This window comes from Streptomyces sp. x-19 (assembly GCF_046549115.1).
GTDB classification, from domain to species: Bacteria; Actinomycetota; Actinomycetes; order Streptomycetales; family Streptomycetaceae; genus Streptomyces; species Streptomyces albulus_C.
The window spans coordinates 403,381-446,635 of record NZ_JAJPWK010000006.1 but is presented as its reverse complement, the minus strand read 5'-3'; the positions used below and the strand labels follow the sequence as shown (position 1 = coordinate 446,635).

Genomic DNA, 43,255 nt, shown 5'->3' with positions numbered 1-43,255 from the left:
CGGGGATCCGTTGGTGTTCGTGGTGTCGGCGCGGGACGAGGAGCGGTTGCGGGAGTACGCCGGCCGCCTCGGGACGTTCCTGGAGCGCGAGCGGGTGGCGCTGGCCGACGTCGCGTACACGCTCCACACCGGACGCGAGCCCATGACGGAGCGGCTCGCCCTCGTCACCGCTGACGGCGCCGAACTCGTCCGCGTACTGCGGGAGTTCGCGAACGGAGGCGATCCGGAAGGGCTGCTGCGCGGCAGTGTCGCGCCGGACCGCGCACCGGAAGCGCCGCAGCCGACCGACGACCCGCACACGGCCGCCGCCCAATGGGTGCGCGGCGCCACCGACGACGTCGCGGGCCCGTGGACGGACGGACGGCGGACCCCGCTGCCCGGCTACCCGTTCGCCCGCGAGCGGCACTGGATCGCGACCGCCGACGGCACCCTGCCGGGCGGCACCCCGGCGCTGCACCCGCTGCTGGACGCCAACGACTCCACCGTCGAGGAGCAGCGGTTCCGCAAGACGCTCCGCGCCACCGACCCGCTGCTGCGCGACCACGTGATCGCCGGGCAGCCGGTACTGGCCGCGGCCGCCGCACTGGAACTGGTGCGGGCGGGCGCCGAACGGGCCAGCCGCCGGCCGCTGCGCGGCCTCTCCGACGTCGTGTGGGGCCGACCCGTCACGGTGCCGGCCGGACGCACCGAGATCGAGCTGTACGCGGCGTTCACCGCGGACGGCGAGCGGATCGCCTTTGAGGTCTACAGCGAGGCCGCCGGCGCCCGCACCACCCACCTGCGCGGGCAGGCGCACTACGGGGCGCCCGCGGCCGAGCAGGCGGACCGCACCGACCTGGCGGCGGTGCGTGAGCGCTGCACCGGGCGGCGCACCGGCGCGGAGGTCTACCGCGACTACGCGGGCGTGGGCTTCGCGTACGGCGAGAGCTTCCGGGTCATCCAGGACGTCCGCATCGGGCGCACCGAGGCGCTCGCCGAACTGGCGCTGCCGGCCGGCGCGGGCCACGGCTGCACCCTGGCACCGCAGTTGCTCGACGGGGCGCTGCGCGCCTGCCACTGGATCGACCGCGAGCAGGCGCCGCGGGCCGAAGAACTGGCCGTGCCCTTCGGCGTCGGCACGCTCACCGTCCACGACGAGCTGCCCCCGGTCTGCTACGCGCACGCCGAGGTGCTGGGACGCGGCGAGCGGCGCGACACCTGGCGCTACCGCGTCACCGTCCTCGACCCCGAAGGCCGGGTGCTGGCCCGGGTGGAGGACCTGGTGGGCCGCCTGTTCGCCGCTGCCGGCGCCTCCGACATCCCTGCCGGCGCCTCCGACACCCCTGCCGGCGCCTCCGACACCCCTGCCGGCGCACCGGCGCCGCAGCCGGTGCGCACCGCGGGCCGCGCGGCGGAGGAAATGTTCTACCGGCCCGTCTGGCACGACGCGCCGGCTCCGCGTGCGGGCCGCGCGGACCGGGCGACCCTGCTGGTCCTGACCGACCGCGCCGGCACGGCCGCGGAACTGGCCGCGGCCGGCGGGTGGCGACAGGCCGTGGAGGTCCTGCCGGGCGCCGGCTTCGAGCGCCGCGCGGCGGACCGTTACGTCCTCGACCCGGCCGAGCCGGAGCACTACCGCCGCCTCCTGCGGGAACTCGCCGCCGACCTCCCCGGCGCGAGCCGGGCCGGCCTGGACGTGGCGCACCTGTGGAGCGCCCAGGCCCCCGACGGCGGGCCGCAGGACGCCGTCGAGGGGGACCTCGCCGCGCTGCACCGACGGCGCGAGGAGGTCTTCGGGCGCGGCCTGCGCTCCGTGCTCCACCTGGTGCGCGCGGTCACCGACGCCGGTGTCGACGGGCGGGTGCGCTGCCTGTACCTCCACCCGGGCCGGGGCGCGGCCGGGGTGCCGGCGCACGAGGCCGTCGCCGGGCTGGCACTGTCGACGGCCCGCCACGCGCCGGGGATCGAGTTGTTCACCGTCCGCCACGACCCGGCCCGCGACGGGGCCCTGCCGGCCGCGGTGCTCGCCGCCGAACTCACCGCCGACGGAGCGCTCCGCGGCGCGGAGGTCCGGTACGAGGCGGGGCGGCGCAGCGTCCGCACGGTGGAGCGGGCGACCCGTCCGGCGACGCCGGCGGACGGCGCGGCACCGCTCGTCGAGGGTGGCACCTACCTGATCACCGGAGGGGCCGGGGGCGTGGGCCGCCTGCTCGCCCGGCACCTCGCCGCGCGCTACCGGGCCCGCCTGGTCCTGCTGGGACGGTCGCCGCTGCCCGACGCGGTGCGCGCCGAACTGGAGGAACTGGGCGCCCAGGTACTGGGCGTGCGCGCCGACGTGGCGGACGTCGGGCAACTGCGGGCCGCACTGATCGAGGCCCGGGGACGCTTCGGCGGGCTCGACGGGGTGTTCCACCTCGCCGGGGTGGCCGACCGGGTTCCGCTGACCGAGGTGGACGACGCCGGCTTCCGGCGGGCGCTCGCGGCCAAGGTGCAGGGCGTGGTCAACCTCGACGTGCTGACCCGCGCCGACCGGCTCGGGGTGTTCGCCGCCTTCTCGTCGGTGTCGGCGCTGTGCGGCGACTTCGGCGCGGGCAGCTACGCGGCGGCCAACCGCTTCCTGGACGCCTACCTGGCGGTGCGGGACGGCCGGGTGGCGTCCGGTGCGCGCACCGGACGCACGCTGTCCCTGGACTGGCCGCTGTGGGACGCGGGCGGCGTGGACGCCCTCGTCCAGGACGGCGAGTTGGACACCTACCAGGAGGCCACCGGCATGCTGCGGATGACGCCGCGGCAGGCGCTGGACGCCTTCGACCGGGCCTGGCAGTTCGACGCCCCCGTGCTGGTGCCGGTCCTCGGCGACCCGGAGCGGATCGCCCGCACCCTCGGCGGCGCCGCGGTGCCGCCGGCGGCTCCGCGGGCCGGTGCGCCGACGGAACCGGCCCCCGCCGCCCACCCGGCGCCCCCGGCCGCCGCGCCGACCGACGCCGAGCGGTACCTGCCGGCGGTGGTGGACCGGCTGCGCCGGACGCTGTCGGGTGTACTGAAGCTGTCCGCGGCGCAGATCGACAGCCGCACGCAGCTGGACCAGTACGGCATCGACTCCGTCATGATCATGGAGGTCAACAGCCTGCTCGGCCGGGACTTCACCGGGCTGCGCGGCACCCTGCTCTTCGAGTACCGCACCGTGCAGGACCTGGCCGGGTACCTCGTGCGCGAACACCTCGACGACGTCCGGCGGTTGGTCGGTGACCAGGGCGCGCCGACGGCGCCGACGGCCGCGGCCGCGGTGGCGGCCCCCGCCGCCGTCTCCGTACCGGTCCCGCAGCCGACGACCGCCGCCCCCGCCCCGTCCCCGCACACGCCGGACGACGACCCGATCGCCATCATCGGCATGAGCGGGCGCTACCCGCAGGCCCGCAACCTGGAGGAGTTCTGGGACAACCTCCGGCAGGGCCGGGACTGCGTGACCGAGGTCCCCGCGGACCGCTGGGACGCCGACGCGCTCTACGACCCCGACCCCGACGCGCCGGGCAAGAGCTACGGCCGGCACGGCGGGTTCCTGTCCGACGTGGACGCCTTCGACTCGCTGTTCTTCGCGCTCTCCCCGCGCCAGGCCAGGTCGATGGATCCGCAGGAGCGGCTGTTCCTCCAGACGGCCTGGTCCGCCCTGGAGGACGCCGGGTACCGCCTGGACGCGCTGCCGCGCCCGCGCTACGGCGACGAGGGGCGCGACGTGGGCGTGTTCGTCGGCGTCATGTGGGACGACTACGCCATGCTCGGCGCGGAGGAGTCCTTCAAGGGCAACCACGTGGTGGCCATGGCCAACCGGGCGTCCATCGCCAACCAGGTCTCCTACTTCGGTGACTTCCGCGGCCCCAGCGTCGTGATCGACACCGCCTGCTCGGCCTCCCTGGTCGCCCTCCACGCGGCCTGCGAGAGCCTGCGCCGCGACGAGTGCGCCTACGCCCTCGCGGGCGGCGTGAACGTCTCGGCGCACCCGCTGAAGTACGTCCACCTCAGCCGCAAGAAGATGCTCTCCACCGACGGGCGCTGCCGCTCCTTCGGCGCCGGCGGCAACGGCTACGTGCCCGGCGAGGGCGTGGGCGCCGTGGTGCTCAAGCGGCTCTCACGGGCGCTCGCCGACGGCGACCAGGTGCACGCCGTGATCCGGGCCACCGCCGTCAACCACGGCGGCCGCACCAACGGCTTCACCGTGCCGAACCCCAAGGCCCAACAGGCCCTGGTGGAGGAGGCCCTGGCCAAGGCGGGGCTGAGCGCCCGCGACATCGGCTGCATCGAGGCCCACGGCACCGGCACCGCGCTCGGCGACCCGATCGAGCACACCGGCCTGGTGGACGCGTTCGCCCGGCACACCTCCGACCGGGCGTTCTGCGCGCTGGGATCGGTCAAGTCCGTCATCGGGCACCTGGAGGGCGCCGCCGGCATCGCCGGGGTCACCAAGGCCGTGCTCCAGCTGCGCCACGGCGAGCTGGTCCCCTCGCTGCACGCCGCGGAACTCAACCCGATCATCGACTTCGCCGCGTCGCCGTTCCGCGTGCAGCGGGAGGCGGCCGAGTGGCCCAGGGAGGCGGGCCGGCCCCGCCGGGCGGGCGTCAGCTCGTTCGGCGCCGGCGGCACCAACGCCCACGTGATCCTGGAGGAGTTCGTGCCCGAACGCCGCGCGCAGAAGCCCGCCACTAGCTCCGCGGAGCTGGTCGTGCTGTCCGCCCGCGACGAGGAGCGGCTGCGGGCGTACGCCGACGAGCTGGCCGGGTTCCTGGAGCGCGCCGAGCGCCGGGGGAACGCGCCGACGCTCGCCGACGTCGCGCACACGCTCCAGACCGGCCGGGAGGCGTTCGCCGAACGGCTGGCGTTCACCGCGACCGACGTGCCCGCGGCGGCGGCCACGCTGGCGGCCTTCGCCCGCGGCGAAGCGGTCACCGGGCTCGCCCGCGGCACCGCCGGCCACCACGCGGCGCTCGCCGACCTGTTCACGCACGGCGCCGGCGGCGGCGACTTCGTCCGCGGCCTGGCCCGCGCCGGGCAGGTCGACAAGCTCGCCGGACTGTGGGTCACCGGCGTCGAACTGGACTGGGACGCGCTCGCCCTGGAGCGGACCGACCGGCCGCGCAGGGTGTCGCTGCCGACCTACCCCTTTGCCCCGGAACGCCACTGGCTGACGCGCACCCCGCCCGGCGGGCCGGCGGCACCGAGCGCCGTGACCACGACGGCCGTCACCCCGGCCGCCACGACCCCGGCCGTCGAGGCGCGCGGCGGGGAACTGCCGCTGACCCTGCGCCCCGCCGACCCGCTGGTCGCCGACCACGTCGTCAGCGGCCGGACGATCCTGCCCGGCGCCGGCTACCTCGACCTCGTCCTGGACGCCGTCGGCGCCCGCGACGGCGACCGGGTGATCGACGACGTGTACTGGCTCACCCCCGTGGTCGTGGCCGACGCGCCCGAGGAACTGGTCGTCGCGCTCCAGGAGGCGGACGGCACCCGGCGCTTCGAGGTGCGCGGCGCCCACCGCGCCGCCGGTACCGCCGCCCCGGTGCACGCCCGCGGCGTGCTGGTGCCGGCCGACCGGGCCCCCGCGCCCGCTCCGGTCGCCGTCCGCGACATCGCGGACGCCTGCCCCACCGAGCTGACCGGCGCCGAGTTCTACGCCGGCATGGACCGGCTGCGGGTCTGCTACGGGCCGTTCTTCCGACTGGTCGAGTGGGTCCGCACCGACGGTGCGCAGGCGCTGGCACGACTGCGGCTGCCCGAACGGTTCGTGCCGGGCGCCGAACGGCGCGCCCTGCACCCGGCCGTGGTCGACGCGGCCCTGCACACCGTCGCCGCCCTGCACTTCGCCTCCCGGGGCTCCGAGGACCTGCCGCTGCTGCCCTTCGCCGTCGACCGGGTGCGCAGCCACCGGCCCGTGCCGCTGACCGGCTACGCGCACATCACGCCGCTGGGCGAGAACCGTTACGACGTGGCCCTGTTGGACGACGACGGCCGGGTCTGCGTGTTCTTCTCCGGGCTGTCGGTGCGCGAGCAGAAGGACCCGCACCCCAAGTTGGCCCACCGGCCGCGCTGGGTCTCCCGACCGCACCCGGAGGACGGGCCGGCCGACGCCCGGCGGGTCCTGGTGGTCGCGCCCCGGGCCGCGGACGCCACGGCCACCGCCCTGGCCGCCGTGCACGCCGACGCCCGGGTGGACACCCTCCTGTTCGGTCCGGACGGCCCGTCGGAGGCCGAGCTGACGAGCACCTGCGGCAGCGGCGCGGACCCCGAACTCGTCTACTTCCTGGCCGGGTCGCCGGCCGGGGACGAGGCCGGTCACGCCGCCCGCGCGCAGGGCGTGCTCGCACTGCTGCGGCTCGCCACCGCGCTGTACCGGGACGGCGACGCCCGACCGCCCGCGCTGAAGGTCGTCACCACCGACGTCCACCCGCTGCGGCCCGACGAGCCGTCCCGCCCGGCGGGAGTCGCCCTCCTCGGCCTGTGCTCGGCGCTGGCCAAGGAGCACCCGGGCGCGCGGATCGCCTGCGTCGACGTACGGGCCGAGGAGGCCGCGCGGGCCGCCCGCGCCGTCGCCGCCGAACCGTTCCCCGCGCGCGTCCAGCCGGTGCTGCTGCGCGACGGCGTGCGCTACCTGCGCACCCTGGAGCGGGTGCGGCTGCCCGAACCGGCCCGGCCCCCGCTGCGCGAGCGCGGCGTCTACGCCGTCATCGGCGGCCTGGGCGTCATCGGCTTCGACACCTGCCTGCACCTGGCCCGCACCTACCGGGCCCGGCTGCTGGTGCTGGGCCGCGCCGAAGTCGACCCGGCCCGCCGCGAACGCCTCGCGCAACTGGAGGCGGCCGGCGCCGAGGTGCTGTACGTGGCGGCCGACGCCGCGGACCCCGCGGCGGTGCGCGCCGCCGTGGACCGGGCCAAGGAGCGCTTCGGCGCGCTGCACGGGGTCATCCACTCGGTCATGGACTTCGCCACCGCCCCGGTGACCGCACTGGACGCGCCCGGCCTGCACGCCGCCCTGGACTCCAAGGAGGCCACCGTGCGCGGCACCTGGGCGGCGGTCGAGCGGGAGCCGCTGGACTTCCTGCTCTTCTACTCCTCGGGGGCCGCCTTCCAGGGCGCCGCCGGACAGGGCGGGTACGCCGCCGCGTGCTGCGCCGCGGACGCCCTGGCCCTGCACCTGGCCCGCACCGCACCGTTCCCCGTCAAGGTCGTCAACTGGGGCTTCTGGCACGCCGCCGGGGTCGCCGAGCGGGAGGAGGTGCTGCGCCCGCTGGTGGCGTCGGGCGTCACGCCCCTCAGCGCCGCGGACGGCATGCGGACCGTGGAGCGGCTCCTGGACAGCCCGCTGGAGCAGGTGCTGGCCCTCCAGGCCGGCGACCGCGTCCTGGCGGCCATGGGCGTGGACGGTGCGGCCGAGGTGCGCATCCGTCCGCGTCACCTCCCGCCGCTCGTCGACCAGTTGCGTCCCGTCGTGGCGCTCGCACCGGAGGAGATCCGTCGGATCGAGTCCTACCAGCGGGCCTCCCGGGAGGCCGAGCGGCTCGCCCGCCGGCTGCTGGCCGGGGCGCTGCGGCGGATGGGCGTGCTGCGGGCCGCGGGCGAGCGGCACACCGCCGACGCACTGCGCGCACGGCTGCGGATCGCCGACCAGTACCACCGGCTGTACGCCTCCGTACTGGACATGCTCACCACCGCGGGGTACCTGCGCCGCGACGGCGACGCCCTCGTCAGCACCCCCCTGGTCGACGACCCCGAGACGCTGCGGGCCGGCCACGACCCGCACGCCGCCGCGACCGAACTCATCGCGCGCTACCCGGAGATCGAGGCCGTGGCGACGCTCCTGGCCCGCTGCCTGGAGGCGTTCCCGCAGGTGGTGACCGGCGAGCAGAGCCACATGGACGTGCTCTTCCCTGGTGGCTCCATGGACCTGGTGGTGGGCATCTACCGGGGCAGCGCGCTCAGCGACAGCTACAACGCGCTGGTGGCCCGCTCGGTCGCGGACGTCGTGCGCGAGCGGCTGGCGGTGGACCCGACGGCCCGCCTGCGGATCCTGGAGGTCGGCTCGGGCACGGGCAGCACCAGCGGGCCCGTCCTGGCGGCGCTGGCCCCGTACGCCGAGCACGTCACCTTCACCTACACCGACATCACCAGTGCGTTCGTGCGGCACGGCCGGAAGAAGTTCGCGGCCGACCACCCGTTCGCGGAGTTCACGGTCTTCGACGTGGACGCGGACCCGGTCGCCCAGGGCATCGCCCCGGACAGCTACGACGTGGTGCTGGGCACCAACGTCTTCCACGTCACCCCGTCCATCGAACACACCATGCTCGGCGTCAAGCGGTTGCTGCGCGCCGGCGGCGTGGTGCTGGCCAACGAGGGGACCGGCTTCGCCGACTTCCTGCCGCTGATCTTCGGCCTGACCAGCGGCTGGTGGCGGTACCGCGACACCGACCTGCGGATCCCCGGCTCGCCGCTGCTCACCGTCGCCAAGTGGCGCGACGTGCTGGCGGTCTGCGGATTCGACGGCACGAGCGTGCACGAACTGCCGCCGACCGCCGAGGGGCCGGTCCAGCAGAGCCTGATCGCGGCCGAGAGCGACGGCACCGTCCTGGTGCCGGGGGCGGCCGAGGCGGCCCTCACGGAGCGGGCGGCCGCCGGGCCGGCGCAACCGGCGGCGCCGGCGTCGCCCGCCGCGGTGGCCGGGGAGCCGGCGCCGGTGGACCTGGCGGCGGTCGCGCTGGGACAGGTGAAGGCCGTGTTCGCCCGCGTGCTGGAGATGACCGAGGCGCAACTCGACCCCGAGGCGCCGTTCGAGGACTACGGCATCGACTCGCTCGTGGTGCCCGAACTCAAGCAGGCGCTGGAGGCCGACTTCGGGCGGCTGCCGGCCCCGCTGCTCTTCGAGCACACGACCATCGGACGACTCGCGGACTACTTCCGCGAGCAGCACCCGCAGACCCTGGCCCGGCTGGCGGGGGCCGCCCCCGCCGCGTCCGGACCGCACCGGCCGGCGGAGGCGACGGCACCAACGGCGAACACGGCACCAACGGCGAACACGGCACCAACGGCAGGCACGGGATCAACGGCACCAATGTCTGGGTCAGCGACGCCAGCGACGCCAGCGACCATGGAGGTGCCGGCGGCAACGACGGCACCGGCCGGGACCGGTGCGCCGGCCCCGCGCCCCACGGTCCGGGAGACGCCCGTCTCCCACGGGGCCGACGGGGCGGAACTGGCCGGCGTCGTCGAGGACCTGTCCGACGAGCAGGTGGACCAGCTGCTGGGTGAGCTGCTCTCCGTGCTCGGCGGCGAGAACAACGGGGGAAGCGCGAAGTGAGCGGTACGACGAATGCGTTCAGTTGCCATCTGATCGGTGAGAACACGCTGCTGGTGTCCTGCGCCGAGCTGCTGCTCGAACGCGGCCACACGGTGCTCGGGGTGGTCTCGCCCAACCCGGACGTCCGGCAGTGGGCCGCCCAACAGGGCCTGCCCACCCGCGACTTAGGCCCGGACCTCACGGACTTCCTGTCCGCGCACCCCTTCGACCACCTCTTCAGCATCGCCAACCTGCGCATGCTGCCCGCCGAGGTGCTGGACCTGCCGCGCGGCCTGGCCGTCAACTTCCACGACGCGCTGCTGCCGGAGCACGCCGGTGTGTACGCCACCACCTGGGCGATCCTCCAGGGCGCCCGGCGCCACGGCGTCACCTGGCACGTCATGACCGAAGAGGCCGACGCCGGCGACGTCCTCGCCCAGCGCGAGGTCGAGGTCACCGCGGACGACACCAGCCACACCCTGAACGTCAAGTGCTTCGACGCCGGCGTGCAGTCCTTCGCCGAACTCGCCGACGCACTGGCCCGGGGCGAGGCGCGGCGCCGCCCGCAGGACCTGTCCGGGCGCAGCTACCACGGCCGCCACGACCGCCCCCACGGCGCCGGCCTCCTGTCCTGGACGCGGCCGGCGGCGGAGCTGTCCGCCACCGTGCGCGCCGCGGAGTTCGGCGCGCACGCCGACAACCGCTTCGGCACCGCCAAACTCGACCTCCACGGCCGGCCCGCGCTCGTGAGCGGCCTGGAAGTCCTGCCGGAGCGCTCCGGCGCGGCCGCCGGCACGGTGCTGGCGGCCGACCGGGACGGCCTCGTGGTGGCCACCGGCACCCAGGACGTGCGGCTGACCGGGCTGACCACCGCCACCGGCACCCCGCTGGACCCCGCCGCCGAGGACCTGCGCGGACGCCGACTGCCCGACCCCACCCCCGAACTCGCCGAGGCCGCGACCCGCGCCGAGGCCGCCGGCCTGCGCCACGAACGCCGCTGGGTGCGCCGGCTGGCGGCACTGGCACCCGTCGAACTGCCCGGCCGGGACGCCGCCGGGGCGCCCGCCCCCGGCGCCGCGCCCCGCACGTACCCGGTCGCGGTGCCGGACGGGGCGGCGCGGGCCGCCGCCGACGCCGGACTGCGCCGCGACGAGTGGCTGTTGGCCGGTCTGCTGGCCTTCCTCGCCCGCATCGGCGACGACGCCGGCCGCGACGTGGACCTGCGGCTCCCCGACGGGAGCACCGGGCATCCGCTCGTCGACGCCCTGCGCGCACCGCGCGTGCCGCTGCGGGTGCCGGAACTGACCCCCGGCACCGGCATGGGCGCGTTCGCCCAAGAGGTGGCGCGGCGGGTGACGGACGCCGTCCGGGCCGGCGCCTTCGGCCAGGACGTCTGGGTCCGCTACCCCCAGCTCGCCGGGCGCCGCCCGGCCGCGCTGGGCCTGCCCGTCGCGGTGGAGCTCACCGACGACCCGGCGGCCCCGCCCGCCCCGGCCCCCGGCACCGCGCTGCTGGTCCGCGTCCCGCGCGGCGCCGGCCGGGTGGAATGGGTGGTCGCCGACGGCGCGTTGGACGAGGCGACGGCCGCCTTGCTGGCCGAGCACGCCGGCGCGTTCCTGCGGGCCGCGGCCGGCCCCGCGGGCGCGGACCTGACCCGCACGCCGACCTCCTCCGACGCCCACCGCCGGCGCGCCCTGATCGACTGGAACGACACCGCCGCCGACTACCCCCGCGACCGGCCCGTCCACGCCCTCTTCGAAGAGCAGGCCCGGCGGCGGCCGGACGCGCCCGCCGTCACGGCCGGGCACACCACCCTGACCTACCGCCAACTGGACTCCCGGGCCGAGGAACTGGCGGCGCTGCTGCGCTCGCGCGGCATCGGGCCCGGCGCGCTCGTCGGGGTGTACCTGGACCGTTCGACGGACCTGGTCGCCACCTTGCTGGGCGTCATGAAGTCCGGCGCCGCGTACGTCCCCCTGGACCCGATCTACCCGCGCGAGCGCCTCGCGCACGTGCTCGCCGACACCCGCCTGCCGCTGGTCGTCAGCGAAGCGGCACTGGCCGACGGGCTGCCGGCCACCGACGCCGAGGTGCTGGTGCTGGACCGGGCCCGGCCCGACCGGGGCGCACCGGCCCAGCCCGCCGCACCCGCCCGGCCCCGGCCCGGCGACGGCCTCGCCTACGTCATCTACACCTCCGGCTCCACGGGCCGCCCCAAGGGGGTCAGGGTCGGGCACCGCGCGCTGACCAACTTCGTCTGCGCCATGGCCGGTACGCCCGGCATCACCGAGGACGACCACCTGCTCGCGGTCACCACGGTCTGCTTCGACATCGCCGGCCTGGAGCTGTACGGGCCGCTGATCCGCGGCGGGCACGTGGAACTCGCCCCGGCCGAGACGGCCGGCGACGGCTTCGCGCTGCGCGCGTTGTTGGAGCGGCGCCGGCCCACCGTGATGCAGGCGACGCCGGCGACCTGGAAGATGCTGATCGCGGCCGGGTGGACCGGCAGCCGGACGCTGCGGGTGCTGTGCGGTGGCGAGGCGCTGCCCCGGGACCTGGCCCGGGAGCTGCTGGCGCGCGGCGGACAGCTGTGGAACCTCTACGGGCCCACCGAGACCACCATCTGGTCCACGGCCGTCCGCCTGGACGACGCCGAGCGGATCGGCATCGGGCGTCCGATCGCCAACACCCGCTGCTACGTGCTGGACCGCTGGCGGCAACCGGTCGCCCCCGGCTTCCCGGGCGAGCTGTACATCGGCGGGGACGGCGTGGCCGAGGGCTACCTCGACCGCCCGGAGCAGACCGCCGAGAAGTTCGTGCCCGACCCGCTCGAACCGGCCGCGGGCGCGCTGTACCGCACCGGCGACCTCGTACGGCACCGGCCCGACGGGACGTTGGAGTACCTCGACCGGGTCGACAACCAGGTCAAGCTGCACGGCTACCGCATCGAACCCGGCGAGATCGAGGACGCGCTGCTGCGCCACCCCGCGGTCGACCGGGCGGCCGTCGTCGTGCGGGAGGACGTCCCCGGCGACCGGCGCCTGACCGGCTACGTCGTGCCGCACCGCCCCGGCATCGACCCCGCGGACCTCCGGCGCCACCTGGGGCAGGCGCTGCCCGCCTACATGGTGCCGGCCGCCTTCGTCGAACTGGACCGGCTCCCGCTCACCGCCAACGGCAAGACCGACCGCAAGGCGCTGCCGCGGCCGGCGCAGGGCCCCGCCGACGGGACGCCCGCCGCGCCCGCCGCCGGCGGCGTCGAACGGACCATCGCCCGGATCTGGCGCGAGGTGCTGAACGTCGACGCGGTCGGCGTGGAGGACAACTTCTTCGAGACCGGCGGCAATTCGCTGCTGCTGATGCAGGTCATGGCACGGCTCAAGGCCGAGGTCCACGGGCCGCTGACGCGGGTGGAGATGTTCAAGTACCCGACGGTCCGCTCGATGGCCCGGCACGTCGAACGCCAGGCCCCCGGGCCGGACCGCGGCGCCCGGACGGCCGTGGCCGCCCCGGTGGCGACGGCCGCCCGCCCCGCGCGGCGCGCACCGTCCTCGCGCGCGCCCCTGGGGGAGCTGCGACGGCGGCGCGCGGAGCGGACCCCGCGCAAGCCATCCGCCAACTAGCGCGCACCGCACGCGCATCCATCGATACGGCAATCACCGGAGCATCCGGAACGGGGAGGTCAACCATGCGTTCGTGCACCATGTGCGCCCTCAAGGAGGGGCACCCCGGCGTGACCCTCGACGACGAGGGCGTGTGCAACCTGTGCAAGCTCGACATCGCGAGCGACCTGCTGGAGAACTTCACCTACACCAACCGCGTCTACGAGGAGTTCACCGCCGCCGGACCCAATCCGCACGGCGACTACGACTGCCTGTTCATGTACAGCGGCGGCAAGGACAGCACCTACATGCTGGACAAGTTCGTCAACGAATACGGCAAGCGGGTGCTCTCCTACACCTTCGACGTGCCCTTCGAGAGCGCGCACGCCGCCGAGAACATCAAGCTCGCGCAGCAGAAGATCGACGCGACCTTCGTCCTCGACTCCGACGACGACAACATCAAGTCGATGATGCGGGAGGTCTTCAACCGGCCCGCGCCGAAGAAGCCGGGGAAGTACCTCGACGAGAAGCTGCCGTGCGTCTCCTGCCGCACCTTCTTCGTCATCCGGGCCATCCTGCACGCCGTCCGGAACAACATCCCCTACATCGCGCTGTGCGCCGACCCGCAGCAGATCCTCACCATGGAGTCCAACGTCCGCGAGATCGTGCGGGACTTCTACCAGACCTTCGGCCGGCGCTTCACCAGCGACCTCTTCCGCGGCGAGATCGAGCAGATCCTCTTCGCCGAGGACGACGAACTCCCCAAGATCGTCTTCCCGTTCATCGCCATGCGCTACGACTACGACCCCGACCGCATCGTCGCCGAACTCAAGGCCAAGGGGCTCTACGACTCCTCGCCGCTGGAGACGCACTGCACGCTGTTCCCGCTCCTGAACTACTACTCGTTCAAGAACTGGGACTGCATGTTCTACAAGCTCAACGCCTCCAGCCACAAAAGGTCGATGGCGCGGAACAAGGACTTCGACCGCTCCACCTTCAGCATCAAGTTCCCGCGGGCCGCCAACATCGCCGACATCGAAGAGCGCATGAAGCGGGTCGTGCTGGAGATCGCCGAGCACCGCGGGGACACCGCCGAGCACGAGCGCGAACTCATCGACATCTTCCGGCAGCTGGACGCCACCGAGGACGGGGCGCGGTTCGTCGCGCAGAGCTTCCTCGGCATGCGGACCGTGGCGGCCGACATGGGCATCGAGCTCTAGGAGGGGCAATGGAGCACGCGAGGGAGCAGGACCGGTCGCAGGAGACCGGGGAGTACCGGGACTCCGACGTGGCCGTCGTCGGCATGGCCTGCCGCTTTCCCGGCGCGGAATCGGTGGCGGAGTTCTGGCAGAACCTCAAGGACGGCCGGGAGACCACGACCTTCTTCACCGACGCGGAGCTGCTGGCGGCCGGCGTCGGGCCGGACGAACTGGCCGACCCCGGATACGTGCGGGCGGCGCAGCTGCTGCCGGACGTCGAGTCCTTCGACGCCGGTCACTTCAAGGTCCCCGGCGACGAGGCGGAGATCCTCGACCCGCAGCACCGGCACTTCCTGGAGTGCGCCCACCAGGCCCTGGAGGACGCCGGGTACGAACCGTCCGGCCACGACGGGCAGATCGGCGTCTTCGCCGGCGCGGGCATGAACACCTACCTGCTGCACAACCTCGCCGAGCGCTACCGCACCGCCTCCTCCGTCGGCCACTACCGGCTGATGCTGGCGAACGACAAGGACTTCCTGGCCACCCGCGTCTCCTACAAGCTCGACCTGCGCGGCCCCAGCGTCAACATCAACACCGCCTGCTCCACCTCCCTGGTCGCGGTGCACACCGCCTGCCTGAGCCTGTTCGCCGGCGAGTGCGACATGGCCCTGGCCGGCGCCGTGCACCTGCGGGTGCCGCAGACCCGGGGGTACGTCCACCAAGAGGGCATGATCTTCTCCCCGGACGGGCACTGCCGGGCCTTCGACGCCGACGCCGCGGGCACCGTCATCGGCTCCGGGGTGGGCGTCGTCGTCCTCAAGCGGCTGGTCGACGCCGTCGCGGACGGCGACACCGTGCACGCGGTGATCAAGGGCTCCGCGGTCAACAACGACGGCTCGGCGAAGACCGGCTACACCGCGCCCAGCGTGACCCGCCAGGCCGCGGTGATCGCCGAGGCGCAGGACGTCGCCGACTGCCCGCCCGAGACCATCGGTTACGTCGAGGCGCACGGGACCGGCACCCCGCTCGGCGACCCCATCGAAGTCGCCGCGCTCACCGAGGCGTTCGGGGACGCCGGCGGCCCCGGCAGCTGCGCGCTGGGCTCGGTCAAGACCAACGTGGGCCACCTCGACACCGCGGCCGGCATGGCGGGCCTGATCAAGACCGTGCTGATGCTGCGCGAGGGCACCCTCGTCCCCAGCCTCAACTTCCGCGCCCCCAACCCCGACATCGACTTCGCCGCCGGCCCGTTCGCCGTGCACACCGAACTGTCCGCCTGGGAGACCGGCGGGCGACCGCGCCGCGCCGGCGTGAGCTCCTTCGGCATCGGCGGGACCAACGCCCACGTCGTCCTGGAGGAGCCGGTGCCCCCGGCCCCGGCGGCCCGCCCGCGCGGCGCCGAACTGCTGGTGCTGTCGGCCCGCACCGGCGCCGCCCTGGACCGCGCCACCGGCAACCTCGCCCGTTACCTCAGGAACGCCCCCGACGCCGACCTGAGCGCGATCGCCCACACGCTGGCCGCCGGCCGGGCCGCGCTCCCGCACCGCCGCGCGGCGGTCTGCCGGGACACCGGCGACGGCGCGTTCACCCTGGCCATCCTCGACCCCGAGCAGGTCGCCACCCACGAGGCGGAGGAGGGCCGGGACACCGCAGCCCTGGTGCTCGGCGGCGGCGTCGCGGGACCGGCCACCGGTCCCGGCGCCGTCGAGCTCTACCGCGACCTGCCGGAGTTCCGCGCCGCCGTCGACGCCTGCGCCACCGCACTGGAACTGCCCGCCGTCACCGGCCCCGAAGCGCTGCTGACCACCGGCGACGGGGTGGCCGACTTCGTCCTGCAGTACGCGCTGGCCCGCGTCTGGGAGAGCTGGGGCGTCACCTGGGGCGCGCTGATCGGCTCGGGCCCGGGGCAGGCCGTCGCCGGGGCACTGGCCGGGGTGCTGACGCTGCCGGACGCGCTGGAGCTGGCCCGGGCGCACGACGCGGGGGAGTCCCCGACCGTGCCGCCGAGCCGACTCGCCCCCGCCGCCCTGCCGTTGGCCGTCGGCGGGGAGGCGCGCTGGTTGGAGCCGCAGGAGGCGGCCGACCCCGCCTTCTGGGCCAAGCCGCCGGCCGCCGAGGCCGACCCGCGGGCCCTGGAGGCGCTGCTGGCCGAGGCCGGCATGCTGGCCGTCGACGCGGTACCGGCCGGCGCCCCGGACGCCACCGCCCTCGAAGCGCTGCTGCACGCCCTGGGGGAGGTCTGGACCCGTGGTGTCGCGGTGGACTGGCAGGCCAGGTACCCCGCGGAGCTGGCGCGCCGGGTGCCGCTGCCCACCTACCCCTTCGAGCGCACCCGGCACTGGGTCGAGCCGCCGGCCGCACCCGCGCCGTCGGCCGGCACCGCGGCGCCCGCCGCACCCGCGCCCGCCGCACCGGCCGGGGGCGCGACGCTGCGGCCGCGCATCGAGGCCGCGGACGCCGCGGAGCAGCGCCGGATCATCCAGGACTACGTCCGCACGCAGGTGGCGACGGTGCTCGGCCGGGGCGACGACGACCTGCCGGACCTGGACCGGAACCTGTTCGACATGGACGTGGACTCGCTGATCCTCATCGACATCACGGCGCGGCTCGGGACCGAGCTGGGCCGGCCGGTGCCCTCGTCCTCGTTCATCGAGTACCCCACCATCCGCGCCTTCACCGACCACCTCGTCGGCAGCTGGCACGAGGGCGGGGAACCGGGGGGCGACGGCGTCGAGGGCGCCGCGCCGCCGCGGCGGACCTCGCGCCGCGCCGCGGCCGGGGTCAGACGGCGGGGCTGACGTGTGACGGCGGGGCCGGCACAGCAAGGACATGCGGTACCCGAGGACCGCCCGGACCGGGCGGCCCGGGCAGACCGGGCGGTACACGGGGCAAACGGGGAAGGGACCATGGACAACAAGCGCGCTCTGCTGGTCAAGCTGCTGCGGCAGGTGGCGACGGCACGGCCCGGGGGCGACGCCGACGAGGGCATCGCCGTCGTCGGACTGGCCGGGCGGTACCCGCTCGCCGACACTCCCGACGCGCTGTGGGCGAACCTCCGGGACGGCCGGCACTGCATCACCGAGGTCCCGCCGGAGCGCTGGGACGCGGCCGAGCACTACGCCCCGGACGGCGCCGACGCCCTGCGCGCCCACACCAAGTGGGGCGGCTTCCTCGCCGACGTGGACAAGTTCGACCCGCTGTTCTTCCACATCTCGCCGACCGTCGCCGAGAACATGGACCCGCAGGAGCGGCTCTTCCTCCAGACGGCCTGGGAGACCCTGGAGGACGCCGGCTACCCGCCGCGCACCCTGGGCCGGGACAACCCCGTCGGCGTCTTCGTCGGCCTGATGAACAGCAACTACGAGTGGATGGGCGGCGAGGCGGCCGCCCTCGGGGTGCCCACCGACGCCCACAGCGACCACTGGTCGCTGGCCAACCGCGTCTCGCACGTCCTGGACCTGACCGGCCCCAGCATGGCGATCGACACCGCCTGCTCGGCCTCGCTCACCGCCGTGCACCTGGCCTGCGAGAGCCTGCGCCGCGGCGAGTGCAACGCCGCGATCGCCGGCGGCGTCAACCTCATCCTGCACCCCAAGCACCTGGCCCTGTACTCGCGGCGCAACATGGTCTCCCACGACGACCGCTGCAAGAGCTTCGGCACCGGCGCGGACGGCTTCGTCGCGGGCGAGGGCGTGGGCGCCGTCCTGCTCAAGCCGCTGCGCCGCGCGGTGGCCGACGGCGACCGGATCCACGGCGTCATCCGGGGCTCGGCCGTCAACGCCGGCGGCAAGACCGTCGGTTACACCGTCCCCAGCCCCACCGCCCAGGCCGAGGTGATCAAGGCCGCGCTGCGCCGGGCGGGCGTGGACCCGCGCGACGTCAGCTACGTCGAGGCGCACGGCACCGGCACCCCGCTCGGCGACCCGATCGAGATCGCCGGCCTCCAAGAAGCGCTCGCGGGGAACGACCCGGCCGCACCGGGCACGGTCGCCGTCGGGTCGGTGAAGTCCAACATCGGGCACCTGGAGTCGGCCGCCGGCATCGCCGGGCTCACCAAGGTGCTGCTCCAGATGCGCCACGGCCAGCTCGCCCCGTCGCTGCACTCGGCCGAGCCGAACCCGGAGATCGACTTCGCGGCCACCCCGTTCACCGTGCAGCAGGAACTGAGCGACTGGCCGCGCCGGACCGCACCGGGCGCGGACGGCCGACCGGTGCTGCTGCCGCGCACCGCCGGCGTGAGCTCGTTCGGCGGCGGCGGCGCCAACGCCCACGTGGTCGTCGAGGAGTACCTCCCCGAGCGGGAACGCACCGGCTCGACGACCGGACCGCAGCTGCTGGTGGTCTCCGCCCGCACCCCGGAGCGACTGCGCGAACAGGCCGGGCGCCTGGCCGACTTCCTGGCCGACACCCCCGCCCCGGCGGCCCCCGAACCGGCCGCCGCCCCCGTCGCGGCGGAGCCCGCGCACCTGGCGCGGTGCGCCCGGCTGGCCGCCGAGGTGCTGGGCGTGCAGGAGAGCGAACTCGACGCCGACGCCGACCTCGCCGACTTCGGCTTCGGCCCCGCCGAACAGGCCAAACTGGCCCAGCGGTTGCACGAGGACCTCGGGATCGAGGTGCCGACGGCCGCCCTCGCGGGCGCGACCCTGCACACCCTCGCCGCCTCCCTCGACGCTCCCGCGCCGGCCGCCGACGCCCCCGCCGACGCGAACGATGCGACCGACGGGCGGTACCTGGCGGACGTCGCCCACACCCTCCAGGTCGGCCGCGAACCGATGGACGCCCGGCTGGCGTTCGTCGCCCACGACCTCGCACAGGCCCGGGCGCTCCTGCGGGACTTCGCCGACGGCCGGACCGAGCAGGTCGCGCACGCGGTCCTGACCGGCCGCGACGGCCTGACCGCGGAGGCCCGCGCACGCCTCGAACGGGCCCTGGACGACGGGGACCTGACCACCGTCGCCGACCTGTGGACCCGGGGCGCGCAGGTGGACTGGGCGCGGCTGCGCACACCGGGCAGCGCCCTGCGCACCGCCCTGCCCACCTACGCCTTCGCCCGCAAGCGCTACTGGATACCCGAGGTGCGCCGGCGGCCCGCCGCGGCGGCGGCCGAACCGGTCGCCGCCCCGCCCCGCGAACCGGCATCGTCCGGCGCCGCCATGGCGTACTACGGCCCGGTGTGGACCGCGGACGACCGACCGTCCGACCCGCCGGCCGCCCCCGCCGCCGCACGCGTCCTGATCCTCGCCACCGAGGCGTCCCACCCCCTGGCCGACGCCCTCGCGGCCCGCCACCCCGGCGCCGCCGTGCGCACCGTCCGACTGGACCGGGCCGCCGCCGTGGACTGGGCGGCGGACGCCGCGGCCGCCGACCGGGTGTACCACCTCGCCGGCGTCCGGCCCCCGGGCGCCCGCACCGCGTCCCTGGCCGAGGACCAGGAGACCGGCATCACCACGCTGTTCCGGCTCGCCGGGCACCTCACCCGCACGTCCCACGCCCGCACGCTCACCGTCGTCACCAGCGACGTGCACCGGCTGCCCACCGGCAGCGGCGGCAACCCGCACGCCGCCGCCCTCCAGGGCCTGACCCAGGTCCTGCCCAAGGAGGTGCCGGGGCTACGGGCCGTCTGCGTGGACCTCGACGCGGCCGAGGCCGGGGACGAGTCGGGCCGGGCCCGCCTGGCGGCCGCCGTGGTGGCCGAGCCGGGCGACCGCGCCGGCGACACCGTCGTGCTGCGCCGCGGCGTCCGGTACGTGCGCCGACTGACCGAGCTCGCCCCGCAGCGCCCGCAGCATCCGGTCTTCCGCGACGGGGGCGTGTACCTCGTCGTCGGCGGCACCGGCGGCATCGGCCGGGCGCTGAGCGAGGAACTGGCCCGCACCCACCGGGCCCGTCTGGTCTGGCTCAGCCGCACCGCGCCCGACGCGGCGCAGCGCGACACGATCGAACGGGTCCGGGCGGCCGGCGGCGACGTGCTCCACGTGGCGGGCGACGCCGCCGGCGAGGACGGCGTGCGCCGGGCCGTCGAGGCGGCCCGCACCCACTTCGGCGCGCTGCACGGCGTGTTCCACTCCGCGATGGTCTTCAACAACAGCGCGCTGGCCGAGCTGACCGAGCACGCGTTCCGGGCCGCCGTCGCGGTGAAGATGGAGGGCTGCGCGGCCCTCGCCGCGGCGCTGGGCGACGCGCCGCTGGACTTCCTGGCGTTCTTCTCCTCCATGGGCGCCTTCGCCGGTTCCGCGGGCAACGGGACGTACACCACCGCCACCGCCTTCGAGGACGCCTACGCCCTCGACCTCGACCAGCGGCTGCCCTACCCGGTGCGGGTCGTCAACTGGGGCTACTGGGGCGAGGTCGGTTCCGGCGACCGGCCGGGACTGCGGCAGATGTTCGCCGAGCTCGGCGTCGAGGCGTTCGGGCCGCGCGACGGGTTGGACGCGATCCCGCTGGTCCTGGCGGGCCGCACGGCGCAGGTGATGCCGATCCGCGCGCACGCCGGCGCGCTGGCGGCCCTGGGCCTGGCGACCGTCCCGTCGGCGGACCCGGGCATCGACCGGGTGGCGGCGGCCCACCGGCGCCTCGACGAGCTGAGCGAGACCGCGCTGCTGGGCGCCTTCCAACGGATGGGCGTCTTCGCCCGCTCCGGCGAGGTCCAGCCCGTCGAGGGGCTGGCCGAACGGCTCGGCGTGCCGGCCAAGTTCGCCCGCCAGCTCCGCGCGCTGCTCAACATGCTGGTCCGCGCCGGCCACCTGGTCGACGAGGGCGACCGGGTCCGTGCCCTGCCCGCCGTCGACACCGCCCCCGTCGGGACGGACGAGCTGCGCACGGCCTTCGACCGGCTGGCCGTAGAACACCCCGACCTGGCGCCCGTGGTGACACTCACCCGGATGTGCCTGGAGCGCTATCCGGAGGTGCTGCGCGGCACGTTGCGGGCCACCGAGATCATGTTCCCCGACGCGTCGATGGACCTGGTCAAGGACTTCTACAAGGGCAATCCGCTCACCGACTGCTTCAACGACATGGTCGCCGACGCCGTCCGCGCGCACCTGGCCGCCCGGCCCGCCGGCGAGCGGATCCGGGTGCTGGAGCTGGGCGCCGGGACGGGCGCGACCAGCGAGCGGGTGCTGCCGGTGCTGGCCGCCCACGCCGACCGGGCGGAGTACTGGTTCACCGACATCTCCGCCCGCTTCCTCGAACACGGCCAGGAGCAGTTGGGGCGGCAGCACCCGTACACCGTGTTCCGGGTCCTGGACCTGGAGAAGGACGTGGCCCGTCAGGGCTTCGAACCCGGCACCTTCGACGTGGTGGTGGCCACCAACGTGGTGCACGCCACCCGCGACCTGCGGACCACCCTGGGCAAGGCCAAGCACCTGCTCAAGCCGGGCGGCCGGCTCGTCCTCAACGAGCTCACCACCCTGCGCAGCAGCAACACCGTCGGCGGCGGGGTCCTGGAAGGCTGGTGGCTGTCGCAGGACGCCGAACTGCGGATGACCGACGCCCCGTTGGCCACCCCCGAGACCTGGCAGCGGCTGCTGCGGGAGGCCGGTTTCGAGGCCGTGACGGTGCGCGGCGGCACCGCCTCCGACGGCACCGACCTCGGGCAGAGCGTGGTCACCGGCCGCAGCGACGGTGCGGTGGCCGGCCCGGCGGCCGACACCGTGCCGCAACCGGCCGCCCGAGCGGCGGCCGGCCCGGCCGCCGGCTCCCAGGACGCGGTGCTCGCCCGCCTGGTGGCGGTCGCCCGACGCGCCCTGAAGATCGACGAGGAGATCAGCCCCGACCTGCCGCTCCAGGAGTACGGCTTCGACTCGCTGACCGGCATGAAGATCGTCTCCGGCATCGCCGACGAGTTCGGGGCCACGGTCGAGCTGAACGACTTCTACGAGTACCCCACGCTGCGCGAGGCGGCCGCACACTTCCTCGCCAGCGGCGTGCTGACCGGCCCGGACCCGGACCCGGACCCGGACCCGGACCCGGACCCGGACCCGGACCCCGCGCCCACCGCCGCACCCCCGGCGCCGTCCGCGCCGGCCGGGACCGTGGCGCCGGCCGGGCCCGCCAGGTCCGCCGCCCACGTCCTCGGCGCACCCGAGGTGACCCCGCCCACCACCCGCCACCCGCTCTCGCGGGGGCAGTACGCCCTGTGGGTCGTGGAGCAACTGGCCGACGGTGCCGGCGCCTACAACCTGCCGCTGGCCTCCTGGCTGGCCCCGGACGTGGACGTCACGGCGCTGCGCACCGCCCTGCAGAGCCTGCTGGACCGGCACCCGCAGCTGCGCGCCACCGTCCGCACCGAGGACGGCGAGCCGTTCCTGTCCGTCGACGGCTGGCAGGAACTCTCCTTCGTCCAGCGGTACCTGACCGTCACCGACGACGCGGTGGTGCTGGAGCGGCTGCGCGAGGAGGTCCGCCACCCCTTCGACCTGGCCCGCGGCCCGCTGCTGCGCGCCACGCTGTACAGCCTCGCCGACGGCCGCCGGGCGCTGCTGCTGGTCTTCCACCACATCGTCTTCGACGGCGTCTCGATCGGCGTCTTCCTGCGCGAACTGGAGGACGCCTACCGGGCCGCGGCCCAGGGCCGCGCCCCGTCGGCCATCGCCCCGTCCGCCACCTACGCCGACTTCACCACCCGCCAGCACGCGCTGCTGGCCGGCCCCGAGGGGGAGCGGCTGCGGGCGTACTGGACCCGGCGGCTGCACGGCGAACTGCCGGTCCTCCAACTGCCGTTGGACCGGCCGCGGCCCGCGGTGCCCAGCTACCGCGGGGCCAGCGTCGAGGGCCGGATCGACGCCGCGCTGACCGACGCCGCCAAGCGGCTCGCCCGCACGCAGCGGGTGTCGCTGTACGTCGTCCTGGTGGCGGCCTACGTCGCGCTGCTGCACCGCCACAGTGCCCAGCGGCGCATCCTGGTCGGCACCCCCACCACCGGGCGCCCCGCCGACGGCTTCGACGACGTCCTCGGCTACTTCATGAACATGGTCGTGCTGGACCAGGAGGTGACGCCGGACGCCGCCTTCACGGCACTGCTGGGCCAGGTCTCGCGCACCGTCTCCGAGGCGCTGGAGCACAGCGCGTACCCGCTCATCGACGTCGCCCGGGCCCTCCAGGAGGACGGCCGGGGCACCGCCGGCCCGTTGTTCCAGGCCGCCTTCTACTTCCAGAACTGGCTGGACCGCGGGCGCGCCCAGGACGGCCTGGTCCGCGGCATGGTCGACGGGGTGCACCAGGAGGGCGAGTTCGACGTCACCCTGGAGGTCATCGAGGAGCGCGACGGCTGCCGCTACACCGTCAAGTACAACCCGGACCTGTTCGACGAGGACACCGTCCAGCGCCTCGGCGCGGGCTTCGTGCGGCTGCTGGACGCCCTGGTCACCGCGCCCGACCGGCCCGTCGGCACCGCCGACTTGCTGGCCCCCGAGGAGCGGCGCGCCCTCCACGAGGAGTGGAACGCCACCCGGCAGGACTACCCGCGCGACCGGCTGGTGTGCGAACTCGTCGACGAGCAGGCGGCCGCCCGGCCCGACGCCGTCGCGGTGGTCTGCGGCGCGCAGCGCCTGACCTACCGGGCACTCGCGGACCGCGTCGACCGGCTGGCCGGCCACCTGCGGGCGCGCGGCGCCGCCCCCGGCCGCACGGTCGGCGTGCTGATGGAGCGGTCCGCGGACCTGCTCGTCGCCCTCCTCGCGGTGCTGAAGGCCGGCGGCGCCTACGTGCCGCTGGACCCGTCCTACCCGACCGCCCGGCTCGCCCACATGGCGGCCGACGCCCGGCTGCACCTGCTCGTCGCCCACTCCTCGACCGAGCACCTGCTCGCCGGCGCCGTGCCGGAGACCGTCGTCCTCGACCGCGACCACGAGCTGATCGCGGCCTCGCCCGGCGCCGGTCCGGTGCCCGGCGCCACCGCCGAGGACACCGCCTACGTCCTGTACACCTCCGGCTCCACCGGTGAGCCCAAGGGCGTCGAGGTCGGCCACCGGGCGCTCGTCAACTTCCTCGTCTCCATGGCCCGCGAGCCCGGGCTCGGCCCCGACGACCGCCTGTTGGCGCTGACCACGGTCTGCTTCGACATCGCGGGGCTGGAGCTCTACGGCCCGCTGATCACCGGCGGCCGGGTGGAGATCCTGCCCACCGAGGACGCCCGGGACGGCGTGCGGCTGCGCGCCGCCCTGGAGGCCGCCCGCCCCACCGTCGTCCAGGCCACGCCCGCCACCTGGAAGATGCTGCTGGCCGCCGGCTGGCCGGGCGATCCGGCGCTGAAGGTGCTGTGCGGCGGCGAGGCGCTGGACCAGGACACCGCCGACCGGCTCACCGCCGGCTGCGGACAGGTGTGGAACCTCTTCGGCCCCACCGAGACCACCATCTGGTCCGCGGCGGACCGCCTCCTGCCCGGCGCACCGGTCACCATCGGCCGCCCGCTGGCCAACACCCAGCTCTACGTCCTCGACGAGCACCGGACCCCGCTGCCCGTCGGCGTGCCCGGTGAGCTCTACATCGGCGGCGACGGCCTGGCCCGCGGCTACCTGGGCCGGCCCGAGCTGACCCGCGAGCGGTTCGTCGCCAACCCGCTCGCCGACGGCCCCTCGCCGCGCCTGTACCGCACCGGCGACCTGGTGCGACGGCTGCCGGACGGCCGGATCGGCTACCTGGGCCGGATCGACTCCCAGGTCAAAGTCCGCGGTTTCCGGGTGGAACTGACCGAGATCGAGGCGACGCTGCGCCGCCTGCCGGGGGTGCGCGAGGCCGTGGTCGTGGCCCGCGAGGTCACCCCGGGCAACGTCGGCCTGCGCGCCTTCTACCTCGGCACCGACAGCCCCGACAGCCCCGACAGCCCCGACAGCCCCGACAGCCCCGACAGCCCCGACAGCCCCGACAGCCCCGACAGCCCCGACGGCCCCGACAGCCCCGACGGCACCGACAACGCTGAGGGAGCCGCCGCGGTCGACAAGGACGCCCTGCGCGCGTGGCTCCCGGAGTACATGGTCCCGGACGTGCTGGTGCGGCTGCGGTCCTTCCCGCAGACCCTGAACGGCAAGGTGGACCGCACCGCCCTGGCGGCCCGGGAACTCACCGCGCTGCGCGCCGCGCACGGCGCCGGCGACGCCGAGCCGGCCGCGCCCGCCGCCCCGCAGGGCCGCACCGGCCACCAGGACCGGCTGCACGCCGAACTCGCCGCCATGGTCGGCGAGCTGGTGAACCTGCCCGCCGAATCGGTGCCGTCGGACACGCCGTTGGGCGAACTGGGCATGAACTCGGTGACCTTCACCGCCCTGAGCACCGCGCTCCAGCGGCGCTTCGGCATCCCCGCCAACCCGACGCTCTTCTACCAGTACCCGACCCTGACCACCCTGGTCCCGCACCTGCACGGCACCCACCCCCAGCGCCTCGCCGCCGCCTACGGCGCGTCGGCCCCCGCCGCGCTCACCGACGACCGCGCGGCGCAGCTGCCGGCCCCCGCGGTGGCGCCGGCCCCGGCCGACGGCCCGCACCCCGCCGGCGACGCGGACGTGGCGATCATCGGCATGGCCGGGCGCTTCCCCTCCTCCGTCGACCTCGACGCCTTCTGGGACCACCTCGTGAGCGGGCGGGACCTGATCCAGGAGATCCCCGCCGACCGCTGGGACTGGCGCGACTACGCCGAGGACGCACCGGCCGCCCCCGACGCACCGCGGGCGGGGCGCGCGGGCGGCGGCACCTCGCGGTCGCGGTGGGGCGGCTTCCTGCCCGACGTGGACCGCTTCGACGCGGCGTTCTTCGGCATCTCGCCCCGCGAGGCCGAACTGATGGACCCGCAACAGCGCCTGGTGCTGGAAGCGGTGTGGACCGCGGTGGAGGACGCCGGCTACCGGCCGGGCGACCTGGCGGGCCGGCGCGTGGGCGTCTTCCTCGGCGTCACCAACTCCGACTACCCCGAGGTGCAGCGGGCGGCGGGCCGCGGCATCGAGGGCCACACCGTCACCGGCTCCGCGCTGTCGGTCATCCCCAACCGGGTGTCGTACCTGCTGGACCTGCGCGGTCCCAGCGTCGCGGTGGACACCGCCTGCTCCAGTTCGCTGACCGCCGTCGAGCAGGCCGTGACCGCCCTGCACGAGGGCAGCTGCGACCTGGCGCTGGCCGGCGGCGTCAACCTGATCCTCAGCCCCGCGCTGTACGTCGCGCTCAGCCGCGGCGAGATGCTGAGCGAGGACGGGCGCTGCAAGGCGTTCGACAGCCGCGCCAACGGCTACGTGCGCGGCGAGGGCGTGGGCGTGGTGCTGCTCAAGCCGCGGGCCGCCGCGGAGCGGGACGACGACCCGGTGCACGCCGTGATCAAGGCGGTGGAGGTGGGCCACGGCGGCCGCACCAACTCGCTGACCTCACCGAACCCCAACGCCCAGGCCGACCTCGTCCTCGCCGCGCACCGCAGGGCCGGCACCGACCCGGCCACCGTCGGCTACCTGGAGGCGCACGGCACCGGCACCGCGCTCGGCGACCCCATCGAGATCGCCGGCCTGAAGGACGCCTTCGCCGCGCTCCACCGCGACGCGGGGACCCCCGTGCCGGACCGGCCGACCTGTCTGGTGGGCTCCGTGAAGACCAACATCGGCCACCTGGAAGGCGCGGCCGGCATCGCCGGGCTCATCAAGACGGTGCTGGCGATGCGGCACGCCGAGATCCCGGCCACCCTCCACTACGAACGCCGCAACCCCTACGTGGACTTCACGGGCACGCCGTTCGAGGTCGTGGACCGCCTCCGGCCGTGGCCGGCGCCCCAGGGCCCCGACGGGCGGGCACTGCCGCGCCGGGCCGGGGTGAGCTCCTTCGGCTTCGGGGGCGCCACCGCCCACGTCGTCCTGGAGGAGGCCGTGCGGCCGCGCCGGGACGCGCCCGCGCCGCACGGCACGCTGGTCTTCCCGCTGTCGGCCCGGACCGCCGAGGCGCTCGCCGAGACCGCCGACCGGCTCGCCCGGTTCCTGCACGCCGGCACCGTGGCGCTGCTGGACGTGGCGCACACCCTCCAGGTCGGCCGCGAGGCGTTCGAGGAGCGGCTGGCGATCGTCACCGACGACCGCGCCGCACTCCTGGCCGCGCTGGCGGCCACCGCCCGGGACGCCGCCCACCCCGCCGCCCTCCGCGGTCGGGTCCCGGCCGGGCGGCCCGCCGCCGCGACGGACGGGGCGCCCCTCGGGCTCGCCCCGGTCGAGCTGGCCCGGCGCTGGGCCGGCGGCGCGGACGTCGACTGGCGTGCGCACGCACCGGGTGGGGCGCCGGCCGCGCGCCGCATCGCGCTGCCCACCTACCCCTTCGCCCGGACCCGCCACTGGGTGGCCCCGGGCCCGGCCGCGCCGGAGCGCCCCGCCGCCCCGGCCGCCGCACCCGCGCTCCACCGGGACCTGCTGGACCGCAACGTCTCCACCTTCCGCGGCACCGCCTTCGACAAGACCCTGACCGGCGCCGAGTTCTTCCTGCGCGACCACGTCGTGGCGGGCACCCCGGTGCTGCCCGGCGTCGCCTATCTCGACATGGCCCGCCTCGCCGCCGAACTCGCCCACGGCGCCCCCGCCGACGGCCCCCGCGCGACCCGCATCGAGGACGTCGTCTGGGCCGCCCCGGTCACCCTCGACGACGGGCCCCGGCGCGTCCGCCTGCGGCTGACCCCCGGCGCGGACGCCGCCACCGCCCGCTTCGAGCTGGTCGGCGTCGACGCGCGCGGCGAACGGGCCGTGCACGGCAGCGGACGCCTCCACTTCACGGCCCCCGCAGCCGATTCCGCCGCCGGTACCGCCGGCGACCCCGAAGCGGGCGCGGCAGAAAGGCGGTTGGACCCGTCCGCGGTCCGCGCCCGCTGCACCACGGTGCGCACGCACGAGGAGTGCTACGCCGTCTTCACCCGGCACGACTTCGCCTACGGGCCCTGCCTGGCGCTCCTCGACGAGGTCGCCCACGGCACCGACGAGGCGCTGGCGGTGCTGAGCCTGCCCGCCGCGCTGCGGGACACGGCGGCCGACTACCGCTTCCACCCCGCGGTGTTCGACGCCGCGCTCCAGGCCGTCGGGGTGTTCGCGGCCGACTCCGCCGACCGGCCCCACCTGCCGTACGCGATCCGCGCCGTCGAACTCCTCGGCGACGCGACCCGGGCCCGCTACGCGCACGTCACCCGCGCCGGCCGGGGCGCGGTCTTCGACATCCGGCTGGCCGACGCCGACGGCCTGGTCGTCGCCCGCATCGACGGGTTCACGCTGCGCCCGGTGCCCGGCGCGGGCCCCGCGGACGGGCCCGGGACGGGCCGGCCGGACACCGCCGGGACCGGCAGCTACGTGCCGGAGTGGACACCGCTGCCCGCCGCCGCCCCCACGGCGCCGCGCGGCACCGTGCTCCTCCTGGACGCCTCCGGCACCGACGGCACCGACGGCGCGGACCTGGCGGCGGCCGTCGAGGCCGGCACCGGCGGCGCGCACGCCGTCCTGCTGCCGCTGCGCTCCGCACCGGACGCGGCGCGGGCGCTGGAACGGGCCGCGACGGCGGCGGCCGGACCGGACCCGGTGCGGGTCGTGCACCTCGCCCCGCGCACCGGCGACGCCGAACACGCCCTCGACGTCGGCTTCGGCGCCGCCCTGGAGTTCTGCCGCGGCTGGATGGCCCGGCGGCTGGGCCCGCTGCGCTACCTCTACGCCCACCGGACGGACTCCCCGCACGCCGCGCTCGACGAGGCGATGGGCGGCTTCGCCCGCTCGGTGCGGCTGGAGCACCCGCACCTGCACCTCACCACCCTGGCCTGCGCCGACGACCGCGACCCGCACACCGCACTGCTGGCGGAACTGGCGGCGGACGACGGCCCGGTCGAGGTCCTGGCCGACGCGACGGGCCGCCGCACCCGCACCTGGCGGGCCGTCACCCCGCCCCACCCGGCCCTGCCGAACGCCCCGTTCGGCACCGGCGGGGTGCACCTGGTCACCGGCGGGACCGGACGCCTGGGCGTCCTCGTCGCCGAACGGATCGCCGCCCGCACCGCGGGCACGGTGGTCCTGGTGAGCCGTTCCGAGCCGGGCCCCGACGCCGCGGCGGCGATGGCCCGGGCGGTCGCGGACGGCGGCCGGATCGTGCACCTGCGGGCGGACGTCTCCCGCCGGGCCGAGGTGGACGCGGTCGTCCGGGAGACCAGGCGCCGCTTCGGCGCCCTCACCGGCGTCGTGCACGCCGCGGGCGTGCTGCGCGACGGCTTCGTCCTGCGCACGACGCGGGCGGACGCGGACGCGGTGCTCGGGCCGAAGGTGCTCGGTGCGCTGTGGCTGGACGAGGCGACCCGCGACGAACCGCTGGCCTACTTCTGCGCCTTCTCCTCGCTCGCCGCGGTCCTGGGCGGCGTCGGGCAGTCGTCCTACGCCTACGCCAACGCGTTCCTGGGGGCCTTCCTCACCGCCCGCGACGCCGCCCGCCACGGCGGACTGCGCGCGGGCCGGAGCCTGGCGGTGGACTGGCCGCTGTGGCGGGACGGCGGGATGACCGCCGACGCCGCTGCGGTGGCCGCGTTGCGCGACGGGCTGGGCGTGGTGCCGCTGGAGAGTACGGCGGCCCTGGACGCCTGGGAGCGGGCACTGGCGGCGGGTGCGCCGCGGGTGCTGGTGGCCCAGGGCGACCAGGACGCCCTCGCCCGCGCCCTGCCCGGCGGCGACCCCGGCGCCGCGCCCGCGGCACCGGCCGGCACCGCCGTTCCGGCCGCCACCGCCGCGCCGACCGGCACGTCCGTCGTCGTGCCGGAGCCGGCCGCCGGGTCCGGGGGCCGGCCGTCCGCCGCGGGTGAGGACCTCGGCCCGCGCACCGAGGAGTACCTCGTCGGCCTGCTGGCGGAGGAACTGCGGATGCCCGCCGACCAGGTGGACGTCGACGAGTCCTTCGAGCGGTACGGCATCGACTCGCTGCTGGTGATGAGCCTGACGCGGCGGCTGGAGGAACACTTCGGGCCGCTGTCGAAGACGCTGTTCTTCGAGTACCTCACGGTGCGCGAACTGGCCGGGTACTTCGCGGCGAAGCACCCCGAGGCACTGGCGGCGGCGCTGGGCACCGACGCCCCCGGCGATGCGGACCCCGGCGATGCGGACCCCGGCGACGCGGACGCCGCCGGCAGCACGGCCCCCGCCGCGGCCGCCGGCACCGCGACCGCGGCCACCGACGCCCCCGGCGACGCCCCGGCCGAGGAGGCCGCGGCGCCCGCCGACCCCACGGACGACGACGCCATCGCGATCATCGGCGTGGCCGGTCGCTACCCGCAGGCCGACACCCTCGACGCCTTCTGGCGCAACCTGCGCGAGGGCACCGACTGCATCGAGGAGGTGCCGGCGGACCGCTGGGACCACGCCCGGTACTACGACCCGGACCCGCAGACGCCCGGCCGGACCGCGGCGAAGTGGGGCGGTTTCCTGTCCGACCCGTTCGCCTTCGACCCGATGTTCTTCCGGATGTCCAAGACCGAGGCCGACCACCTCGACCCCCAGGAGCGGCTGTTCCTCCAGACGGTCTGGCACCTGTTGGAGGACGCCGGCTACACCCGGCAGAAGGCCAACCGCGGTCGCACCGGCCTGTTCGTCGGCATGATGTACGGCCACTACCAGCTCTACGGCGTCGACGAGGCGCTGCGCGGCACCGGGGCGGCGACCTCGTCCTCCTACGCCTCGGTGGCCAACCGCGCCTCGTACTTCTTCGGCTTCACCGGCCCCAGCGTCGCGGTGGACACCATGTGCTCGTCCTCACTGGTCACCCTGCACCTGGCCAGCCAGGCGCTGCGCGACGGCGACTGCGAGGTGGCGGTGGCCGGCGGCGTGAACGTCACCAGCCACCCCGTGAAGTACCTCCAGCTCAGCCAGCGCGGCTTCCTCTCCAGTGACGGCCGGTGCCGCAGCTTCGGTGAGGGCGGCGACGGCTACGTACCGGGGGAGGGAACCGGCGCGGTCCTGCTCAAGAAGCTGTCGGCCGCCGAGCGCGACGGCGACCGCATCCTGGCGGTGCTGCGCGGCTCGGCCGTCAACCACGGCGGCGCGAGCAAGGGCTACAGCGTGCCCAGCCCCCGGGCCCAGGGCGAGCTGATCGCCGCGGCGACCGCCCGCTCGGGCCTCGACCCGCGGGCGATCACCTACGTCGAGGCGCACGGCACCGGCACCGCCCTCGGCGACCCCATCGAGATCAGCGGACTGATGCGGGCCTACGAGGACCAGGACCTGACCGGCCGGCGGATCGCGATCGGCTCGGTGAAGTCCAACATCGGGCATGCCGAGTCCGCCGCGGGCATCGCCGCCGTCACCAAGGTCCTGCTGCAACTGCGCCACCGCCAGTTGGTGCCGTCCCTGCACGCCGAGCGGCTCAACCCCCACATCGACCTGGCGGCCACGCCGTTCGAGGTGCAGCGCACCACGGCCCCGTGGCCCGCCGCGGTCGACGCCGCCGGCCGCACCCTGCCGCGGGCCGCCGCGGTGAGCGCCTTCGGCGCCGGCGGCACCAACGCCCATCTGATCCTGGAGGAGTACGTGCCGCACGCCCGGCCCCGGTCCGGCCACGTCCCGCAGCTGTTCGTGCTGTCGGCCCGCGACGAGGAGCGGCTGGCCGAGTACGCCGGGCGCTTCGCGGAGTTCCTGGGCGGCGAGGGCGCCGACACCGATCCCGAGGCCCTGGTCTGGACGCTCCAGACGGGCCGGGAGGCCATGTCCCACCGGCTCGCCGTCACCTTCGCCGACCGTGACGAACTGGTGGCGCGACTGACCGCGTACCGGGACGGGCGCACGGACGTGGCGGGCGTCCGGACCGGGACCGCCGCGCGCAGCGGTGCCGCCGCGGTCCGGGCGGACGCGCTGCCCGTCGAGGAACTGGCCCGGCACTGGGCCGGGGGCGGGGCCGTGGACTGGGAGTCGGGGGTGGGTACGCCGCCGCTCACCGTCTCCCTGCCCGGCTACCCCTTCGAGCGGCAGCGGTGCCGGCTGGACGTGGCGCTGCCGGCGCCCGGCGACCCGGTCGCGACCCACCCCGCGCCCGCGCCCGCACCCGTGCCCGTGCCCGAGTCGGAGCCGGTGCACGCAGAGCGCGTGCGGCCGGAGTCGACCGGCCGTCCGCGGGAAACCGTGCTGCTGGCCAAGGAGTGGCAGGCCGCGCCGGTCGCCGCCGGTGAACTGCCGCGCTCCGTCGCGGTCCTGGCGGCCCCCGGCAGCCGGGCGCTGGCCACCCGCCTGTGCGCCGAGCTCCCGCACGCCCGTCTCCTGCTCCCCGACGACCTGGCGGCCGACGCACCGGACGCCGACCGCGGCGCCCCCGCCGCCGCGCCCTACGACGCCCTGGTCGACCTGACCGGGTGCGCCGCGGACGGCGCCGCCGGCGAGGACGGTCTGGAGGGGTGGCTGCCGTGGCTCCAGCGCCGGATCGCCGGCGGCTCCGGGCTGCTGGCCCTGGGCGTCACCCGCGGCCTGGAACGCCTCGGCGACGCGACCGTGAACCCCGCGGGCGCCACCCGCGCCGGGCTGTACCGCATGCTGCAGAGCGAGTACGGCAAGATCCGCTCCCGACACGTCGACCTCGACCCGGCGGCCGACGACGCCACCGCCGTACGGCAGTTGCTGGCCGAACTCGCCGCCCCGGACGACGAGGGCGAGGTCGCGCTCCGCGGCGACGGGCGCTTCCGGCCCCGGCTGCGCCCGCTGCCCCCGGACGCCGCCGGCAGCCCGGCGGCCTTCCCCGCCGACGCCGTCCTGTGGGTCACCGGCGGCACCCGCGGCCTCGGTCTGCTCGCCGCCCGGCACTTCGTACGGCGGCACGGGGTGCGCAAGCTCGTCCTGACCGGCCGCGAGCAGTTGCCGCCGCAGCACGACTGGCCGGCGCTGCGCCACGAGCCCGGCCCGCGCGGCGAGAAGCTGCGCGCGCTGCACGAACTGGCCGCGGACGGCGTCGAACTGCGGGTGCTGTCGGTGCCGTTGACCGACGCCGCGGCGGTGGCGGACGCGGTGCGGGACGTCCGGGAGACGATGGGCCCGATCGCCGGGGTGCTGCACTGCGCCGGCCTCGTCGACGGGGAGCACCCGGCGTTCGTCCGCAAGCCGCTGGAGCGGGTCCGCGAGGTCTTCGCCCCCAAGGTCGCCGGCCTCGACGCGCTGGTCGCGGGCCTGGCCGACGAACCGCTGCGCTTCTTCGTGCTGTTCTCCTCGGTCGCGGCCGCGGTGCCCGCGCTGGCCGTCGGCCAGAGCGACTACGCGATGGCCAACGCCGCGATGGACTACGCGGCGCTGGCCGCCCCGCCCGGCCTGCCCCTGGTGAGCCTGCAGTGGCCGAGCTGGCGGGACAGCGGCATGGGGGAGGTGCGCAGCCCCGCCTTCCGGCGCACCGGCATGGGCAGCCTGACCGACGAGGAGGGGCTCGCCCTGCTGGACCGGGTGCTGGCCGGCGGCCACGGGCCCGTGGTGCTGCCCGCCGTCGTCGACGACCCCGCACTGTGGCGCCCGGAGGTGTTGACGGCTCGCAAGGCGCCGGACGCCCCCGAGGCGCGGCCGACGGCGTCGCCGACCACCCCGGCGGCGGCCCCGGCCGTCCCCGCCCCGGCCGTCCCCGCCCCGGCGGTGGCCCCGGAAACGGTGTCCGCGGCCGTCGACTGGATGCTGGACCGGCTCGCCGAGGACCTGGGCTTCGCGCGCCACAAGCTCTCCGCCGAGGTGCCGATCGAGGACTACGGCATGGACTCGATCATGGTGACCCAGCTGATGACGTCCGTCGGCAAGCGGCTGGGGTCCGAGGACCTCGACCCGTCGGCACTGCTGGAGCACTCCTCGGTCTCGGCCTTCACGAACTGGCTGGCGACGCGCCACGGCGCGGCGCTGACGGCGGCCTTCGGCCCCGAACCGGCCGCTGAGCCGGCAGCCGAACCGGCCGCTGAGCCGGCCGTCGAACCGGCCGCGGAGACCGCCGAGCCGACCGCCCCGGCCCGAACGCCCGCCCCCACGGCGACGGTTGCCGCCGTCGAACCCCGCCGCACCGTCACCGCCCGCGTCGACACCGACCCGGCGGCCACGGCCGACGCCGCGCAACCGGCCGACGCCGGCCCGCTCGACGTCGCGGTGGTCGCGGTGGCCTGCCGGTTCCCCGGCGCGCCCACGCCCGAGGACTACTGGCAGCTGCTGCGCACCGGCCGCAGCGCCCTCGCGCCGGTGCCGCCGGAGCGCTGGGGCCGCCCGACCCCGTACCACGCCGGACTGATCGACGGGTACGGGGAGTTCGACCCGGAGTTCTTCCTCGTGCCCGACAGCGACGCCGCGGCCATGGACCCGCAGGCGCTGCTGCTGCTGGAGGAGACGCTGCAGCTGTGCCACCGCGCCGGCTACCCGCACCAGGAGCTCAAGGGCCGCCCGATCGGCGTCTACATCGGGGGCCGCACCCACCACGTGCCGGACGAGCGGACCCTCACGGCGGCCCGCAACCCCATCGTCGCGGTCGGTCAGAACTACCTGGCCGCCAACATCTCGCAGTTCTTCGACTTCCGGGGCCCGAGCGTGGTGGTCGACACCGCCTGCTCGTCCGCGCTGGTCGCCATGGGCATGGCCGTCCAGGGGCTGCGCACCGGCGAGATCGAGGCCGCGGTGGTCGGCGGGGTGAGCCTGCTCAACACCGACCAGGCGCACCGGGTGTTCTCCCGCCGCGGCATCCTCGGCACGGACCCCGCCTTCCACGTCTTCGACCGGCGGGCCCGCGGCATCGTGCTCGGCGAGGGTGCGGGGCTGGTCCTGCTCAAGCCGCTGCGGCGGGCGCTGTCCGACGGCGACCAGGTGCTCGCCGTCGTCAAGGGGCTCGCCGTCAACAACGACGGCCGCACCGCGGGACCGGCCACGCCCAACATCGCCGCCCAGCGCGCCGTCATGCGCGCCGCGCTGGCGGCGAGCGGCAAGCGCCCCGAGGACATCGACCACATCGAGGCCAACGGGTCCGGGGCGGCCCTCACCGACCTGCTGGAACTCAAGGCGATCAACGAGGTCTACCGGGCCGACTCGGCGCGCCCCTGCGGGCTCGGCTCGATCAAGCCCAACATCGGCCATCCGCTGTGCGCCGAGGGCATCGCCGGGTTCCTCAAGACGGTGCTGATGCTCCACCACCGCGAACAGGTGCCGTTCCTGTCGGGCCAGGAGCCGCTGGACCACTTCGACCTGGCCGCCTCCCCGTTCCGCTTCGTCCGCAGCGCCGAGCCGTGGACCGGCGAACGGCCCACCGCCGGGCTCAACTGCTTCGCCGACGGCGGGACCAACGCCCACGTGATCGTCGAGGGGTGGCGGGAGCCGGCCGGCGGCCGGGCGACCCGGGCCGCGGTGGCCCTGCCCGAGCTGCACCGCCGGCCGGTCACCCGACCGACCCCCGAGCCCGTACCCGAAGGAGCGACCTTGCACCAGCGACTCGTCCTGACCGCCGAGCACCCCGCGGTCGCCGGGCACCGCGTGCACGGCAGGCTGCTGCTGCCGGCCCTGGCCTACGTGGACCTCGTCCACCAGCTGTTCCGCGCGCACGGCGGCACGCCGGAGCGCCTGGAGCTGCGCGACCTGACCGTGCTGCGGCCCCTGGTCGTCGAGGACGGCGGACACGCGGACGTCGACCTGCGGGCCGAGCCCCTCGACGGCGGTCGCTGGCGGGTGCGGGCCACCGCCCCCGACGCCCCGGACCGCCCGTACGCCACCGTCGAGGCGGTCCCGGTCGAGCCCGTCACCTTCGACGGCCGCATCGACCCCGCCCGGCGCCCCGGCACCCCCCGGACGCTGGACGAGGTGTACGCCCAGCACGGCAGCCAGGGCCTGACGCACGGTGGCGCGCTGCGCGCCGAGGGTGAAGTCAGTGAGGACGAGGACGAGTTGATCGCCTCGGTGGCGGTCCGCGCGGCGTTCGCCGCGGACGACGCCGTCACCTTCCACCCGGCGCTGCTGGACGGCAGCGCGATCGCGGCCGGACCGCTGTTCCACGCCGCCGTGGCCGAGGAGGGCCACCTGTTCCTGCCGATCCACGTCAGGTCGTTCCGGGCCAGCGGCCCCCTGGGACGGCGCTGCCTGGCCCGGGTGGACAAGCGAACGGTCGGCCGGGCCCAGGAGTTGGTGTACTTGACGATCGACCTGTACGACGAGGACGGCCGGCAGGTGGCCCGCCTGGAGCGGCTCACCAGCAAACTGGACCGGGTCGGCGCCCCCGCGCGGGGCCCGCAGAACCGGCCGGCGGCCCAACGGCCCGCCGTCGAGCGTCCGGTGGCCGGCACGGCCGGATCGGTCGACGCGGCGGGCGCCCTGCTGCGCGAACTGGTCGCCGCGCGCCTGGGCCGCGACGCCGACGAGATCGACACCGGGATCGGCTACTACGAGCTGGGGCTGGAATCGGCGCAGGTGCTGGAGCTGGTCGGCACGATCGAGGAGACCGTCGGCGAACCGGTCCCGCCCACCCTGCCGTTCGAGTACGCGACCATCCGGGACCTCGCCGGACACCTCGCCACCCGCTACCCGACGGCCTTCGGCGGCACCACCGCGCCGACCGCCACGACCGCGCCCACCGCCGCACCCGCCCCGGTCACCGCAACCGCGGCCGCCCCGGAGCCCGTGCCGGCCGCCCCGGCCACCCAGGACGGCGCCCGCCCCGCCCCCGAGACCGCCCCGGCCCCGGTCCCCGCCGCGGCCGGGACGGGTGAGCCGATCGCCATCATCGGCATGGCCGGCCGCTACCCCGACGCGGACAACCTGGACGCCTTCTGGGCCAACCTGCGCGAGGGACGCAGCTCCGTCACCGAAGTCCCGGCCGCCCGCTGGTCCCAGGACGAGGTCGCGGACGTCCGCGGCCCCAGCGGCCGGCCGGTGTCCCGCTGGGGCGGCTTCCTGGAGGACGTCGACCGCTTCGACGCCGGCTTCTTCCGGATCACCCCGCGCGAGGCCGAGGGCATGGACCCGCAGGAACGGCTGTTCCTGGAGACCTGCTGGCAGGCCATCGAGGACGCCGGCTACACCCCGCAGGGCCTCTGCCCGCCCGTCGGGCCCGACGCGCGCCGCCACGTCGGGGTGTTCGCCGGTGTGATGCAGCACGACTACCTGCTGGTGGGCGCCGACGCGCGGGCCGCCGGCGCGATGGTCCCCCTGGTGCTCAATCAGGGACAGATCGCCAACCGCGTCTCGTTCTTCTGCGACTTCCACGGGCCGAGCGTCACCCTCGACACGGTGTGCTCCTCCACGCTCAGCGCGGTGCACCTGGCCGTGCAGAGCGTGCGGCTGCGGGAGAGCCGGGTCGCCGTCGTCGGCGGCGTCAACCTCTCGCTGCACCCGGCCAAGTACGTCACCTACGGCATGGCCAACATGCACGCCAGCGACGGCATCTGCCACTCCTTCGGCGAGGGCGGCGACGGATACGTCTCCGCCGAGGCCGTCGGGGCGGTGGTCCTCAAGCCGCTGTCCGAGGCGCAGCGCGACGGCGACCACGTGTACGCGGTGATCCGCGGCAGCGCGGCCGGACACGGCGGGGCCACCAGCGGCGTCACCGTCCCCAGCCCGGTCGGCCAGGCGGACATCATCGCCCGCGCCATCGCGGACTCCGGCGTCGACGCCCGCACCATCGGCTACGTCGAGGCGCACGCCGCCGGCACCTCCCTGGGCGACCCGATCGAGGTGGAGGGGCTGGCCCGGGCCTTCCGCCGCTGGACCGACGACACCCAGTTCTGCGCCATCGGCTCGGTGAAGTCCAACATCGGGCACGCCGAGGGCGCGGCCGGCCTCGCGGCCCTGACCAAGACCGTGCTCCAACTCCAGCACGGCACCCTCGTGCCCTCGCTGCACGCCGACCCCGCCAACCCGCACCTGAACATCGAACGGTCGCCGTTCCACGTGCAGCGCACGGCGCGGCCCTGGCTGCCCGGGAGCGGCCCCGACGGGACGCCGGTTCCGCTGCGCGCCGGGGTCAGCAACGTCGGCGCCACCGGCTCCAGCGCCCACCTCGTCCTGGAGGCGTTCCCCGTACCCCGGGACCGGGGCGCGGCGGCCGCCGGCGGGCCGGTCGTGCTGCCGCTCTCCGCGCGCGACGGCGAGCGGCTGACCGCCTACGCCGCACGGCTCCTGGCCCACCTGCGCTCCCAACAGGGCGCCGACGTCGAGGAGGTGGTGCGCGACCAGCTCGCGGCGGTGCTGCGGGTGCGCCCCGCCGAGGTGGACCCCGACGCGGGCTGGGAGGACCAGGGCGTCGAACCGGTGCACCTCGCCGCCCTCCAGAACCGCCTCCACGACGCGGCCCGGCTGAGCATCGACACCGCCGGCCTGCTGGAGGCCGGCACCGTCCGAGCGGTCGCCGCCCGGTTGCGGGACCGGTCCGGGGCGCCCAGCGCCACCCTGGCGGAGCTGGCGTACACCTTCCAGGTCGGCCGGGTCGCGATGCCCGAGCGGGCCGCGTTCGTCAGCCGCGACCTGACCGAACTCGCCGCCCAACTGGAGGCGTTCGTGCGCGGCGACAAGGCCGTGCCGGGCGTCCACCGGGGCACGGCCAAGGACCACCGCGAGGTCGCCGCCCTCTTCTCCGGCGACGACGTCTACCGGGAGGTCGTGCGCGGCTGGGCCGCCCAGGGAGCCCACGACAAGCTCGCCAAGTCCTGGGCCGCCGGCTTCGACGTGGACTGGGCCGCCGGCTACCAGGGGCGCCCGCCCCACCGGGTGGCCGCCCCCACCTACCCGTTCGCCCGGGACCGCTACTGGCTGCGCACCGACGGTGCCGTGCCGCGGCCGGGCGCCGTCGCCGCGCCGGCCGCGGACGGACTCGCCAACACCTCGAACCTGGACGGCACCCGCTTCACCGCGGAAGCGGTCGCGGGCCCCGACGGGCGGTTCGCGCTCGCCGAGGACGCGGTGCTGGAGCTGGTGCGCAAGGCGGCTGTGCGGGCGTTCGACGACCCGAGCGCCGACGTCGAGCCGGCGGACGTGGTGTGGTCCGCCCCGGTGGACGTGCCGGCCGCCGCCGGCAGTCGTGTGCGGCTGCACGTCCTGCTGGTGCCGGAGGAGGACGGCTCGGTCTCCTTCGAGGTCACCAGCGAACCCGCCGACGGCACGGCCGACCCCGTCGCGCACTGCACGGGCACCGTCCTCGACCACGGCGGCCCCGCGCACGACGCGGAGGGCACGGACGACGCCGACCGCACCCACGTGTTCCTCACCAAGCACTGGGACGCCGTCGCCGCGCCGGCGGCCGCCCCGCAGGACGAGGACGGGCCGCGCCGCCGGGTGCTCGTCCTGGCCACCGAGGAGACCCGGGACCTGGCCTGGGCCCTGGACCGCCATCTGCCGGCCCGGCACGAGGTCGTGGTGCGGGAGGTGGACGGCGCCACGGCGCTGCCCGACCCGCGCTGGGACAAGGTCGACGGCTGGATCGACCTGACCGGTTGCGGCACCCGCGCCGGCACCGCGGACGACTGGCTCGCGCTGCTCCAGCGGTTCATCGAGTCCGGCCGCCGGGACCGGATGCGGGTGCTGTGCGTGACCCGCCACCTGGAGCCGTTCGGCGGCGCCCCGGTCAACCTCGCCGGCGCGACCCGCGCCGGGCTCTACCGGGCCCTGCAGAGCGAGTACGCCCACCTGCTGTCCCGGCACGTCGACACCGACGCGGCCCCGACCGACGTCGAGGCGCTGGCGGCGCAGATCGGCGCGGAGTACGCGACGGACGCGGAGGACCCGGCGGTCTGCTACCGCGCCGGCCGCCGTCACCTGCCGCAGCTGCGGCCCGCGCCCGCCGCCGACGTCCCGGCCCCCGAACCGTTCCCCGCCGGGCACGTGCTGTGGGTCACCGGCGGCACCCGGGGGCTGGGCCTGCTCAGCGCCCGGCACCTGGTCCGCTCCTACGGGGCGCGCAAGGTGGTGCTGATGGGCCGCGAGGCGCTGCCGCCCCGCGAGCGCTGGGCGGAGCTGGCCCGCGAGGACTCCGCGTCCGGCCGCAAGGTCGCCGGCATCCTCGCCCTGGAGGCCGAGGGCGCCGAGGTACGGGTGCTCACCACCCCGCTCGGCGACCTGCCGGCGATGCGGGCCGCGGTGCAGGACGTGGTCCGCGAGATGGGACCGGTCGGCGGGCTGCTGCACGCGGCCGGCGCCGGCGACGCGGAGAACCCCGCGTTCATCCGCAAGCCGCTGGAGACGATCCGTCGGGTGTACGAGCCCAAGGCGGCGGGCCTGGACGTGCTCCACGCGTGCCTGGCGGACCAACCGCTGCGCTTTTGGGTGCTGTTCTCCTCGACGGCCTCGGCCGTCCCCAGCCTCGGCGCGGCCAACTGCGACTACGCCGGCGCCAACGCCTACCTCGACTTCTTCGCCGGCGCCCACGCCGGACGGCTGCCGGTGGTCAGCGTCCAGTGGTCGAGCTGGCGGGAGAGCGGCTTCGGCGAGATGACCACCCCCGCCTACCGGCGCACCGGACTGGGCAGCCACCGCGACGCCGAGGGGCTGCGCATGCTGGACGAGGTGCTGGCCGGCCGGACCGCGCCGGTCCTCCTGCCGAGCATCCCCGAGCCCGGGAACTGGCGGCCCGAGCTGCTGCTGGGCCGGCAGATCCCCGAGACGGAACCGGACCGCGGGCCCGCCGCGCCGCGCCCGGCCACCGCACCGGCCGCCCCGGCACCCCAGGCGGCCCCGGCCCCCGCGCCGCTCGCCGCGGGGGACCTCGTACCGGTGATCCGCGGCTGGCTGGTGGAGGTGTTCGCCGAGGAACTGCGCATGAAGAAGGAGGAGTTGGACGGCGGGCTGGCCTTCCACGAGCTCGGCGTCGACTCGATCCTGCTGGCGCAGGTGCTCCAGCCCATCAACCGGCGCATCAGCGACCCGATCGACCCCTCCGCGCTGTACGAGTACGCCACCTTCGACGAGTTCGCGCAGTGGCTGGCGGACACCCGGGGCGACGAACTGGCCCCGGTGCTCGGTGCCGCACCCGCGACCCCCGAGCCCGCCGCCCCGGCCGCGGCACCCGCCCGGCGCCCGGCGCCGCGCCGCCCCCGCCGCGCCCGCCGGGCCCCGTCCCGGTCCGCGGCCCGGCAGCACCCCGCCCGGCCGCAGCGCACCGACATCGCGGTGGTCGGCCTGGCGGGCCGCTTCCCCGGCGGTGACGACCTGGACGGCTACTGGCGCCTGCTGACCGAGGGACGGTCCGCCATCGGCCAGGTGCCGCCGGAGCGTTGGGGCGCCCGCCCCGGCGACTTCGCGGCGCTGCTGCCCGACGTCACCTCCTTCGACGCGGCGTTCTTCGGCATCCCGCCCGAGGAGGCGGCCGCGATGGACCCGCAGGCGCTGGTGCTGCTGGAGGAGAGCGTGGCCCTGCTCGCCCACGCCGGCTACACCCGCGAGGAGGTCAAGGGCAGCCGCACCGGCGTCTACGTCGGAGCCCGCGGCCGACTGCGGGCCGAGGACGAGACCCGGCACTCCATCCGCGCGGTGGGCCAGAACTACCTGGCGGCCAACGTCTCCCAGTTCCTGGACCTGCGCGGCCCCAGCCTCGTCGTCGACACCGCCTGCTCCTCCGCCCTGACCGCGATGAACATGGCCGTCCAGGCGCTGCGCGACGGGGAGGTGGAGTCCGCGGTGGTCGGCGCGGTGAGCCTGCTCACCAGCGGCGAGGCCCACGACGGCATGCGCCACCGCGGCATCCTCAGCCCCGAACCCGCCTTCCACGTCTTCGACCGCCGCGCCGCCGGCGCGGTCCTGGGCGACGGCTGCGGCCTGGTGCTGCTCAAGCCGCTGGACCGGGCGGTGGCCGACGGCGACCGGGTGTACGCCGTCCTCAAGGGCATCGCCGTCAACAACAGCGGCCGGACGGCAGGCCCGACGGCACCCAGCTTCGAGGCCCAGAAGGACGTGCTGCGCACCGCCCTGGAACGCAGCGGCCTGCACGGCGAGGACATCGGGCACGTGGAGACCAACGGCTCCGGCTCGCAGGTGACCGACCTGCTGGAGCTCAAGGCGATCCAGGACGTCTACCGCGCCGGCTCCGACCGGCCGCTGACGCTGGGCTCCGTCAAGCCCAGCATCGGCCACCCGCTGTGCGCGGAGGGCATCGCGGCGTTCCTCAAGGCGGTGCTCTCGCTCGTGCACCGCCAGCAGGCGCCGTTCCTGTCCGGCCAGGAGCCGCTGGACCACTTCGACCTGGCGGCCTCCCCGTTCCGCTTCCCGCGGGCGGTGGAGGGCTGGACGGACCGGCGACCGGTGGCCGCCGTCAACTGCTTCGCCGACGGCGGGGCCAACGCCGCCGCGATCCTCGCGGCGTGGGACGACGCGGCGGCCCCGACCCCGGTCCGCAAGCCGCTGTCCGCGCCCCTGCTGGACCGCCGCCCGCTGCCCGGCACCGCCCGTACCGCACCCGTCGCGCCCGTCATCGAACCTGCCGCACCCGTCACCGACCCCGCCGCAGCACCCGCCGCGGGCTCCCCGCTGATCTGGGAGACCTACGCGGCCACGGCCACCACCGGCTCCGAGGGGCAGTCCACGCCGTCCACCGTCTGGGAAAGGTTCTAAGACCTTGTTCACCGCACAGTTCGACCTCTCGCAGCGCAACCCCTTCGTCGCCGGCCACGTCGTGCGCGGCCGGGCGCTGATGCCCGGCCTGGCCTACGTGGACCTGATCCTCCAGGTCTTCGCCAAGCACGGGCACCGCTTCACCGAGCTGGAGTTGCGCAACCTGACCCTGACCGCGCCGCTGGCGGTGCCCGACGGCGCGTCGGTGCCGCTGACCGTCACCGCGCAGGAGGACCGGCCGGGCGTCTGGCGGGTCGAGGTGACCGCCGCCGGCAGCCCCGCCCCGGTGCTGCACGCCTCCGCCGAGGTGCACCGCGGCGCCCCCGCCGTCTTCGACGCCCGCATCGACCCGGCCACCGAGCGGGCCGCGGCCCGCGAGGTCACCGACCTGGACGAGGTCTACCGCCACTGCCGCACCGAGGAGTTGACGCACAGCGGCGCCATGAGGGCGCTCGGCCGCGTCCACCACCTCCCGGCGGCCGTCCTCATCGACGTCGAGGTGCCGGCGGCCGCCAGGGCGGACGCCGGGGAGTTCCTGGCCCACCCCGCCCTGCTGGACGCCTGCGCCGTCGCCGGCGGCTACGCGCACTCCCGCGACCGGCAGGGCCAGCCGCTCCACCTCCCGCTGTGCTACGAGTCGTTCCGGATCAGCGCCCCGCTCACCGCGCGCTGCCAGGCCCGGAT

General features: G+C 75.9%; 6 protein-coding genes (1 of these 6 cut by a window edge). All 6 read left to right on the top strand.

Translation table 11 applies throughout. The annotated features are described in order from the left end of the window. Positions 1–13: 13 nt before the first annotated feature. A complete protein-coding gene (locus ACLJT4_RS18820) occupies positions 14–9,319 on the top strand; it encodes an SDR family NAD(P)-dependent oxidoreductase (protein WP_411123410.1) in 9,306 nt (3,101 codons plus the stop codon). Continuing rightward, the gene (locus ACLJT4_RS18815) at positions 9,316–12,921 is read left to right on the top strand and encodes an amino acid adenylation domain-containing protein (RefSeq protein WP_411123409.1); all 3,606 of its coding nucleotides are present in this window, start codon (positions 9,316–9,318) and stop codon (positions 12,919–12,921) included. The genes ACLJT4_RS18820 and ACLJT4_RS18815 overlap by 4 nt, the downstream gene beginning before the upstream one ends. A gap of 65 nt (positions 12,922–12,986) precedes the next feature. Then, the gene (locus tag ACLJT4_RS18810) at positions 12,987–14,120 is read left to right on the top strand and encodes an OzmP (protein WP_411123408.1); all 1,134 of its coding nucleotides are present in this window, start codon (positions 12,987–12,989) and stop codon (positions 14,118–14,120) included. 8 nt (positions 14,121–14,128) lie between these two features. Further along, on the top strand, positions 14,129–16,897 hold the full coding sequence (locus tag ACLJT4_RS18805) for a type I polyketide synthase (RefSeq protein WP_411123407.1): 2,769 nt from the start codon (positions 14,129–14,131) through the stop codon (positions 16,895–16,897). A 108-nt stretch (positions 16,898–17,005) separates the two neighbouring features. After that, a complete protein-coding gene (locus tag ACLJT4_RS18800; protein WP_411123406.1) occupies positions 17,006–42,571 on the top strand; it encodes an amino acid adenylation domain-containing protein in 25,566 nt (8,521 codons plus the stop codon). Between the two features lie 4 nt (positions 42,572–42,575). Further along, positions 42,576–43,255 carry the 5' end (the start) of a beta-ketoacyl synthase N-terminal-like domain-containing protein gene (locus ACLJT4_RS18795; protein WP_411123405.1) on the top strand. The gene runs 4,411 nt beyond the window's last position, so the window shows 680 of its 5,091 coding nt (coding positions 1–680); the start codon lies at positions 42,576–42,578; the stop codon falls past the right edge of the window.

Coding starts and splice junctions, on each gene's coding strand:
- ACLJT4_RS18810 (WP_411123408.1), top strand. CDS start 12,987: ATGCGTTCGTGCACCATGTGCGCCCTCAAGGAGGGGCACCCCGGCGTG.
- ACLJT4_RS18805 (WP_411123407.1), top strand. CDS start 14,129: ATGGAGCACGCGAGGGAGCAGGACCGGTCGCAGGAGACCGGGGAGTAC.
- ACLJT4_RS18800 (WP_411123406.1), top strand. CDS start 17,006: ATGGACAACAAGCGCGCTCTGCTGGTCAAGCTGCTGCGGCAGGTGGCG.